Origin of the sequence: Bacillus sp. V33-4 (assembly GCF_002860225.1) — a bacterium.
Classification (GTDB): domain Bacteria; phylum Bacillota; class Bacilli; order Bacillales; family Cytobacillaceae; genus Bacillus_BJ; species Bacillus_BJ canaveralius.
The window spans coordinates 1-48,682 of the sequence record NZ_PGVC01000026.1 but is presented as its reverse complement, the minus strand read 5'-3'; the positions used below and the strand labels follow the sequence as shown (position 1 = coordinate 48,682).

Sequence of the window (48,682 nt, the reverse complement as noted above, 5' to 3'; positions counted from 1 at the left end):
TGACACTTACTCGGGTTGGACTTTCACCAACTAGCAATTAACGGCTTGCTGGGCACGCAAAAAACAAAAATCAGGCCTGGTGGCCCGATTTCAATCTTGCTTACTCCGAATCTTTTATCTTCTATTATATATATCTTAACAGCTCGTTTCCTTTTTGCCCCTGTTCGCCCTAGAGTTGATAGGCACGCTCGTGTAATATACTTTCTATATGAGGATGGTATCCCAAGTAATTGCTTAAAATATATTGTTTATAATCATTTTGACTATGATTTTTAATCGTATTTTCAATTGTTTTCATCAAAATTCCTGTGAACAACAAATAGGGAATGACAAAAACTTTACTGAAGGGACTTTCAGCTGCGATTTTCAGTCCTTCTTCCAGACCAGGATCGGCAGCTGTTAAGTAGCACGTATCGACTCGTCTTACGCCACTGCGTTGTTTCAGCAGCTTGGCAATGTCGCCTAGATCCCGCTTAACATCAGGATCTGAACTTCCTCTTCCTATTAACAGGACCATGGAGTCATCGGTAAGGGGCTCGTTTGTTTCTTCAATGCGTTCGATCAAGGTTTCAACCATTTTTGGATGGACGCCAATCGGGCGCCCGTAGTTCAACTGAACTTCAGGAAACTGGGAAGCTATTGTATTTAGCTCATTGGGAATATCTTCTTTAGCATGAACGGCCGTCAGCAGTAATACTGGGACTGCTGCGATTTTCGTTGCCCCTTGTTCAATGCAGCGTTTGTACGCTTCCGCAATATTCGGCTGCGCAAGTTCAAGGAAGCAATACTCGTTTATCGGTGCCGGGCTTTCTGTCATCGTTTTTTCAATGAAAGCGACTGCTTGTTGTTGTGCTGCCGGAACCCGGCTTCCATGGCAAATATATAAAATAGCTTCCATTAATATGCCTCGCTTGCAAACAGGCTTTCTTTTATTTGTTTATTTTCAAACCAATTGATTTTGTCGCGCATATTAACAACATCTCCGACAATGATCATGCAAGGATTTTCTACTTTCCCCTTAAGAGCGGCCTGCACTACGTCACCAAGTGTAGTGACGACAGTTTTTTGTGCATGTAATGTCCCCCAGTTAATAAGCGCGACCGGTGTATCTTCCCGTTTTCCATAGTGGAGAAGTTTCTCTCTTATATAAGGAAGGTTTTTGACACCCATATAGATTGCAAGCGTATCGATCCCTTTCGCGAGAAGCTCCCACTTGATGTTGTCATCTTCGCCTTTCTTCCGATGTCCGGTAACAATCGCAAAGGATGAACTGTGGTCCCGGTGCGTTACGGGGATGCCGGCATACGCCGGTGCTGCGATTCCTGCTGTGATACCGGGAACAATTTCAAACTCGACGCCGTTTGCAGCAAGCACTTCCGCTTCCTCTCCTCCCCTGCCAAACACGAACGGATCGCCGCCTTTTAAACGGGTTACGACTTTTCCCTTCTTGGCATGCTTAACGAGAAAATGGTTAATCGTTTCCTGTCGCAGCGAATGATAGTTCGGAAGTTTCCCGCAATAAATCAGCTCTGCTGTCGGCTTTGCATACTGCAGCAGCTCAGCATTTACCAGTCGGTCATACAGAATCACATCCGCTTCTTTAATGCTATTCAATCCTTTTACCGTGATTAACTCCGGGTCTCCAGGACCGGCCCCTACCAGATAGACTTTCCCCGATTGCATGTACCTCACCCCTCATCATTAAAGAATTGTTTCAAATCGCGATAATACAAAACCGTTGCCGTTGCGGATTTTTTTCTTTTCATATAGAGAAACATCGTTGACTTCCCTTTCCTTTAAAAAATGCTTCTCCAGTTCAACATCGACAAGGCGAAAGGCCGCTTCATCATTTTCAGCTGCAATGATGACATGGGTCACCTCTTGATCGATCGTTACTTCAAATCGGTATAGATTCATGTTTACGTCACCTTTCTTTATTAAACAGCGACACTGCCAATTATGACGTTTAAGCGCTCCTGCAATGGCTCCGTCCCGACTCGCTCAACATAATCGAAAAACGATTCACCTGCTATTTTTGTATCTTTAAAATAGATTAAAATCTCTTTAAGAACAAAATCGAGCTGATTTGCTTCCACTTTTCCCTTTAGTTTAGCGTTTAATTTACCGCCGTTATCAAGCGTGCCACCGACATAAATTTCAAAGGCTTCAACCATCACCTTATCTTTGTTCTTCATTTTAATACCCTGAAGCCCGATCTCGGCAATTTGCCGCTGTCCGCAAGAATTTGGGCAGCCGACCATGTGGATCCTTACCGGGACATCAAGTTCTACTTGCTTATCCAACTGTTCGGCAATTCTTTTCATTCGCTCCTTCGTTTCAACAAGCGCAAGATTGCAATATTCTATACCGGTACAGGAAACGGCATAGCCGATAAACTTGCTCGGAGCGATCGGGAACTTTTTAAAAATTTCCTCGCTTTGAAGTGCTTCGACATGTTGATCGGGTATATTCGGAATAATGACATTTTGAGAGTTGCAGTTTCTAATTTCGCCATTTCCGTATTTTTTTGAAATTCGCGCTAATTCTAAAACTTCATCTGGAGTCAAGCGGCCCACAGGTACGTTTATACCGACATAGTTAAGCCCCGCCTGCTTTTGTTGATGAATTCCATAAAAGTAACCGGCATTCCATCCTTTTGTCGCATCTTCCCCTTTTTCAGGAAGCGGCCCGGTCAGTTCAATGAGCTTTTCCTTCAATTTTTCAGTGCCCCAATCGGCAACGAGAAATTTAAGACGGGCGCGGTGACGTTTTTCACGGTAACCGTAATCACGGAAAATCGTTGTAATTGCTACCGCAACATCAAGTGTCCTGTCTCGGGTAACAAACACATCAAGGGTCTCAGCCAGAAAAGGAACAGCTGATAAACCTCCGCCCACCTTAACGTGAAAACCAGCAACTCTTTCCCCATTTAATTCTTTATAAGCCGGTATAAAAGACAAACAATTAATTTCCGCATTCGAAGCATTGTGCACATTTGAGCTGATCGACAGCTTGTATTTCCTTGGCAGATTTGAAAAATCCTCATTGAATTGGAAGTATTCATAGACTTCCTTCACGATGCTGCTCGTATCAAACAATTCATTTGGATCGATTCCGGTCAGCGGATTACCGACAATATTTCTCGTAATATCCCCGCATGCACCTGCACTGGACAGCCCTACTTTGTCCAGCCTTGCGAATATATCGGGCATTTGTTCAATCGTCAGCCAGTGAAACTGGATCGCCTGCCTTGTCGTGACATCATAGACTCCCCGCCCGTAATCCTTCGCAATATTAGCAAGTGCAACAGTCTGGTCATAGGTTAACATCCCTGATGGAACACAAACACGCATCATGAAATAACCGTCTTCCTTAGGGCGCTGTAAGTATAATCCGGCCCATTTGAACATATCCCATTCTTCTGTTGGGATCGATGCGAAACCATGCTCGGCATAATAAGGGATATCATCATAAATCTTTAAGCCGTCTTTTTCGAGCTTCCTCGTTTCAGTCTTGTTGATTGCAGGATTGCCCGCCCAGAACTTTTCATAAGCCATTTCAATTCCCCCAGTTTATATAAATTTTTTTAATCTAAGATAATCAATGATCTGTTCAACACTTTCTTCGACTGTATAAAGGTCTGTCTCAATTGTAATCTCAGGTTCCACCGGTTCCTGATAGGGAGAAGTTATCCCGGTAAAATCCCGGATAAGACCATCTCTCGCTTTTTGGTAAAGGCCTTTTGGATCGCGCCTTTCACATTCTTCAAGCGGGCATTTAATATATACTTCAATGAACTCATCCTGTTCGAGAAGGCTTCTGACAAGCTGCCTGTCCTCTAGAAAAGGGGAAATAAAAGCCGTTAAAATCACGTGGCCGCTATCAATAAACAGCCTGGAAACTTCTCCTATCCTTCTAATATTTTCTTTTCGATCAAGGTCGCTAAAACCAAGATCCTTATTCAATCCATGACGGATGTTGTCACCATCTAACACATAGTTATTGATTCGCTGGTCAAAGAGCCTTTTCGCTACCTCATTGGCAACAGTCGATTTTCCTGATCCCGATAAGCCAGTAAACCAGATGACAAAACTGTGATGACCGTTTTGCTTTCTTCTTAACTCTTTTGAAAGCGATAAATCATGCCAGGTGATATGTGAACTTTTACTCAAAAATAATCCTCCCCGATCCGTTATGCTCTCACTGCATTTTCCTGTAATCCTGCAATTAACACTTCGACCACTTCTTTGCGGCTGAAGGTACTTGGAGGGGTTTCGCCATTTCGCAGCAATTCTCTTACCTTTGTTCCCGAAAGAATGACATGGTCCACGCTTGAGTGCGGGCATGTTTTCGCTGACGCCATATTTTCGCATTTAGAGCAGTAAAAGCTGTGTTCAAAAAATAATAGGGTAATCCCCAATTCTTCCGGATAAAATTCGCTGAAAATCTTCTGTGCATCATAAGTGCCATAATAATCGCCAACCCCGGCGTGATCACGGCCGACTATAAAATGGGTACAGCCATAATTTTTCCGGACGATTGCGTGGAACACCGCTTCACGCGGCCCTGCGTACCGCATCGCTGCTGGAAATACAGCCAGAAACACACGATCGAGCGGATAATAGTTTTCAAGTAAAATTTGATAGCTTTTCATTCTGACATCAGCGGGAATATCATCCGATTTTGTTTCACCAACGAGCGGATTTAAAAATAATCCATCAACCGTTTCGAGCGCCGTCTTTTGGATATATTCATGGGCCCTGTGGACGGGATTCCTCGTTTGAAATCCAACGACGGTTTTCCAGCCCTTATCCGCAAATATTTCTCTCGTTTGCTGCGGATCTAAGTAGAATGACTGAAAATCGTTCCGCTCGATCCGTTTTATAAGGGTAATCTGCCCGCCGATATAGACATCACCTCTTTGGAAAAGTTTGTTTACCCCTGGATGTTTAAGCTCTCGTGTCCGGTAGACAGATTGCGCTTCTTCATGCTTATCCGAATAATAGATATCGGAGATCGTCATGATTCCGTATGTCTCGTCCTTGCTGACCAGCCGCACTTCATCGCCGAGTGAAAGCTTGATTGCTTCTTGTTCCGTAACCGGCAGCGTAATGGGAATACTCCACACTGTACCATCCGAGAGGCGCATTCTATGTAAAACAGATTCGTAATCTTCCTTTCTCATAAACCCATCTAACGGACTGTATGCGCCTGTCCCAATCAATTCAAGATCACTTAATGCGATTCCATCCAGCTCAATCTGTTTGGCAATTTTTTTATAATCAAATGAAGGATTCCAGCGATTGATTAATGTTCCCCCATGCGGAAAGCTTAATGTCATATTAATTTCCTCCTGTCCTTTTCAAAATCAAGTATCCTTATAGGAAAAATAGGTTTTTCAGCTAGATGCCTCCGCCTTTTTCATAAATAATCCTACCGTCTTCTCTTATTGTTTTCGCCAAGCTAAGCGTTCCAAGCGTTGCAGCACAAACACTGAATAAAACAATCACAGAATATAGGTCACTCTCGACAAATATCTTCACAAAGCTGTATGAAACCACCAGCGAGACGATTGGCGAAACGATCCATACTTTAAGAATTTTGTTGATGATTTTCTTTTTCAAAATACCCCATCCATTTTGCGATGCGCCGATTCCAATAATAGCTGTGCTGGTTACCTGTGTCAGCGGAACGGGCAGGCCGTAAATGGAAGCAAGGATAACCAGGAATGCCCCGGTTCCTGAAATCGCGCCGCCTTCCAGCAAGGAGAAGTTAGTAATCTTTTTCCCATTTGTTTGCAAGACACCCCCGCCCATAAATATCGCACCGAGGGCGATAAATAAGCCGCCAATGAGAATACCTGTATGAATCGGTACGATTCCAGCGCCTACCAACGGCCCAACCGCATTGGCAACATTGTTCATGCCCGCTGAAAAAGCTTCAAAGAATCCAACAATGATCACAAATACAGCGAGCGTTTTTTGCATCTTTTCATTTTTCAAGCCCGGATAGTGCTTCTCCAGCTTTTTTATAAACTTTCCTAACAGAAGTGCAATCGCAAACCCTGCAGCAGGAACGATAATCCAAAAGCTGACGATGACCAAAATATTATTGATGTACAAAGCCTGATAGGCAATTCCCACACCGACAACAGATCCAACGGTAATTTCACTGGTCGAGAGCGGTATCCCCATCAGGTTGGCGATAAATAAAGATATGGCTGCTGAGGATAGGATGATCAACACCACTTTTACGGTCAGCAGCGACTGCGGAATAATGTCTGTTCCAATCGTTTTGACCACTTCACTCCCGCCCACGGCAGCCCCGGCAAAAATAGCAATTCCGCACAATACCAATGCCTTTCTCCTGCTTGGAATAGCGCCCGAACCGTATGCGATGCTAATCGAAGCCGCTGCCCCGCTCGCTCCAATATTCATCGCAAAAAACAGGGCGACGATACAAGTTATATAAGTTAGGATCATATTGATTACCTCTTATTGATGAAGTCCGCATTCAATTTTATTCTGGCCGGTCCATCGGCCTGACCTCAAGTCCCCGCTATTGAAAACAGGTGCAGTGCACGTCTTGCAGCCGATACTTGGGTAACCATGATCATGGAGAATGTTATACGGCAAATTGTTTTTGTGGGCGTAACGCCAAATATCCTTCCACGTCCAATGGATGAGCGGGCAAATCTTCACCGATTGAAAGCGGTGGTCTTTATTGATAAATTGTGTATGTTTCCTTGTTTCGGATTGTTCTCTCCTTAATCCCGACAGCCATGCCGCTGTTCCTGAGAGCACGCTGTTAAGCGGAGTAACTTTTCGAAGTTCACAGCATTTGTTCGGGTCGCTCTTCCATAGTTCATCCCCGTATGTGTGCGCCTGTTCTTCCAGAGACAAATCGGGTTTGTTCAGTTCAATGACTAATTGCGGATATTTCTCCTTCACTTGGTCAATTAACTTGTAAGTCTCCGCGAAATGAAGTTCAGTATCGAGAAAAACGATTCTCGCTGTTTCATTTACTTTGGAGATCAAATCGATTAAGACAATTCCTTCAATCCCAAAACTGCAGGCATAAACAAGGTTTCCCTCTCCATAATGCGAATACGCCCACTTAAGAACGTCTAAGGCCCCTTTTGTCTCGTTAGCATACGAAAAGTCCAGTGCCGAAAATGTATCAAAATTTTGATACGTGATTAATTGCGCCAAATCAATCCCTCCAAATTCCAAAAAAAGAGACAGTTCTAACCGGTAAGGTTAAAACTGCCTCTAGTTTATCTAGTCAGCAAGCTCACTTAATTCTAAGTTTTTCATTTTTTTCAATTTGCACGACTACACCGTCCTGAACAACCAGTGTGATTGAACCGTACTTCATCCCCGCCAGGATTTCCTGCAAATGCGAATAAATTTCATCGAACTGATTTACTTTCTTTCCCAAGCAAGCCCCTCCTTCTAAATAAAAAAACCTTTCCACTTCGGAAAGACTCATCAGGTAAGAATATGTTTACCTTATCTTCCAAAATGGTTTCACATTTTGTTGGATTTAGCACCTTGCTTGTTCAGCAGGTTGCCGGACTTCATCGGGCCAATTCCCTCCGCCGCTCTGGATAAGTTTATTTTTTCTAAATTTTAACACAAAGGAATTCCATGTCAATACTTTAAAGTACTGAAATGAAAAATAGGAATTTAGTCCAGTAGAACCGATCAAAGCTACGAAAAAGATTAATTCCTATAATTCCGATGAGTTCTATTTAAATTAACAGGATACCAGTTAGTTGTCAATCGTAATTTTTAAGTTTCTCTTTCCCTGGTACGTACATATGATGCAATACAGACAATTTAAAATTTTTTCAAAATCTGATGATTTGACATTTTTAGCGGCTCGTAAACCGTCATGAAAGACTATCTCAATTCTCTACGTCCACCCTATTTTAAAAAAGAGTGATTTTCTTAATTTTTAAAAAATGGTTGACACAAGTATGTGGATGTTGTAAATTTTAGTCAATTGAATACAAACGATTTCTTATCGAGAGAGGTTGAGGGAATGGCCCGAAGACACCTCAGCAACCATCAATGCCCTAATAGCATTGAAAAGGTGCTAAATCCTGCAAGTTTTTTATGAACTTGAAAGATGAGAAGAACGGCTGCGTCCAGCATACAAAGTCTTCTTCTTGAAGGCTTTTTTTATTTCTTAAAGGAGTGGTGGCAATGTACAAAATAGATACGAAGCTGGCCCAAATCGGCAACAGGAGCGATATTACAGGATCGGTAAGTCCGCCTGTTTACTTCTCTACGGCCTACATGCATGAAGGGATCGGCGAATCATCCGGCTATGACTATATCCGAACAGGCAACCCAACCCGCCAGCTCCTCGAAAAAGCGATCGCAGACCTTGAACATGGTGACCAGGGTTTTGCCTGCAGTTCGGGCATGGCAGCGATTGCCACATTGCTATCATTGTTTCAATCAGGCGATGAGTGGATTGTCAGCAAAGATTTATACGGTGGCACATATCGATTGCTTGAACACGGTTTCAGGAAGTGGGGATTAACGTGTCAATACCTCAACACAAGCTGTGTTGAGGAGTTGGATAAAAAAATAACTCTACAAACGAAAGCCATTTTTATTGAAACCCCAACCAATCCCCTAATGGAGCAAACCGATATTGGCGCTATTTCAGAGCTGGCCAAAAAGCATGGATTATTGCTGATTGTCGATAACACATTTTATACACCCATTCTCCAGCAGCCCCTCCTTCTCGGCGCTGACATTGTCATACATAGCGCCACCAAGTACCTCGGCGGTCATAATGATGTGCTGGCCGGGTTGATTGTTGCCAAAGGTAACGATTTATGTGAAGCTCTTGAATTCCACCATAATGCAGCGGGCGCAGTGCTCAGCCCTTTTGATTCATGGCTGTTAATCCGCGGCATGAAAACTTTAGCGCTCCGGATTGAAAAACACGAGGAGAATGCAAAGAAGCTTGTTCAGTACCTTTCAAGCCATGAAAGTGTAACAGATGTCCTTTACCCCGGCAGAGGCGGGATGATTTCTTTCAGAATCAAGGATGAGACATGGGTGAACCCTTTTTTAAAAGGATTATCCTTGATCACATTTGCTGAAAGCCTTGGCGGTGTCGAAAGCTTTATTACTTATCCCGCAACGCAAACACATGCGGATATCCCGGAGGAAATCAGAATCGAAACCGGGGTCTGCAACCGTTTATTAAGATTTTCCGTTGGCATAGAAGCTGTGGATGATTTAATTGATGACCTTGAGCAAGCATTCAGATCCGTCGTTGAGGAGGCTACCTTATGAAAGTGAGCAGTGAAATACATTTTGAAACGAGGCTTCTGCATAATAGCCAGAAAACGGATCAGGCAACTGGTGCTGTAAGTGTTCCGATTCACCATGCCTCCACTTTTCATCAATTCGATATTGAAAACTTCGGAAAATACGATTATAGCCGGAGTTCCAACCCGACACGCGAAGCTCTTGAGGAGGCAATCGCCGATCTCGAAGAAGGCACAAGGGGCTTTGCCTTTTCATCCGGAATGGCAGCAATCTCGACAGCCTTCCTTCTTTTGTCTTCTGGTGACCATGTCGTGATTTCCGAGGATGTTTACGGAGGAACATACCGCATGGTTACAGAAGTTCTTTCGAGAATGGGAATTGAATATACGTTTGCCGATATGACAGATCTTCACGCCGTCCGGGAGGCCGTTCAGACTAATACAAAGGTTTTTTATGTTGAGACACCTTCAAATCCCCTCTTAAAAGTTACCGATATACGAGCGGTCAGTGAACTGGCAAAAGAGCACAACGCATTAATTTTTGTCGACAATACGTTCCTGACCCCGGCTCTGCAGAAACCTTTGTTATTGGGAGCCGACGTCGTCCTGCACAGTGCAACAAAATTTTTATCCGGCCATAGTGATGTTGTCGCCGGACTCGCTGTCGTCAAAGATGAGGAATTGGCCGGGCGACTTTATTTCCTGCAAAATACGATTGGTGCCGTTCTTGGTGTCCAGGACGCCTGGCTGGTATTGAGAGGGTTAAAAACGCTTCATGTCAGGCTGGAACAATCTTTAAAAAGTGCAGCCCAAATTGCCTGTTTTTTAAGAACTCACCCTGCCATTCATAAGGTGTATTTCCCGGGCTTTGAGGACCATCCACAGTATGATCTCCAGCACAGGCAGGCAAACGGAGCAGGGGCGATTCTCTCGTTTGAATTAGCCGGAAAAGAGGCACTTTACCAATTTGTCTCGAATGTTGAAATCCCTGTTTTTGCTGTCAGTCTCGGCGCAGTCGAGTCAATTTTATCCTATCCGGCAAAAATGTCGCATGCATCGATGCCGATTGAAGAAAGGAAAAAACGAGGAATCAGCGATAGTCTGCTGCGCTTATCAGTCGGTCTCGAAAATCCTGCAGACATCATTAAAGACTTTTCAGCTGCGTTGGAAACAACGATGCAACATTTCGCTCACCAAGGAGTGAAACTATGAGCTTTCTTAAAAAAATGGAAAATCAAATATTGATAGCAGATGGTGCGATGGGTACACTTTTATACTCTTATGGCACGGACTGCTGTTTTGAGGAACTGAACCTTTCCGAGCCGGAACAGATCCTAAATATTCACAAAGCGTATATCAATGCAGGCGCGGACCTTATCCAAACGAATACTTATGCAGCCAACTACTTGAAGCTGCAGCGATATGGACTGGAGGATTCAGTTAAGGAAATTAATAGTGCTGCTGTGAAAGTTGCCAGGAATGCAGCACAGGACAAAGCATACGTACTCGGAACAATCGGCGGGAACCGCGGGATAAAGCCCCATTCGATTTCGATTGAAGAAATAAAAAGGAGTTTTCGTGAACAATTATACTGTCTTCTTTTGGCAGGGGTAGACGGCCTGCTCCTTGAAACGTATTATGACCTAAAAGAGCTTGAGACCGTTTTGTCGATTGCCAGGAGAGAAACTGCTCTCCCAATCATTGCCCAGGTATCCCTTCAAGAAACAGGAATACTGCAGGACCGGACACCAATCAATGAAGCTTTTGAAAGATTAGAGCTAGCAGGTGCTGATATTATCGGGCTTAACTGCCGGCTTGGCCCACATCATATGTTGTTGACGCTCGAACAGGTGGCGCTGCCAAAGCATGCCTATCTTTCTGCCTATCCAAACGCCAGTCTTCCTGCCTATGTCGATGGCAAATTTCATTACGAAGGAGATGCAGAATATTTCAGAAAATCGGCACAACCTTTCCGGGAACAGGGAGTCAGGCTGCTCGGCGGCTGCTGTGGTACAACGCCGGAGCATGTCCGCGCCTTTGCTGAAGAACTAAAAGATAAAGCCCCTGTAACAAACAAAATCGTTAAATTAAAAGAAAAGAAAATTATCGTAGAAACAGCTATAGTAAAAAGAGCGGAGCCTCCCCTCGATCACGTCGTCAAACAAAGACGTTCGGTGATCGTCGAGCTGGATCCACCGAGAAAGCTTAATACGGGGAAATTTTTCGAGGGAGCTAAGGCCCTTCAGGATGCCGGGATCGACGCCATAACACTGGCCGATAATTCACTTGCTACTCCAAGAATCGCGAATGAAGCATTAGGGCATCTCGTGAAACAGAAACTGGGCCTGAGGCCGCTCATTCACATTACATGCCGGGACCGCAATATCATCGGGCTGCAGTCCCACCTTATGGGACTTTATACACTCGGTTTACACGATGTGTTAGCCGTAACCGGAGACCCGGCCAGAGTCGGTGATTTTCCCGGTGCATCTTCGGTATACGATATGTCATCGTTTGAATTGATTCAAATGATTAAGCAATTAAATGAAGGGCTATCCATTTCTGGAAAGGAACTGGGACAAAAAACTGCTTTTTCCGTTGGCGGTGCTTTTAATCCCCATGTTCGCTCATTGGATAAAGCCGTTAAACGCCTTGAAAAGAAAATCGCGTGCGGAGCCGATTATTTTATTTCGCAGCCCGTTTTTTCTGAAGAAAAACTGATTGAAATCCATGACGCAACTGAACATATTGAAGCACCGATTTATATTGGAATCATGCCCCTAATCAGCAGTAAAAATGCTGAATACCTGCATAACGAAGTCCCCGGTATCAAAATATCAGAATGTATCAGGGAAAGAATGGCTCGTTTTAAAGACCTTCCTGCTGACGCTTCCAGGGAGGGGCTCGAGATTTCAAAATCTTTAATTGATGCTGCTCTTGAGTTATTTAATGGCATTTATTTAATCACGCCATTTCTACGGTATGAATTGACAGTAGAATTAACGAATTATGCTCGGCGCCATCACAACGCTTTAACTGGGAGGAACGACCATGTCCAAACCAATATTCTCTGATCAAATCAAAGAGCGAATCCTTATTATGGATGGGGCCATGGGAACGATGCTGCAAAGAGCTGGCCTTACAGCGGAAGATTTTGGCGGTGAGCAGTATGACGGCTGCAATGAATATTTAAATTTAACTGTCCCCGATGTTATTGAGCAAATCCATTATGAATACTTGGAGGCAGGAGCAGATATTATTGAAACAAATACGTTTGGCGCAACAAGCCTGGTCCTCAATGAGTATCAACTTGGCCATAAAGCCTATGAACTTAACAAAGTTGCTGCGCAAATTGCCAAAAAGGCCGCAGACAGAGCTTCTGCGACAGGCCGGCCGCGTTATGTTGCCGGATCAATGGGGCCGACAACAAAAACGTTAAGCGTCACCGGCGGGACGACGTTTGCTGCATTAATTGAAACATACGAAGAACAAGCAATTGGTTTAATTGATGGTGGTGTTGATCTTCTGCTCCTTGAAACAAGCCAGGATCTTCTCAATGTCAAGGCAGGATACATCGGTATTGAAAGAGCATTTGCGAAAACCGGCACGACGCTTCCGTTAATGATATCCGGTACGATTGAGCCAATGGGAACGACCCTCGCCGGCCAAACAATTGAGGCATTTTATATTTCAGTCGAGCATATGAAACCAGCCGCTGTTGGGTTGAATTGTGCGACAGGTCCGGAATTTATGCAGGATCATATCAGGTCGCTTGCCAACCTGTCTTCAACCGCAGTCAGCTGTTACCCGAATGCCGGTTTGCCTGACGAAGAAGGACAATATCATGAAACACCTGAAACGCTCGCAAAGAAGCTCGCCGGTTTTGCCGAGCAGGGCTGGCTGAATATAGTCGGTGGCTGCTGTGGTACGACACCCGACCATATAAGAGCGATTGCTGCTGCGATGAAGGATTTTAAACCAAGAACTATAAACCAGGACCACAGCCATAAGGTTTCCGGAATTGAACCATTAATCTATGATGACCCGTCACTTCGTCCGATCATGGTCGGTGAACGTTCCAATGTGATTGGCTCCCGAAAGTTCAAAAGGTTAATCAGCGAAGGCAAATATGAAGAAGCATCTGAAATTGCCAGAGCCCAGGTCAAGGGCGGTGCTCATGTCATTGATATATGCCTCGCCGACCCGGACCGGGATGAGCTGTTCGATATGGAACAATTTATTATCGAAGCTGTTAAAAAGGTAAAGGTCCCGTTAGTAATTGATTCAACCGATGAAAAAGTAATCGAAAAGGCGTTAACCTACTCGCAAGGGAAAGCGATCATTAATTCAATTAATCTTGAAGACGGTGAGGAACGTTTTGAAGCGATCTGTCCGCTCATTCATAAATATGGTGCTTCAGTAGTGGTTGGCACGATTGACGAAAAAGGAATGGGCGTAACAGCTGAACGCAAGCTTGAAATCGCGAAGCGCTCTTATGACTTGCTTGTTCACAAATACCAGATTCGCGCGGAGGATATAATTTTTGATCCACTCGTCTTCCCAGTCGGTACGGGAGATGAACAATATATTGGTTCAGCTAAGGCTACCGTTGAAGGGATCCGTTTAATAAAAGAGCAGCTTCCGGACACACAGACCATTTTGGGAATCAGCAATATATCTTTTGGCCTGCCTCCCGTCGGCAGGGAAATTCTGAATTCTGTGTTTCTGTACCATTGTACACAGTCCGGGCTTGATTACGCGCTTGTGAACACGGAAAAACTCGAGAGATTCCCGTCGATTCCAAAGCAGGAAGTCGCATTGGCAGAATCACTTTTATTCAAAACTGATGACAAATCTTTAGCAAAATTTACTGAATTTTATCGTGGTAAAAAGAAGGAGTCGAAAAGCAAATTACCAGCAATGAGCTTAGCTGAACGACTGTCCTATTACATTGTTGAGGGAACGAAAGAAGGACTGCTGCCTGATCTGGAAAAGGCCCTCAGTAATTATCCGGCACCGCTTGATATTATTAATGGCCCGTTAATGGAGGGAATGAAGGAAGTCGGCCGCCTTTTCAACGATAATCAATTAATCGTTGCAGAAGTCCTCCAAAGCGCTGAAGTGATGAAAGCATCTGTAGCTTTTCTAGAGCCGTTTATGGAAAAGGGCGCCGTTTCCTCTTCGAAAGGTAAAATAATATTAGCGACCGTTAAAGGTGATGTTCATGATATTGGCAAAAACCTGGTTGAGATTATTTTGAGCAATAACGGTTTTCACGTTGTTGATCTTGGCATAAAAGTGTCACCAACGGATCTTGTCGCGGCGATTCGAACCGAACAACCCGATATAGTCGGGCTGTCTGGTCTGCTTGTTAAGTCTGCCCAGCAAATGGTGTTAACTGCCCATGATATGAAGCAAGCCGGGATTTCTGTGCCAATTTTAGTAGGCGGCGCTGCCTTATCGCGTAAATTTACAGATACAAAAATTTCCAGAGAATATGACGGAATCGTCCTGTACGCTAAGGATGCGATGACCGGACTAACTCTTGCCAATCAGCTGCAAACTCCTGATAGTTATGATAAGTTGTTGGCCGACAAACAGGAAAAGATAACGGCCTTGGTGGAGGATCGGCGAACTCAAGCCTCCGTTTCCACTGCCATCAAGTCGATTCCTGAAGTAACCGTTAAGCCAGAGCCGGTTTTTATCCCCAAGGATACAAAGAGGCATATATTGAAAAACTATTCCCTGTCCTATGTTCTTCCTTATATAAATCAACAAATGCTGATTGGCCACCATTTAGGGGTTAAAGGAAAGGTCTCCAGACTGCTTGAGGAACAAGATGAAAAAGCGTTAAAAGTTAAAGCAGTGGTGGATAGTTTGATACAGGAGTCGCTGGAAAAAGATTGGATTCAGCCTGCGGCTGTTTATCAATTTTTTCCGGCAAAGTCAGATGGTAACCGCGTTGTTGTTTACAGCCCTGAGCAGCATAGCGAGGTGCTCGACGTATTTGACTTCCCTAGACAGGAAGCTGATCCTTACCTTTGTTTAGCAGACTATTTAAAATCGTCCGAAAGCCCGGAAATCGACTATGTTGGTTTTTTTGCGGTAACAGCTGGCAGAGGAATTCGCGAAGCAGCCGAAAGGTTAAAGAAGGAAGGCCGTTTCCTGGAAAGCCATGCACTGCAAGCACTCGCTTTGGAAACTGCCGAAGGTCTGGCAGAGTTGATTCACCGGCAGATGCGCGATCGCTGGGGTTTTCCTGATCCGACAGAAATGACAATGAAAGATCGATTTTCAGCAAAGTATCAGGGGCAACGTTTTTCTTTTGGATATCCGGCCTGCCCAAATCTTGAGGATCAAGCAAAGTTGTTTAAGCTTATACGTCCAGAAGAGATCGGTATTCATTTAACAGACGGATTTATGATGGAGCCGGAAGCTTCTGTAACAGCCATCGTGTTTGCACACCCGGAGGCACGCTACTTTAATGTTTTAAAATAGGCCTATCAGCAGTATTTATATTCCGATACACCAAAAAAGCAGATGGGTCGTCACCCATCTGCTTTTTATAAACAAAAATTACTCTGTGATTGTAGCAACAACGCCAGCGCCTACTGTACGTCCACCTTCACGAATAGAGAACTTAGTTCCTTCTTCGATTGCGATAGGAGCGATAAGCTCAACTGTCATTTCGATGTTGTCGCCAGGCATAACCATTTCTACGCCTTCAGGAAGGTTACAAATACCAGTTACGTCAGTTGTACGGAAGTAAAACTGAGGACGGTAGTTTGTGAAGAATGGAGTATGACGTCCACCTTCTTCTTTTGATAAAACGTAAACTTCAGCTTTGAATTTTACGTGTGGAGTGATTGAACCTGGCTTTGCTAATACTTGGCCACGTTGGATTTCTTCACGTGCAACACCACGAAGAAGGGCACCAATGTTGTCACCAGCTTCAGCGAAGTCAAGAAGCTTACGGAACATTTCAACTCCAGTTACCGTAGTTGATTTTGGCTCTTCAGTTAAACCGATGATGTCGATAACGTCACCAACTTTAACTTGTCCGCGCTCAACACGACCTGTCGCAACAGTTCCACGTCCTGTGATTGAGAAAACGTCCTCAACAGGCATCATGAAAGGCTTGTCAGTGTCACGAGTTGGAGTTGGGATGTATTCGTCAACAGCAGCCATAAGTTCAACGATTTTTTCTTCCCAAGCAGCATCTCCTTCAAGAGCTTTAAGGGCAGAACCTTTGATTACAGGAATATCGTCACCAGGGAAATCATATTCAGAAAGAAGGTCACGAACTTCCATTTCTACTAATTCAAGTAGCTCTTCGTCGTCAACCATGTCACACTTGTTCATGAAAACAACAAGGAAAGGTACACCTACTTGACGAGAAAGAAGGATGTGCTCACGAGTTTGTGGCATTGGGCCATCAGCAGCAGAAACAACAAGAATTCCGCCGTCCATTTGAGCAGCACCAGTGATCATGTTCTTAACATAGTCAGCATGTCCCGGGCAGTCAACGTGTGCATAGTGACGGCTAGCTGTTTCATACTCAACGTGTGCAGTTGAGATTGTGATTCCACGCTCACGCTCTTCAGGAGCTGCGTCGATTTGATCGTATGCACGAGCTTCTGCACCACCAGCTTTAGCAAGAACAGTAGTGATTGCAGCAGTTAAAGTTGTTTTACCATGGTCAACGTGACCAATTGTACCGATGTTAACGTGTGGCTTTGAGCGATCGAATTTAGCTTTTGCCATTAGGAAAATCCTCCTTTGGATATTAAAATTAAGTATATTTATGGGCTGTGAATAAGTTTAGGCTTTAGTCACAGCTCCATGCTTACATAGTAGTTATACTTTATTAAAGGGTGAAAATCAATTATTCACCTTTATTTTTTTTGATGATTTCTTCAGAAATTGATTTTGGTACTTCTTCGTAATGGTCAAAGTGCATTGAGAATGTTCCACGTCCTTGCGTATTTGAACGCAATGATGTTGCATAGCCGAACATTTCAGAAAGTGGAACCATTGCGCGAACAACTTGAGCGTTTCCGCGTGCTTCCATACCTTCTACACGTCCACGACGGGAAGTAACATCTCCCATGATATCTCCCATGTATTCCTCTGGAATGACAACTTCAACCTTCATGACAGGTTCAAGGATAACAGGGTTACATTTGGAAGCTGCGTTTCTAAGAGCCATTGATGCAGCGATCTTAAACGCCATTTCACTGGAGTCAACATCATGGTAAGAACCATCAAACAATCTTGCTTTAATATCTACTAATGGATATCCGGCAAGAACACCTCTGCCAAGAGCATCTTCAAGACCTGCTTGTACAGCCGGGATGTATTCACGAGGAACTACACCACCAACGATTCCATTTTCGAATTCAAAGCCTTTACCTTCTTCGTTTGGAGCAAATTCAATCCAAACGTGTCCGTATTGCCCGCGTCCACCAGATTGGCGCGCGAATTTCCCTTCAACTTGTGCTGAACTGCGGAAAGTTTCGCGGTAAGCAACCTGAGGTGCACCAACATTAGCTTCTACTTTGAATTCACGGCGCATACGGTCAACAAGAATATCAAGGTGAAGTTCACCCATACCGGCGATGATTACTTGGCCAGTTTCTTGATCTGTATGTGCTCTGAATGTTGGATCTTCTTCTTGCAGCTTTTGAAGAGCTGTAGTCATCTTGTCCTGGTCCGCTTTTGATTTAGGTTCAATTGAAAGCGAGATAACAGGCTCTGGGAATTCCATAGATTCAAGAATGACAAGATTCTTTTCATCACACAGAGTATCACCAGTAGTTGTATCTTTAAGACCAACTGCGGCAGCGATATCCCCTGCATATACTTGTGAAATCTCTTCACGGCTGTTCGCATGCATTTGCAGGATACGTCCTACACGCTCACGCTTGCCTTTAGTAGAGTTCTGTACATAAGAACCTGAGCTCAATGTACCAGAGTATACACGGAAGAATGTAAGCTTTCCAACATAAGGGTCTGTCATTACTTTAAATGCAAGAGCTGAAAATGGCTCTTCATCGCTTGAATGGCGTTCAATCACTTCTTCCGAATCAGGAAGTGTACCTTTAATTGCTGGTACATCGAGCGGAGATGGAAGATAGTCGATTACTGCATCAAGCATCGGTTGAACACCTTTGTTTTTGAAAGCTGATCCACAGATTACCGGGTAGAATTCAACGTTTACTGTACCTTTACGAATTGCCGCTTTCAGCTCTTCGTTAGAGATTTCCTCTCCACCAAGGTATTTCTCCATTAAGTCTTCGTCAAACTCAGCTACCGCTTCAATTAACTTTTCGCGGTACTCTTCAGCTTGATCCATGTATTCTGCAGGGATATCACGCTCTTCGACTTCTGTGCCCAGATCGTTGCCGTAGAATGTAGCTTTCATTTCAACTAAGTCAATGATGCCTTCGAATGCATCTTCAGCACCGATTGGCAATTGAATAGCAGCTGCATTTGCCTGCAAACGGTCATGCAAAGTTTTCAAAGAGTATAAGAAGTCCGCACCGATTTTGTCCATTTTATTAACGAACACAACACGCGGAACTCCGTATGTTGTAGCCTGGCGCCAAACAGTTTCTGTTTGCGGTTCTACACCGGATTGGGCATCAAGAACAGCTACCGCACCATCAAGTACACGGAGGGAACGTTCAACTTCAACTGTAAAGTCTACGTGTCCCGGTGTATCGATAATGTTTACACGATGGCCTTTCCATTGAGCAGTTGTTGCAGCAGAAGTAATTGTAATCCCGCGCTCCTGCTCTTGCTCCATCCAGTCCATTTGAGACGCGCCTTCATGAGTTTCACCGATCTTATGGATACGGCCAGTATAATAAAGCACGCGCTCAGTTGTAGTTGTTTTACCGGCATCGATGTGTGCCATGATGCCGATATTACGTGTATTGTCCAAGGAGAACTCTCTTGCCATTTGGTCTTTCTCCTTCCTAGTATCAATGTTTTAATTAGAGTGCAAATAATTCTACCAGCGATAGTGAGCAAATGCTTTGTTTGCTTCAGCCATCTTGTGTGTGTCTTCACGCTTCTTCACTGATGCTCCAGTGTTGTTGGCAGCATCAAGAATTTCATTAGCTAAACGCTCTTCCATCGTCTTTTCTCCACGAAGGCGTGAGTAGTTTACTAACCAGCGAAGACCAAGAGTTGTCCGGCGTTCTGGACGCACCTCAATTGGTACTTGGTAGTTAGAACCACCTACACGGCGAGCTTTAACCTCAAGTACTGGCATGATGTTTTTCAGTGCTTGTTCAAACACTTCCATCGGCTCTTTGCCAGAACGTTCGCTAATAATATCAAATGCAGAATAAAGAATTGCTTGTGATTTACCTCTCTTGCCGTCTACCATCATTTTATTGATCAGGCGAGATACCAGCTTTGAGTTGTAAATCGGATCCGGTAATACGTCTCTCTTTGCAACAGGTCCTTTACGAGGCATGGATGTTCCTCCTTTCAAAAAAAGCTTAGATTTAATAGATTATTTTTTAGCAGCTTTAGGCTTTTTCGTTCCATATTTAGAACGGCCTTGCATACGGTTAGTTACTCCAGCAGTGTCAAGTGCGCCACGAACGATGTGATAACGTACACCAGGTAAGTCTTTTACACGTCCGCCACGGATCAATACAACACTGTGCTCTTGCAGGTTATGCCCGATGCCAGGGATGTAAGCAGTAACCTCGATACCGTTTGTTAAACGAACACGCGCATATTTACGCAATGCTGAGTTCGGCTTTTTCGGTGTCATAGTACCAACACGAGTACAAACCCCGCGTTTTTGTGGTGAAGATACATTTGTTTGTGCTTTCCTGAAGCTGTTGTACCCTTTATTAAGCGCAGGAGATTTTGACTTTTCCTCTTTAGTTTTACGAGGTTTGCGCACTAATTGATTAATTGTAGGCATTGATTTTTTCCTCCCTTCATTTCTACATTTAAAGCCCACACATCCAGGTGGTTCATTTTAAAACAAAAAACAAAGTTCTTGCATGTATCATACTGCAAAAACAGTTTTTAAACGATTATTGCGACCGCTGAGGCACCCACTTCAATACCGCATGCCTTACCAAGTTTTTTCATGGAACACACATGGGAAATCGGTATGTCCATTTCCGTGGCTGTTTGCTTGATCTTTGCTATTACCCTTGGGTCAGCATCGTCAGCAACAACTAGTTCAATGGCTTTACCGGATTGAAGCGCCTTAACCGTCTGTTTTGTTCCTACGATAATTTTCTTAGCCTGAATTACTTTTTCATAAGACATTTATCATATCCTCCAAAGCACCAGGTAAATAGGAGCACCTTTGCTATATTAACATTTTGCTATAAGGATGTCAACATTGTAAAAGGTTTTTTTAAAAAGTTATATATCATAATTCTTTTTTTAGAAATAAAAGCGGTACTTACGGTGTGTTCGACCGTGCAAGTACCGCTTAATTATTAAGCTTTTTTACTCAACCGTTATAGCATCTTCAAGCGTATCTTCTTTAAGAAGCGGCTCCGCTTTTCGATACCGCTGCATGCCGGTTCCGGCTGGTACAAGCTTGCCGATAATAACGTTCTCTTTCAGGCCTAGAAGTTCATCGCGCTTGCCTTTGATCGCAGCATCGGTAAGAACCCTTGTTGTTTCCTGGAAGGAAGCCGCTGAAAGGAATGAATCTGTTTCAAGCGATGCTTTTGTGATTCCAAGCAATACCGGTCTTCCTGTCGCCGGAAGTTTTCCAGAGAGAAGTGCTTTTTCGTTTGCATCGGTAAACTGATGGATCTCGAGAAGCGTTCCTGGAAGAACATCGGTTTCTCCAGCATCGATCACGCGCACTTTCCGAAGCATCTGGCGGACCATTACTTCGATGTGCTTATCGCCGATTTCAACGCCCTGCATCCGGTATACCTTTTGGACTTCGCGAAGCAAGTATTCCTGAACAGCTCTAACATCTCTAACTTTGAGCAATTCTTTCGGATCAATAGAACCTTCCGTAAGTTCCTCTCCGCGCTCGACTCGATCGTTCACAGCCACTTTTAAGCGGGCAGTGTACGGAGCATTATACGTACGGGATTCCACTTCGCCTTGAACGACGATCTCATGCTGGCGGTCTTTTCCTTCGTTAATTCCGACAACCGTTCCCGCAAGTTCGGAGATAACTGCTTGCCCTTTAGGGTTCCGTGCTTCAAACAGCTCCTGGATACGAGGCAGACCCTGCGTAATATCGTCACCAGCAACTCCGCCTGTATGGAAAGTACGCATCGTTAACTGGGTACCCGGTTCACCGATTGACTGAGCAGCAATGATACCAACTGCTTCGCCAACTTCAACCTCTTGACCGGTTGCCAGGTTGCGGCCGTAACATTTTTTACATACACCATGGCGGGTATTACATGTGAAAGCAGACCGGATATTTACTTCTTCAATATTAGCTGCAACGATCTCTGTAGCAATATCTTCGGAAATTAAGCCGTTTGCTTCAACAATCACATTGTTTGTTTCAGGATGCCTGATCGCATTTCTTACATGACGGCCAATTAATCGTTCCTCAAGAGATTCGATTACTTCCGTGCCGTCTTTAAGCGCTCTGATCAACAAGCCTCGGTCCGTTCCGCAATCATCCTCACGAACAATCACATCCTGGGCGACATCAACAAGGCGACGAGTCAAGTAACCTGAGTCAGCTGTTTTAAGGGCTGTATCAGCAAGACCTTTACGGGCACCGTGTGTGGAAATAAAGTACTCCAGTACTGTTAAGCCTTCACGGAAGCTGGACTTGATCGGTAATTCGATAATCCGGCCGGCCGGGTTGGCCATCAGACCGCGCATCCCGGCTAACTGGGTAAAGTTAGACGCGTTACCACGGGCACCTGAATCACTCATCATAAAGATCGGATTCGTTTTATCAAGAGATTTCATCAGCTTCGCTTGAATGTTATCTTTCGCAGCACTCCAGATTGAAATAACCCGGTCATAGCGCTCATCTTCAGTAATGAGACCGCGTCTGAACTGCTTTAAGACATTATCAACCTTGCCTTGCGCTTCTTGAATAATCTCCTGCTTTTCTTTTAATACAACGATATCCGCGACACCAACTGTAATTCCAGCTCTGGTAGAGTGCCTGAATCCAAGGTCTTTCATGCGGTCAAGCATTTTCGACGTTTCTGTGATTTTGAAACGTTTAAACACTTCAGCGATAATGTTTCCAAGGATTTTCTTTTTAAACGGATCGACAAGCGGCATTCCGCTAATGACTGATTTAACGTCAGAACCCGGCTCTACAAAGTATCTTTCTGGAGTTTTCTCCTCAAGATTTTGTTTAGTAGGCTCATTAATATACGGGAATGTCGAAGGCAAAATCTCATTAAAGATAAGCTTTCCTACAGTTGTAATCATCAGCTTTTTGTTTTGTTCTTCTGTAAATGTCTGGTTGTTTAACGATCCGGCATGAACCGCAACTCTTGTATGCAAATGGACATAGCCGTTTTGGTAAGCAATCAGTGCTTCGTTTGTATCTTTAAAAATCATGCCTTCCCCGACAGAACCTTCACGCTCGACCGTTAGGTAGTAGTTACCTAATACCATATCCTGTGATGGAGTAACAACCGGCTTACCGTCTTTAGGGTTCAGGATGTTTTGAGCAGCGAGCATGAGAAGTCTTGCTTCTGCTTGCGCTTCTGCAGACAATGGAACGTGAACTGCCATTTGGTCACCGTCAAAGTCGGCATTGTATGCTGTACATACAAGCGGATGAAGACGGATTGCACGGCCTTCCACCAATGTCGGCTCAAACGCCTGGATACCAAGTCTATGAAGAGTTGGGGCCCGGTTAAGCAATACAGGGTGCTCTTTAATGACGTCTTCAAGCACATCCCAGATTTCTGGTGACACTCTTTCAATTTTGCGCTTAGCCGATTTGATGTTATGGGCTAAACCTTTTTCTACAAGCTCTTTCATCACAAACGGTTTAAACAGTTCAAGAGCCATTTCCTTCGGCAATCCACATTGATACATCTTTAAATTCGGGCCTACGACGATTACAGAACGGCCAGAATAGTCAACACGTTTTCCCAAAAGGTTTTGGCGGAACCGTCCCTGTTTACCTTTAAGCATGTGAGAGAGAGATTTTAACGGACGGTTACCAGGTCCTGTTACCGGACGGCCGCGGCGGCCGTTATCGATGAGTGCATCAACCGCCTCCTGGAGCATCCGCTTTTCATTTTGAACAATGATGCTTGGAGCGCCTAAATCCAACAAGCGCTTTAAACGGTTGTTACGATTGATTACACGGCGGTAAAGGTCGTTTAAATCCGAAGTTGCAAAACGGCCTCCATCTAATTGCACCATTGGACGAAGCTCAGGCGGAATTACAGGAAGAACGTCTAAAATCATCCATGACGGTTCATTTCCTGAACCACGGAAAGCTTCCAGTACTTCAAGGCGTTTAATCGCACGAGTACGGCGCTGGCCCTGGGCTGTTCTCAGTTCTTCTTTAAGCGTATCGACATCTTTATCCAAATCAATGTCGGAAAGAAGCTTTTTAATCGCTTCAGCACCCATCGAAGCCTGGAATTTATTTCCGTATTTATCACGATATGCCCGGTATTCCTTTTCAGAAAGGAGCTGTTTCTTTTCAAGAGCAGTATCGCCAGTTTCCGTCACCACGTAAGAGGCAAAGTAGATGACTTCTTCAAGTGCCCGGGGGGACATGTCAAGAACAAGTCCCATCCGGCTTGGAATCCCTTTAAAATACCAAATATGAGATACAGGTGCAGCAAGCTCAATATGGCCCATGCGCTCACGGCGAACCTTCGCTCGGGTTACTTCAACGCCACATCGGTCACAAACTACCCCTTTGTAACGGACACGCTTATATTTGCCGCAATGACATTCCCAATCCTTTTGCGGACCGAAAATACGCTCACAAAACAAGCCGTCTTTTTCTGGTTTTAATGTACGATAGTTAATCGTTTCTGGCTTCTTAACCTCACCGAAAGACCATGAACGGATTTTGTCCGGTGACGCAAGACCAATCTTCATATACTCAAAATTATTTACATCTAGCAAGGGGCCTACCTCCCTTTCGATCTCTAGGTTTTACCCTTATTGCTGAATCGGGATTATTCTTTGATTCCAACTTTTTCCGATACAGAGTCCTCTGGTTCCGGTGCGATCGTTAATGATTCAGCCTGCCCGAGCTCCTCATCATCTTCCGTGTCACGCATTTCTATTTCTTCTTCATCACCTGAAAGGATTTTAACATCCATACCCAAACTTTGAAGTTCTTTCATTAATACTTTGAATGATTCTGGAACACCTGGTTCCGGAACATTTTCACCTTTGACAATTGCTTCGTACGTTTTCACACGGCCAACGACATCATCTGATTTAACGGTTAAAATTTCTTGCAATGTGTACGCAGCACCGTATGCTTCTAACGCCCAAACTTCCATCTCACCAAAACGCTGTCCGCCGAATTGAGCTTTACCTCCAAGCGGCTGCTGGGTAACAAGTGAGTAAGGTCCAGTTGAACGGGCATGCAGCTTATCGTCAACCATGTGGGCAAGCTTGATCATATACATAACACCGACAGAAACGCGGTTATCAAATGGTTCACCTGTACGTCCATCATATAAAATGGTTTTCGCATCACGGGCCATTCCGGCTTCTTCGATCGTTGACCAAACGTCCTCCTCACGCGCTCCGTCAAATACTGGAGAAGCAACGTGAATGCCAAGGCTTCTTGCCGCCATGCCAAGATGAAGCTCAAGTACCTGTCCGATGTTCATCCTTGATGGTACCCCGAGCGGATTTAACATAATATCGACAGGTGTACCGTCTGGAAGGAACGGCATGTTTTCTTCTGGAAGAATTCTTGAGATAACCCCTTTGTTTCCATGGCGTCCCGCCATTTTGTCACCCTCGGAAATTTTCCGTTTTTGGACAATATAAGCACGGACGAGCTGGTTAACACCAGGTGGTAATTCATCGCCATCTTCACGGTTAAACACTTTAACATCGAGAACAATTCCGCCGCCGCCGTGTGGCACACGAAGGGATGTATCTCTTACTTCACGGGCTTTTTCGCCAAAAATAGCATGAAGGAGGCGTTCTTCGGCAGTCAGTTCAGTTACACCTTTAGGAGTAACCTTTCCAACAAGCAAGTCGCCGTCTTTCACTTCAGCACCAATCCGAATAATTCCACGCTCATCCAGGTTGCGAAGGGCATCTTCCCCGACGTTCGGGATATCACGGGTAATTTCTTCCGGCCCAAGCTTCGTGTCACGAGACTCTGATTCATATTCTTCAATATGGATAGATGTGTATACATCGTCTTTTACAAGACGTTCACTCATAATGATTGCATCTTCATAGTTATAGCCATCCCATGTCATGAAAGCGACGAGAACATTACGGCCAAGCGCAAGCTCACCTTTTTCCATCGAAGGGCCGTCTGCAAGGATTTCTCCTTTTACGACACGGTCGCCGACACTGACAATCGGACGCTGGTTATAACATGTACCCTGGTTTGAACGGATGAATTTTAACATCCGATATTTATCAAGGTCACCTTTGACTTCCTGGCCATCAACTTCCTTGATTCGGCGCACCCAAACCTCGCGGGCTTCAACATGTTCAACAATTCCTTCATGCTTGCAGATAACCGCAGCACCAGAATCTTTTGCCGATACGTATTCCATACCAGTACCTACTCGTGGCGCTTCCGGCTGCATAAGCGGAACTGCCTGACGCTGCATGTTTGCACCCATTAATGCACGGTTAGAGTCGTCGTTTTCCAGGAACGGTATACAAGCTGTTGCAGCAGATACCACCTGCTTTGGAGACACATCCATATAATCGACGCGGTCTCTTGGAACGACTGTATTTTCTCCACGGAAACGGGCAATGACTTCCTCATCAAGGAAAGCACCGTCTTCACCAAGAGGGACATTCGCCTGGGCAACTACATAATTATCTTCTTCATCAGCGGTCATGTAATCGATCTGCCCGGTTACTTTTCCTGTTTCCGGGTTAACACGGCGATATGGAGTTTCAATAAAGCCGAATCGATTTACTTTTGCAAACGATGATAAAGAGTTAATCAATCCAATATTCGGGCCCTCCGGCGTCTCAATTGGACACATGCGGCCATAGTGCGAATAGTGGACATCGCGGACTTCAAAGCCTGCACGCTCACGCGTTAAACCACCAGGTCCCAATGCAGACAAACGCCTTTTATGCGTTAATTCTGCAAGCGGGTTTGTTTGGTCCATAAACTGAGACAGCTGTGAGCTTCCAAAGAATTCTTTGATCGAAGCAATAACAGGACGAATATTAATCAGCTGCTGAGGCGTGATCGTATTTGTGTCCTGGATCGACATTCTTTCGCGCACGACGCGTTCCATACGGGACAATCCGATTCGGAATTGATTTTGCAGCAATTCTCCGACAGAGCGCAAACGCCTGTTACCGAGATGGTCAATATCGTCTGTATCGCCTACTCCATGCAGAAGATTAAAGAAATAGCTTATTGAAGCAAAAATATCTGAAGGTGTAATATTCTTCACCGTCTCTTCAACATAAGCATTACCTAAAACATTGATTTCTTTTTCCCCTTCATCATTCGGTGCATAAATCTTAATCGTTTGCATCACAATGTCATGATCCACTACACCGTCAGTAGCAGCGAAAGTTTTAAAACCAATATTCTTTTCTAAATGAGGAAGGACCCGATCCAGTGTACGCCGGTCTAAAGTCGTCCCTTTTTCAGCAATAATTTCACCAGTTTCAGGGTCTACAAGCGTTTCCGCAAGACGCTGCCCAAATAACCGGTTTTTAATATGAAGTTTCTTATTAATCTTATAGCGCCCTACATTTGCCAAATCGTAGCGTTTTGGGTCAAAGAATCGGGACACAAGCAAACTTTTTGCGTTTTCGACTGTTGGCGGCTCGCCCGGGCGCAGACGCTCATATATTTCTAATAGAGCTTTGTCTGTGCTTTCCGTGTTATCCTTTTCAAGGGTGTTGCGAATATACTCGTTATCACCAATTAAATCGATGATCTCTTGATCGGAGCCAAACCCGAGAGCACGCAAAAGAACCGTAACGGGCAGCTTCCTCGTACGATCTATTCTTACATATACGACGTCCTTGGCATCTGTTTCATACTCAAGCCAAGCGCCGCGATTCGGAATTACTGTTGCAGTAAAACCTTTTTTTCCATTTTTATCGAGCTTTCCGCTATAGTAAACACTCGGAGAGCGGACTAACTGGGAAACAATGACACGCTCTGCGCCATTAATCACAAATGTGCCTGTTTCAGTCATAAGCGGGAAGTCACCCATAAAGACGTCCTGGTCTTTTACTTCGCCTGTTTCTTTGTTTACAAGACGAACTTTAACACGCAAAGGTGCTGAATATGTTACATCTCGTTCTTTTGAATCTTCAACTGAATACTTTGGTTCGCCAAGACTGTAGTCAATAAATTCAAGCGATAGGTTACCAGTAAAGTCCTCAATCGGTGAAATATCCTGGAACATTTCACGCAAACCTTCATCAAGAAACCATTGATATGAAGAGGTTTGGATCTCAATTAAGTTTGGTAATTCTAAAACTTCACTGATTCGTGCATAACTTCTCCGTTGGCGGTGTCGTCCATACTGAACTAGTTGACCTGTCAACTGATTCACCCCTCAAATCAAGCGTTATAATTGGATCTATACCGTCTTACCGGGTACAAGTCCCTTCCGTAAGACAAAAAGAAAAAGGGTTTTTAACTCAAAAACCACATTTTCATATTACGAACTATTATTTTGTTATTTTCTCCTTAAACAACCAAATTTATACAATGATTGTTTAATTTAGCTAATATCCTGAATATAATATATTGGCATTTTATAATATTAACATAGTCAAAAATTTACGTCAATGTTTTTTTGCTTTTATTATACAGTAACCCTTTTTCTTTTCGACTGTCTCAACCTCAGCGTACAATTCCTTCAATTTATCAATCGCTGACGGTGCCCCCTGCTTCTTTTGAATTACTACCCACAGTTCCCCTCCGGAAACGAGCAGGCTAAAGCTTTGCTCAAAGATGTCGTGAACGACTGTTTTTCCTGCACGGATGGGCGGATTGGTTAAAATAGCTGCAAAGCCGAGATCTGCAACATTTAAGAGCCGGTCACTCTCATAAATAGAAACATTGTTTACACTGTTGGCCGCTGCATTTTCTTTTGCCAGCGCAAGCGCGCGTTCATTGACGTCTACCATATGGACCGTTCTATCAGGGAAACTTTTCGCGATTGATAACCCAATTGGACCATAGCCGCAGCCCACATCCAATACAAGACCTTCCGGCTTTGGCATCACAAATGTTTCAATCAACAGTCGCGATCCAAAATCCACATCTTTTTTTGAAAACACTCCATTATCTGTCTTAAAGCGGAATGAGTAGCCTTTAAGGTTATAGTCCCAGTAATTCGGGTCACTTTCTACCTTTTGTGTTTTAGAATAGTAATGCTCTGACAAGAAGATCACCTCCAGCGGAGAAATGTCTTGAAGGGAAATGAGGCCTTATTGATTCGAACCGAATTATAAAGGATAGAAATATAAAAAGCAAAAATCCAGCTCATTTTTAGTTCGGCTATTTTCGTTAACATTTAAGAGGAAAAAAAGCCCGCTTTAAACAGCGAGCTTTTTTATAGTTTCATTACTTAACTTCAACGCCAGCTCCAACTTCTTCAAGCTTAGCTTTAACTTCTTCAGCTTCTTCTTTAGAAACGCCTTCTTTAACAGCTCTTGGAGTGTTGTCAACAAGTTCTTTCGCTTCTTTAAGACCAAGGCCTGTGATTTCACGAACAACTTTGATAACTTTGATTTTTTGGTCGCCTGCAGAAGCAAGGATAACATCAAATTCAGTTTTCTCAGCTGCTGCGTCGCCGCCGACAGCTCCACCCGCAACAGCTACAGGTGCTGCAGCAGTTACACCAAATTCTTCTTCGATTGCTTTTACTAAGTCGTTTAGTTCTAAAACAGTCATGCTTTTAACTGCTTCAATGATTTGTTCTTTTGTCATGATTTGTTGCCTCCTTATTTTTGGTTAATCTATTTTCCAGTTCCGGCCCATGTTTAGCCGCCTCTGCTTTTGTTACACTAAAACGGGAATGCTAACTTACGCGCCTTGCTCTTCCTTCTGGTCTGCAACAGCTTTTGTTGCAAGAGCAAAATTGCGGATAGGTGCTTGAAGAACGCTGAGTAGCATAGAAAGCAAGCCTTCGCGAGATGGTAGATCCGCAAGAGCTTTTACATCTTCAACTGTTGCGATTGTTCCTTCAATTACACCTGCTTTGATTTCAAGAGCTTCATGTTTTTTGGCAAACTCATTTAAAATTTTTGCTGGCGCAACAACATCTTCGTTACTGAACGCGATCGCGTTAGGACCTGTAAGAGCTTCGTTCAAGCCTGCAAGCTCTGCAAATTCAGCGGCACGGCGCGTCATGCTGTTTTTGTAAACTTTAAAGTCGACGCCCGCTTCACGAAGTTGCTTGCGAAGTTCAGTTACTTCAGCAACAGATAAACCACGGTAGTCAACGACAATTGTTGATTTACTTGTTTTAAGTTTATCAGTAATTTCTTCAACGATTTGTTTCTTTTGTTCAATAACTCTATTCATCCTTACACCTCCTGTATTATCATTTGCATTCATACCGGGCAAATAAAAAAACTCCATGTCCCTTAAGCAGACATGGAGGAAGTATACAATAGCCGTTTCAAAAACGTCTTTTAAAATCTATCGTATGACCTCGGCAGGAAATTAAGCCCATCCAGGCACCTGCTGTCTGCGGTACAAATGTATTCATATATTCATAACAAAAAACATTATAATACAATGTGTTTTTGTTTGTCAACCTGATTATTTAGCTGCAGCAGATGAAGGATCTACCTTTATGCCAGGGCCCATTGTTGAAGCAACAGCAACGTTCTTCATGTATGTTCCTTTTGCAGCGGCAGGTTTAACCTTTACCATTGTATCGAAAATCGTGTTGAAGTTTTCAACAAGCTTTTCATTTTCGAAAGATGTTTTACCGATCGGAACATGAACATTCCCGTCACGATCAACACGGTATTCAACTTTACCAGCTTTAATTTCATTTACAGCTCTTTCAACATCAAAAGTAACTGTGCCTGTTTTAGGGTTTGGCATTAAGCCTTTAGGGCCCAATACGCGGCCAAGCTTACCAACTTCACCCATCATGTCAGGTGTAGCAACGATTACATCAAACTCAAACCAACCTTGAGTGATTTTGTTGATGTACTCAGCATCCCCTACATAGTCAGCTCCTGCTGCTTCAGCTTCTTTCGCCTTTTCACCTTTGGCGAAAACAAGCACGCGCTGGGTTTTACCAGTTCCATTAGGAAGCACTACTGCTCCACGGATTTGCTGGTCTGCTTTCTTAGGGTCAACTCCTAAACGAAATGCTACTTCTACAGTTGCATCAAACTTCACAGTGCTTGTTTTCTTTACAAGCTCGATCGCTTCGCCGACCGGGTAAGCTTTCGCACGATCTACAAGCTTAACAGCTTCTAAATAGCTCTTACCTTTTTTAGCCATTTTCTTTTTTCCTCCTCGAATGTGGTTTTAGCGGAATAACCTCCCACGAATAAAGGTTGCGAGTGAAACCAAATTCAGCGTCGCAACCCCGTCAATCCTATGCATTTTCAGCATGATTAATCTTCGATAACGATACCCATGCTGCGTGCAGTGCCTTCAACCATGCGCATAGCTGCTTCCACGCTAGCTGCATTTAAATCAGGCATTTTCGATTCAGCAATCTCGCGTACTTTATCACGCTTAACTGTAGCTACTTTATTACGGTTTGGTTCACCAGAACCAGACTCGATGCCAGCTGCTTTCTTAAGAAGAACGGCAGCAGGAGGAGTTTTCGTAATAAATGTAAAAGAACGGTCTTCAAAAACCGTGATTTCGACAGGGATGATTAAACCAGCTTGTTCAGCTGTACGAGCGTTAAACTCTTTACAGAATCCCATAATATTAACACCTGCTTGACCCAATGCTGGACCAACCGGTGGTGCTGGATTTGCTTTTGCTGCCGGGATTTGCAATTTAACTACCTTAATTACTTTTTTAGCCACGAGACACACCTCCTTAAAGTCCGTGATGTGGTAATAGGGATTTTCCCTCCCACTCAAACTTAGTCTTTATATCAATAAAGAACTCGACAAATGTCCAGTCTCTTTGTCCGAGACATACTGACCTATGAAATTCTAACACTTTTCGAAGTTAATTTCAAGGTTTTTAAGATTATAATTTATCAATTTGTGAAAAGTCCAACTCGACCGGCGTATCACGGCCAAACATATTAACAAGAACCTTCAGCTTCGCTTTATCTTTATCAATCTCTTCGATCGAGCCCGTAAAGTTTGCAAACGGCCCTTCTTTCACTTTCACCGTTTCTCCAAGTTCAAAATCAATATCGATTCGTTTTTCATCGACACCCATGCGTTTAAGAATGACCATAACTTCTTCCGGCAATAGCGGTGTCGGCTTGGAGCCAGACCCGGCCGAGCCAACAAAGCCTGTAACACCCGGCGTATTGCGGACCACATACCATGAATCATCTGTCATGACGATTTCTACTAACACATAACCCGGGAAAACCTTGCGTTTTACGACTTTCTTTTTACCGTTTTTGAAATCCGTTTCTTCTTCTTCCGGAACAACCACCCGGAAGATCTTATCTTGCATCGCCATCGACTCAACCCGTTTTTCAAGGTTGGCTTTTACTTTATTCTCATAACCTGAGTACGTATGCACAACATACCAATTTTTTTCCATTAAAGAGGACTTGTATGTCCTTCCCTCCCCATCATTTATATAGTCAATTCTCATCGGCTCGCTCTAAGTTTGTAAAAATTTTTCCCAAATGAAAAAACCCGTTATCCGGGTTTTGCAATAATATCCTGCGTTATTTTCCATTATACCATGAGAATGCAGGGGTTATTCAAGAATTAATCGAATCAACTCTGAAATTCCTAAATCTAATACCGCAAAGAAAAGAGCAAACACTGTAACAGTTGCGATAACTATGATCGTATAGCGGATAAGCTCTCCCCGCTTAGGCCAGCTGACTTTCCTCATCTCACGGCCCGTATCACGGAAAAAATTAATTAAGCGCTGCATTTCGTAACCTCCAACTTTCAAGGAATACCTGATAAAATCTATAAAAAAATAAGTGCTATTTTGTTTCGCGATGAATCGTTTGCATTCCGCATGTTTTACAGAATTTCTTCAGCTCTAAGCGTTCAGCCTGGTTTTGCTTGTTACTCATTGTTGAGTAATTACGGGATCCGCAAACACTGCAGGCAAGAATAGCTTTTTTTCTCATTTATGGCACCTACTCATTGCATCTTTTGCGTCCTTAAAACTGTAACATGGCATAAAATCAGTGTCAATACAAGCTTCAGGCCGGTCAACGATTACAATGAAAATTCTCTGACTTCAAGATACCGCTCGAGCTTTCTTTTTACACGCTGCAAAGCATTATCAATCGATTTCACATGGCGGTTCAATTCTTCAGAGATCTCCTGATACGATTGGCCATCCAGGTATAAAGCAAGTACTTTCCGTTCCAGATCACTCAAAAGCTCTGTCATTTTCACTTCAATATGATCAAACTCTTCTTGATTAATAATCAGTTCTTCCGGGTCCATTACTTTAGCCCCGGAAATTACATCCATTAATGTACGGTCGGATTCTTCATCGTAAATGGGCTTGTCCAATGAAACATAAGAATTAAGCGGGATATGCTTCTGCCTTGTTGCCGTTTTTATGGCTGTAATAATTTGTCTTGTGATGCAAAGTTCAGCAAAAGCTTTAAAAGAGGTGAGCTTGTCCTCCCGAAAGTCGCGAATTGCTTTATACAGGCCAATCATGCCTTCCTGGACAATATCTTCTTTATCAGCACCGATTAAAAAGTAAGATCTGGCTTTTGCGCGTACAAAATTGCGATATTTGTGGATCAAAAAATCAAGAGCTTCGCTTTCACCTTTATGGACCAATTCTACTATTACTTCATCATCAAGCTGGGTATACTTTTCGTTGATTCTCATCCTGAAGTCAGTATTCACACAGATCCCCTCCGACTGAAAACGCATAGATAGAAATATTATACAGTACGTATTTTTTAAGCGTCAACCAACCTTATTGTCCCCGGCGCCATTTTTCGAAAATTTCTGCCACTTCCTGGCTAAGGGGGATTTTTGCACCCGGTCTTTTTTCCTGAATTTTTTTTACCTTTTTTTCAATTCCTTTTTCAATCATATTCATTTCTGTTAGCAGCTCCCGCGCCGACTTTCTTAAGGCTCCTTGTCCAAAAATAGCCCATTGTTCAGTGAAATCCGAGGTCGCTACATGGATTTGCGTTTTTCTGTTACTTAAAGAAATCGCCAATTTTTCAATCCGTTCATCAGCCGTTTCATTTTCCTTCGTAAAAATAACTTCAACCTTATAGTTTTGGTATTTTTTTTCGGTTCCCTGAACATAATGAGCATCAAAAACGACAATGACACGATATCCAGTATACGCTTGGTATTCAGCCATCTTTTCAACAAGATCATCTCTTGCTGCGGCTAAATCTTTCATCTTTAAACTTTTGAGCTCGGGCCAATCACCGATCATGTTATAACCGTCAACGATGAGGATGTCCATATCTTAGCCCTCTAGAGGATGCCGCCTGCGGTATACCTCATACATTAGAAGGGCAGCTGCCACGGATGCATTTAATGAGGTTACATGTCCTGCCATTGGCAAATGGATGAGAAAGTCACATTTCTCCCGAATGAGCCGTCCAATTCCTTTTCCCTCACTGCCAATCACAAGTCCAAGCGGCATTGTCGCATCAAAAGCGCGATAATCTTCCCTGCCTTTTGCATCGGTGCCGGCGATCCAGACACCCCGCTCCTTTAGTTCATCAATTGTTTGCGCCATATTGGTGACGCGGACGACTGGAACATACTCGATAGCTCCCGTTGATGATTTCGCAACCGTTGCAGTTAAACCGACCGCCCTCCTTTTTGGAATAATGATACCATGAGCGCCGACTGCATCAGCCGTTCGCATAATCGACCCTAAATTATGCGGGTCTTCAATTTCATCAAGCAGCAAAAAGAAAGGAGGTTCATTTTTATTCTCAGCTGCGGCAAATAAATCATCCAATTCAGCGTATTGATAGGCCGCAACAGCAGCGACGACACCCTGGTGGTTTCCTTCCGCCATCTGGTCGAGCTTTTTCCTGGGGACAAGTTGCACCAATACTTTCGATTCTTTAGCCATTCCGATAATTTGCTGCATTGAACCTTTTTGCGATCCTTCAGCAATGAAAATTTTGTTAATATCCCGCTGTGATTTAAGCGCTTCGATAACCGGATTTTTGCCGATAATATATTCTTCTGTCATGATGTTGTTCCTCCTTTCTCGTTTTCAATCAGAGCGAAGCAGGCAGAGATGATTTCCTCAAGCCTTTCTTCTTCTCCGGATAAATATAAATAGCCGACCAGCGCCTCAAATGCCGTACTGTACCGATAAGTTTGCACATCTGTGTTTTTCGGAACCGTACCTGACTTCGCGTTTCGTCCCCTTTTAACCACCGCAATCTCTTCCTGGCTTAAAAAACTATTCTCAAGAAAATGATGAATGACCCGGGCCTGGGCTTTGGCTGAGACATACATGGTTGCTTCCTTATGCAAAAAATGCGGCCTCACTTTCCCGCCCTGAAGCAGGTGGCGCCTGACATATAACTCAAAAACCCCGTCGCCCAGATAGGCAAGAGCAAGACTGTTTAGCTGTTTTTCATCGATTTTATTTTCGTAACGAAGCATATAGAGTTCAGCCTCTTTTCCAGCGCGTGCCTTGCGGAGTATCTTCGAGAATGATGTTCATGTCCTTCAGCTGATCCCTGATTTGATCTGAGAGCTGGAAGTCCCGATCCTTACGGGCTTGATTCCTCTTTTCGATCAACGCTTCAACCTCATCATCGAGAAGCTCTTGTGTCTGAAGAGATAACCCGAGAATATCAAAAAGGAGCCCAAATTCAGACATAAAAGCATCGATAACCTCTTTAGATGTATTTTTTTCAAGCATATAATAATTTGCCAGCTTAGAAAGCTCAAATAAAACCGATATCCCATTTGCCGTATTGAAATCGTCATCCATAGCGGCAACGAATTCATGATGAAGCCCGTTAATCCTGCCAAGCCACTCCGCGTTTTGGTCGGTTAATTCCGAGCTTGCTTCCTTTCGGTGCACGAGGTTCTGGTAAGAGGTTTTAATTCGCTCGAGGCCTGATTTTGTGTTTTCGAGCAATTCGTGACTGTAGTTAACCGGATGGCGGTAATGGACAGACAGCATGAAAAACCTGAGAACCTGCGGATCATGAACCTTAATAATATCGTTTACGAGTACAAAATTCCCAAGCGACTTCGACATTTTCTCATTATCAATATTAATATACCCGTTGTGCATCCAGTAGCGGGCAAAGGTTTTTCCGGTCAGCGCTTCAGACTGGGCTATTTCATTTTCATGATGCGGAAACGCCAAATCCTGTCCGCCTGCATGAATATCAATAGTATCGCCCAAATATTTTTTTACCATCGCAGAGCACTCAATATGCCAGCCTGGGCGCCCCTTTCCCCATGGACTTTCCCATGCAATTTCGCCTTCTTTCGCTTTTTTCCAAAGGGCAAAGTCCAACGAATCCTGCTTTTTCTCACCGGGCTCGATCCTGGCCCCAACCCGAAGCTCATCGATCGATTGATGGGAGAGCTTTCCGTATTCTGCAAACTTTCTCGTCCGATAATAAACATCGCCGTTTGATTCGTAAGCATAGCCTTTTTCAATTAGCGCGCCGATAAACTCAAGAATAATCTCCATGCTTTCGGTTACGCGAGGATGGATATCAGCCCTTTTGCAGCCAAGCGCAGAAACATCTTCAAAATATGCATTAATAAAGCGGTCAGCAATCGCAGGAACTTCTTCACCAAGCTCCTTTGCGACGCGAATTAATTTGTCATCCACATCCGTAAAATTAGAAACAAATTGAACTTTATAGTCGCGGAACTCAAGGTAACGCCGAACTGTATCAAATACGATCGCTGGACGGGCATTGCCAATATGGATGTAATTATAAACAGTTGGCCCGCACACGTACATCTTTACTTTTCCTTCTTCGAGCGGGACAAACTCTTCTTTTTTCCTCGTCATCGTATTAAAAATTTGAATTGGCATTCATGTTACTCCTTTCGTTCCTCAACTCAGTTAATTCACGTTTTAATTTATTTATTTCTGCTTCCAGTTCCTTGAGCCGATCTGCAATCGGATCAGGTAAATCGGTGTGGTTAAAATCCTTCACCCTAATTCCATCTTTAACGACTATTCTCCCTTTAATTCCAACAACCGTAGAATTCGGGGGCACATCCTGAAGGACGACAGCACCCGCTCCGACTTTGGAATTTTCACCAATCGTGATCGATCCGAGGACTTTGGCCCCCGTTGCAATCAAGGCATTGTCTTTTACCGTCGGATGCCGCTTTCCTTTTTCTTTGCCGGTTCCCCCCAGGGTAACTCCTTGAAACACCGTGACGTTATCGCCAATTTCACAGGTTTCACCAATGACAACCCCCATGCCGTGGTCAATAAAGAAGCGCTTCCCAATCTTCGCACCGGGATGAATTTCAATACCGGTAAAAAAGCGGCTGATCTGTGAAATGACCCTCGCTATAAAGAAGAGCTTCCGCTTATAAAAACTGTGCGCAAAACGATGAGACCAGATGGCGTGCAGCCCGGAATAAGTAAGAATAACTTCTAAATAAGTTCTTGCCGCCGGGTCCTGTTCGAAAACAACCTCTATATCTTCTTTCATTATTTTAAACATGGTTCTTCCCTCCACGTATACTCTCCTGTTTTATTTCCATAAAAAAAGCGCCTCTGTACATAGACAGAGACGCTTATCCGCGCGGTTCCACTCTGTTTAAGCCATAAAGAAAAGCGAGGGTACACTCTTCCCAATCGTCCAAAGGTCAGATGCTTTCGGCAGTTCACATTATCGCACGAAAGGTCTTACGCTTTGGGAGCCTGGGTGCTGTTGCTCACTATATTAGGCTTCAACTTTTATCCTGTTAACGGAAGGAGTCCGCCCGAGTCTACAGGTTTAGTTTCGACAAGGGACTCAGAGGTGCATTTCAAAAAATAAGCGGCTTGAACCACTTTCAGCCGACGATGGTCCTCTCTGGCAAGCATCATTTTTCTACTTTTCCTCTTCAACATTTTCATATTATAGAATTACTCTTACTATATTACATTTGGCCGGATATGTTAACTAATAATATTTCGTAAACGCTTCAGAATTTTTTCTTTTCCTAACAATTCAATGGCTTTCGGCAGGTCTGGTCCGTGTGTTTGTCCTGTCGCAGCAGCCCGAATCGGCATGAAAAGATCTTTGCCTTTTTGTCCTGTTGTTTTTTGTACATTTTTCATGGCCGCTTTGATATGATCCGCTGTAAACTCAACCAGGTCATCAATCTCCGCTGAAAAAGCTTTAATCACTTCAGGAACCTGGTCACCTTGCAATACAGCCTTCGCTTCTTCGTCATAGTCTGCTTCATCGGTAAAAAACATATCCGTCAGCTCAACAATTTCAGCACCGAAGCTCATTTTTTCCTGGTAAAGCCCAATCAAATTCCGCACCCAGATCCGCTCCTCTTCAGACAAATTGTCGCTGACTCGTCCGGCATTGATTAAATGCGGCAGAGCCAGGTCAACCAGTCTGTCCAGCTCAAGCTTTTTCACATATTGATTGTTCATCCACGTCAGTTTTTGTTTATCAAATAAAGCCGGCGATTTCGACAGGCGGTTTGGATCGAATATGTCAATAAGCTCTTCCTTGGAGAAAATTTCTTCTTCCCCCTGAGGAGACCAGCCCAATAACGCAATAAAATTAAACAGGGCTTCAGGTAGATAACCTAATTCCTCATATTGCTCAATAAACTGAATGATTGATTCATCACGCTTGCTCAGTTTTTTGCGGCTTTCATTAACGATCAGCGTCATATGACCATATTCCGGTGCTTCCCAGCCGAGCGCCTCAAAAATCATTAACTGCTTCGGCGTATTAGAAATATGATCATCGCCCCGTAAAACATGCGATATTTTCATCAAATGGTCATCAACAGCAACCGCATAATTATAAGTTGGCATTCCATCCTTCTTCACAATAACAAAATCGCCAATCCCATCTGATTCAAAGGAAACATTCCCTTTCACCATATCATCAAAAGAGTATACTTTGCCATCAGGAACAAGGAAACGGATGCTTGGTTTTCGGCCTTCCGCTTCGAGCTGTTCGCGGTCAGCTGCACTCAGATGGCGGCATTTCCCCGAATACTGGGGAGTTTCCCCTTTCGCAACCTGAGCTTCACGTTCGGCTTCCAATTCTTCTTCCGTACAATAGCATTTATAAGCCAAGCCTTTTCCCAACAGCTCTTCATTGTATTTTTCATAGATCGCATTTCGTTCGGATTGCCGATAAGGGCCATAATCTCCACCATTATCAACGCTCTCATCCCAATCGATGCCAAGCCACTTTAAATATTTTAACTGGCTTTCTTCTCCGCCTTCAATATTGCGCTTTTTATCGGTATCTTCAATACGGACAATAAATTTGCCGCCTTGATTCCGGGCGAATAAATAATTAAATAACGCTGTACGGGCATTTCCAATATGTAAATGTCCAGTCGGACTCGGAGCATAGCGGACACGGACTTCCTTCGACATAGTACTTCCTCCTTGTTAACGAGCTTTGCTTGCTTCATTGTATCATTGTGCTTTATTGTAATAAAGCTGCGTTATGCATTTTTTTCTTTTAAAAGAACTACCGCCTGGGCCGCGATGCCTTCGCCGCGTCCGGGGAATCCAAGTTTCTCTGTCGTGGTTGCCTTTACATTGATATACTGCGTGGATGTACCGAGAAGACCGGCAATACGGTCCCGCATCTTATCAATATAAGGAGCCATCTTCGGCTTCTCGGCAATAACGGTACAATCGGCATTGACGAGCTCATAGCCCCGTTCCGACACGATTTTCCAGACATGCTCCAGCAGTTGCGCGGAATCAGCATCTTTAAAAGTGGGATCGGTATCTGGAAAGTGTTTGCCGATATCGCCTTCCCCGATCGCACCTAAGCATGCGTCAGCAATCGTATGTAAAAGAACATCTGCATCCGAGTGCCCTAACAGGCCTTTTTCAAATGGAATTTCAATGCCGCCAATAATAAGCGGACGGCCCTCTATTAATTGATGAACATCAAAGCCCTGTCCAATCCGAAACATTCTCATTCCCCTTTGTTTTTAATCGCGGAGTTCCTTTTTTTCATAATAGCTTCGGCGAAAAAAAGGTCCTCCGGTGTTGTAAGCTTAATATTGTCATAACTGCCTTCGACGACAGTTACGGGAACGCCGATCCGCTCGATGAGGCTTGCATCATCGGTGCCGATAAACCCGCTTTCCGCCGCGTCCTTATGCGCCTTAAGCAAAAGCGAAACGCGAAAAGCCTGTGGGGTTTGAATTGCCCACAAGCTTGAACGCTCAATCGTTGTAACCACTTTACGCGCTTGAACCTTTTTAATCGTATCCTTTACCGGAACAGCAACAATCGCCGCCCCGTCTCGTTCCGCCACCTCGGCCAGTTGATGAATAATCGGTATATCAATAAAAGGCCTAGCGGCATCATGAACGAGAACGATACCATCGTTTTTCAGCGTTTTGATGGCGTTATACACACTATGCTGCCGCTCTGTTCCGCCCGCAACAAGTGAATGTACTTTTTGAATGCCGTAGTCCTTTAACAATCTCTTTATTTCCGGTTCTTCTTGAGGATTAACAGCTAAAACGATTTCACTGCACGCGTGATCTGCCTCGAACACTCTTAACGTATGAATGAAAACCGGAATTTCGTGAAGATGAACGAGAAGCTTGTTCTTGCCGGCTCCCATTCTTTTCCCCTGACCGGCTGCAGGAATAATAACCTGGTAAGCCATAGACTAACCCCTATCTCACTATAAAGCTTTTTCCAATAGCTTCGGTTTTGCAAAGATCATGCGTCCGGCTGATGTTTGCAGGACACTCGTAACTACAACATCAATTCGTTTGCCGATAAAATCGCGGCCGTCTTCCACCACAATCATCGTGCCATCATCAAGATAGGCAACACCCTGATTATATTCTTTGCCATCTTTAATAACCTGTACATTGAGCTCTTCGCCCGGAAGAACGACCGGTTTAACGGCATTAGCTAGATCATTAATATTTAAAACAGAAACATTCTGAAGTTCGCACACTTTATTTAAATTGAAGTCATTTGTAACAACGACGCCGCTTGTTATTTTTGCTAATTTAACAAGCTTGCTGTCAACCTCCTGGATCTCTTCAAAATCGCCTTCGTAAATCTCGACTTTCATGGCCAGTTCTTTCTGGATGCGATTCAGGATATCAAGTCCGCGGCGGCCGCGATTTCGTTTCAAAGCATCCGATGAATCAGCGATATGCTGCAGCTCCTCAAGAACAAATTGCGGAATGACAATAGTGCCTTCCAGAAAGCCAGTCTGGCATATATCCGCTACTCTTCCATCAATGATTACACTCGTATCAAGAATCTTTAAAGAATTATTGGCATGCGGATCCTGTTCTTCATCAACAGGCTTCTTTTTTCGGTTCGCAAACAGGTTTAAAAGCTCGTCTCTCTTTTTAAAACCGACCTGGAAACCGAGGTAGCCAAATAAAAGCGTTAGTACAGTGGGCGCTACCGTATTCAACACAGGCACTTGAATCGCATTGAGCGCAAACCCAATCAGGAATGCAAGAACAAGGCCGAATGCCAGCCCCACACTTCCAAAAATGATATCTGTAATCGGCGCCTTCACCAAGGAGTCTTCGAACCATCTGACAAAGTTGACAACATAATCAATGGCCCAGAAACTAATAAAATAAAATATAAGTGCACCTAGAATGGCAGCCACATACCCATTATTTAAAAATAGAATGTTGTCTGCACTCACCAATGTTAATAAATCAGGTATTAAAAATATGCCAAGCGTTCCGCCGATAATAAGGAAGCACGCTTGAATGATACGTTTTAACATTCCTTCACCTCCTTCTAACCATTATAAACAAATTCTATAAATTGAAACGTAGTATTGCAGATTAATTTCATTTTTTTATGGTCAATCTTGTTATCTTAAAATAACTTTCTCAAGTGAATAAAAAAGATAATCCTTATGGCTAAAGGACAATATTCCATCTTTAAGGGTAGCATCGCAAAAATGAAGTGTCAAATAATAAAGGTTTTTATTTTATCATAGGACTTTTGTCATTTCAATCTAATTTTTTAAATCCCAGTGAATTTTACTGTACGGGCGAAGATCTCCTTATCCCCCAAGCACGGCCTGAAGGGCCTGGCTGACGGAAGAAACTCCTACAAGCTGAATGCCCGACGGCTCTGTCCAGCCTCCCAAATTATTTTCAGGCAGAATGACTCTCTCAAACCCAAGCTTCGCTGCTTCCTGGACTCTCTGCTCGATTCTTGAGACACGCCTTACTTCGCCGGTCAATCCAACTTCGCCAATAATACAATCTGAAGCTCGGGTCGGTTTGTCGCGAAAGCTTGAAGCGATGCTGACTGCAACTGCCAAATCAATGGCAGGTTCATCTAATTTGACACCGCCGGCCACTTTTAAATAGGCGTCCTGGTTTTGTAAAAGCATCCCAACTCTCTTTTCCAACACCGCCATCAACAGCGATACCCGGTTATGGTCAATTCCGGTCGCCATCCTTCTTGGATTTCCAAAGCTGGTCGGTGAAATTAACGCTTGTATTTCAACCAATACAGGGCGAGTCCCCTCCATAGAAGCGACGACAGTTGACCCTGATGCCCCCTGCGACCGTTCCTCGAGAAAAATCTCCGAAGGATTTTCCACTTCTTCAAGCCCAAATTCCTTCATTTCAAAAATACCCATTTCATTTGTCGAGCCAAATCTATTTTTCACGGCACGCAAGATTCGATATGTATGGTGCCGTTCACCTTCAAAATATAGAACGGTGTCGACCATATGCTCGAGAAGACGGGGGCCAGCGATTGAACCTTCCTTCGTAACGTGTCCTACGATAAAAATCGCAATCCCTTTTGTTTTAGCAATTCTCATTAATTCTGCTGTACATTCCCGAACCTGTGAAACGCTTCCCGGAGCCGAAGTTATCTCGGGATGATAGATCGTTTGAATCGAATCAACGATCACAAAGCCCGGCGACATCCCTTCAATCGTTCGGCTGATTTCCTCCAAATTTGTTTCTGCATAAACGTTCAGGTTTTCAGAGGTTACTCCAAGGCGATCCGCTCTCAATTTCGTTTGCCTCATGGACTCTTCACCTGATATATAGAGAACCGAATGCTCTTTTTTTGCAAGCTGCGCCGACACTTGCAGCAGCAATGTCGATTTGCCTATCCCCGGATCCCCGCCGATCAGTACTAATGACCCTCTAACCACTCCTCCGCCAAGCACCCTGTTCAGTTCTTGCATGTCTGTCGTAATTCTCGGTTCGCTTGTTGTTTCAATCGCAGTAATCGGGGTTGCTTTAGCCACGGCAGCCGATGCTCCCTGTGAATGGGCAAATGCTCCACGCCTTCCTGTACTGGCCGGTTCAATTTCTTCAACCATCTTATTCCATGCTCCACATGCCGGGCATTTTCCCATCCATTTCGCGGATTCATACCCGCATTCTTGACATATAAACTTTGTTTTTTTCTTTGCCATCAATTTCTTCCTCTCCAATGGGGCGTAACGATGTCTTTCACTTTATTATAAGGTATCTTGTCCTCTTTTTCGAAAATCTCGAAGCATCTCAGGAAACAAAAAAAGAGGTACACGTAAATGGTGCTTATTTACGCGTACCTCACGATGTTTAGTTTAAAAACAAATGCTTTTCCCTACAGTTTAACTTTCCCGCTTTCTTCAGCCGCTTTGACGACAAACTCGCCGTCCTCCACATCAATAATGACATGATGGCCGGTTAAGACCTTGCCTTTTAGCAGTTCTTCAGACAAACGGTCTTCAATATGCTTCTGAATAGCACGTCGCAACGGACGTGCTCCGTATTCAGGGTCGTATCCTTCTTCAGAAATTTTCTCTTTTGCTGCATCTGTCAGCTCTAAATTAATGTCCTGCTCCTTCAAGCGGTTTGTTAATTGATCGGACATTAATGAGACAATTTCTTTCAAGTGTGGCTTCTCAAGAGCATGGAAGACGATAATTTCATCGATACGATTGAGGAATTCAGGTCGGAAGGCTTTCTTTAACTCTTCCATTACCTTGCCTTTCATATCTTTATAATCGTGCTCTCCATCCTGAATATTAAAGCCGACATATTTGTTTCGTCTCAGCGCTTCAGCTCCGACGTTAGAAGTCATGATCAGTACGGTATTGCGGAAATCGACCGTGCGCCCTTTCGAATCTGTCAGGCGTCCGTCCTCCAATACTTGAAGCAGGATATTAAATACATCAGGGTGAGCCTTCTCAATCTCATCGAGCAGAATGACTGAATATGGTTTTCTGCGGACCTTTTCGGTCAACTGACCGCCTTCATCATATCCAACGTATCCCGGCGGTGAACCGACAAGGCGTGATGTCGAATGCTTCTCCATGTATTCCGACATGTCGATCCGAATCATCGCATCCTCATCCCCGAACATTGATTCCGCTAGAGCACGGGCAAGCTCGGTTTTACCGACACCAGTCGGTCCAAGGAAGATGAATGAGCCAATTGGGCGCTTTGGATCTTTCAGGCCGGCACGGGCACGGCGAACTGCTTTGGAAACTGCCTTTACAGCTTCCTCCTGCCCAATTACTCGTGAATGAAGAATTTCTTCAAGGTTCAACAGCTTATCTGTTTCTGTTTGGGCCAGCTTGGCAACAGGGATACCTGTCCAGCTCGCAACAACGTGCGCAATATCTTCGACAGTAACCTCACTGTTTTCTTTACCTTGCTTTTCCTTCCAGTTCTTTTTCGTTTCTTCGAGCTTTTCACGCAGGCGTTGCTCGGTATCTCTTAATGAAGCTGCTTTTTCAAACTCCTGGCTTTGAACAGCTGCATCTTTTTCTTTTCTTACTTCCTCCAATTTCAGTTCAAGCTCTTTCAAATTCGGAGGAGTTGTATAGGAACGAAGTCTTACTTTTGAACCGGCTTCATCAATTAAATCGATCGCTTTATCCGGTAAAAAACGGTCTGAGATATAGCGGTCGGACAGCTTAACTGCCGCATCAATCGATTCATCCGTGATCGAAACACGGTGATGGGCTTCGTAACGATCTCGAAGTCCTTTTAAAATTTGAACGGATTCTTCAACAGTTGGCTCATCGACCGTAATTGGCTGGAAGCGCCGTTCCAACGCGGCGTCTTTTTCAATATATTTTCGATATTCATCAAGAGTTGTCGCGCCAATACATTGCAATTCACCGCGGGCAAGTGACGGCTTCAAGATATTGGAAGCATCAATTGCGCCTTCAGCTCCCCCTGCTCCAATCAATGTGTGAAGTTCATCAATAAACAAAATGATATTGCCAGCCTGGCGTATTTCATCCATTACTTTTTTAAGGCGGTCTTCGAATTCACCGCGATATTTCGTTCCGGCGACGACCGTTCCCATATCAAGGGTCATGACACGCTTATCGCGGAGAATTTCCGGCACCTCATTATTGACAATTTGCTGGGCTAGCCCCTCTGCAATTGCCGTCTTACCGACACCAGGTTCACCAATCAGTACCGGGTTGTTTTTTGTACGGCGGCTTAATACCTCAATAACTCTTTGAATTTCTTTGCTTCTTCCGATCACCGGATCAAGGCTTCCTTCACGCGCAATCGAAGTCAAGTCCCTCGCAAGACTATCCAATGTAGGAGTGTTGGCATTTGCAGACGCACCGCCCTGGTGGCTTCCCGATTCATTGCTTCCTAATAATTGAAGCACTTGCTGACGTGCTTTATTCAAGCTGACGCCGAGATTGTTTAAGACTCTTGCTGCCACGCCCTCTCCCTCACGGATAAGCCCTAGAAGAATATGTTCAGTACCAACATATGAATGACCGAGCTTTCGTGCCTCATCCATTGAAAGTTCAATTACTTTCTTCGCTCTAGGTGTATAATTAGGCGTCTGTGTCACTTCTTTACCAGTGCCAATTAAATTTTCAACTTCTTTTTGGATTTTTTCTGAACCAAGACCTAAAGCATACAAAGCTTTAGCGGCAATCCCTTCACCTTCACGTACAAGGCCTAAAAGAATATGTTCTGTACCAATATTGTTATGTCCTAGGCGGATCGCTTCTTCTTGAGCCAACGCCAGCACCTTCTGAGCTCTCTCGGTAAAACGTCCAAACATCATATGCTCTTCCTCCTGTCTATTCTTCCATTTTCAATCTTTCCCGTATTAAAGTAGCACGGCGGATATCACGCTCATTCGGTCGCAAAGGGCCGCCGGCATATTGCTGTAAAAATCCTGGCTGCGTTAAAATCATTAATTCATTTAAAATGGTCTTCGAAACATTTTTTATAAAGCCCATATCGATCCCGAGACGTACATCTGACAAACAGCGAGCTGCTTCCTTTGTTTCAATGATTCGGCTGTTGGCGAGAGTACCCAAAGAACGGAAAACCCTGTCTTCTAATTGTATGTTTGCCGTTTTGGCTAATGCTTCCCGCGCCGATCTTTCCTGTGAAATCAACTGGCTGACGACACTTTTTAAATCTTCAACAATATCTTGTTCCGATTTTCCAAGTGTCATTTGATTTGAGATTTGAAAAATATTTCCCAACGCTTCGCTGCCTTCTCCATAAATACCTCTTACTACCAATCCGAGCTGGTTAATCGCCGGGATGATCCGATTTATTTGCTGAGTTAAAACAAGGGCGGGCAAATGCATCATCACCGATGCGCGTAGCCCTGTCCCTACATTAGTGGGACAGCTCGTCAAATACCCGAGCTTCTCATCAAACGCGTAGTTAACTTGCTCTTCCATCCAGTCATCGACCTTGTTCGCCATATCAAGTGCTTCTGCCAGCTGAAAAGCAGGAAACAGGCACTGTATCCGAATATGGTCTTCTTCATTAATCATGATGCTGACTTCTTCATTTTCCGAGAGCAAACATGCCCCTGAGCTTGAATCTTCGGCAAGCTGCGGACTGATCAAATGCTTTTCAATCAGAACCCTTTTTTGTAAAGGCTGCAGCTCTTCCATCTTTAACAGCTCTAATTTTCCAAGGCTGCCCGGTCCGCCAGTGAGAACACGTTCTTCAATCGTTTTTAATATCCTGGATGCTTCTTCGCTTGAATAAAGTGTTGAAAAGGTAAATTCATTAAGGTTTCGAGCAAGGCGGACCCTGGAGCTTAATACAATATCGGAATCGGGCCCTTCAGCGCTCATCCACGAACTTACAGCCTGGCTCATAAATCGGTTAAGAGACACACTTACTCCCCTCCCTTATTGGCTTCGTTCATGCTTTTTTCCACTGAACGAATTTCATCCCTGACTTGCGCAGCTTTTTCGAATTCTTCCTTCGAAATTAGCTCGATAAGACTCTGTTTCAAAGAATCCAGCCGTCGGCGCATTTGGATGCTGCCGCCAATTCTTTTTGGGATTTTGCCGTTATGGCTCCAATTGCCACTGTGAAGTCGCCTTAAAATTGGTTTAAGCTGCTCTTTAAATGTATCGTAGCAATTTGCGCAGCCAAACCTGCCCACCTTTGCAAACTGTGGAAAGGTCATCTTGCAGTTTTCACACTGAACAATGTCATCCTGATCATACTGCGGTTTTGTTGATTGCGGGAATGCCGGCTCAACATTCAGAAGACCGGCTAATAGGTTGTTGATCGAAAACCCCGATCCACTGTTGAACATAAACATATCGCCTTTTTCCTGAGCACATTTTTCACAAAGATGGACCTCTGTCTTTTCGCCATTCACTATTTTTGTAACATGCATTGTTGCCGGCCTCTGATTACAATCTTCGCAAATCATGATTTCACCCCTCAGCTCAACTTATTATTTATATTTTAATGAGGTCAACATCGCCTGCAGCATTCTTGCCCTAAGCTCATCACGATGGGGAAGGTCTATATATAGTACAGAGCGGTCAATTACACTGAGCATAATTTTAGCTTCTCTTCGTGTAATAACCCCTTCATTTGCTAGACGATAAATTACATCCTCGGCACTACTTTGAGATACACGGTTCTGAACTAACAGCAAAAGATCATTTATTAGATGGGCAAAGTCATTGGTCTGTACCTTCATAATTCGAATATAACCGCCCCCGCCGCGCTTACTCTCAACGATATAACCTCTTTCAACCGTAAACCGGGTATTAATAACGTAATTAATCTGAGACGGTACACATTGGAACTTATCGGCTACTTCACTTCTCTTAATCTCAACAATTTCCTTCTCACTCAGTTCCAAAACGGACTTTAAATAGTGCTCAATAATGTCTGAGATATTCCTCATTATAGCCCCCCAATCTGACTTTGACTATATTTGACTTTCATTATACATGATACCCTCAATTGAATGCAAACGATCTGAGAACTCCCTTATATTTTCTCCAAAATCCCCTTTCTCAAACCTGCAGCGCAACTATGTAATAGCCTTTTGCCAATTATAAAAGCTCCAGTCCGGATCAACTATTTTCATACATAACTGCGTGATTTTAGTTACCGGGGTTTTGGGAGAGTGGAGACATCAGATCTGCTGACTGATTCGGAATTGGCCGAGGGACTTTTAGCTGATTTTCGGATCTAAAAGTCTACTTGACTTAGAGTATGTAGCAAAATTATTTTCAAAATGAGCTTGGTTGTGAAAGAGATGAAGTATTTGAGGTGGATAAACGTAGAAAATCACGAATTTTTATTGAAAATGTTGATAATTTGTTGGATGGTAAAAAAGAATTAAGCGGAAAATCCGGTGATTCACGCGAAAGTACGGAGGAATTAAGCGGAATCCTGCTTAATTAAGCGGAAAATCCAGGAATTAAGCGATAATCGTGATTAATTAAGCGAAGACGGTGTGGCGGATGTTTTTTCTCCGTGTCTAACGAACAAAAAAAGAACAACCATCATCGGCTGTTCTTTTGTATGCGCTTGGCGGCGTCCTACTCTCACAGGGGGAAACCCCCAACTACCATCGGCGCTGAGAAGCTTAACTTCCGTGTTCGGGATGGGAACGGGTGTGACCTTCTCGCTATCGCCACCAAACTATTT

Annotated in this window: 44 protein-coding genes, 1 rRNA gene, 2 riboswitches and 2 other annotated features; of the genes, 5 read left to right on the top strand and 40 right to left on the bottom strand. The window is 43.8% G+C overall.

The window, feature by feature from the left end:
- Nucleotides 1-169: 169 nt before the first annotated feature.
- The 9 genes from CVD23_RS10505 to CVD23_RS10465 all read right to left on the bottom strand — a co-directional run bounded on the left by CVD23_RS10505 (nucleotide 170) and on the right by CVD23_RS10465 (nucleotide 7,410).
- Nucleotides 170-898, bottom strand: coding sequence for a sirohydrochlorin chelatase (locus CVD23_RS10505; protein WP_101665965.1), 729 nt, complete (start codon nucleotides 896-898; stop codon nucleotides 170-172).
- The gene (cobA, locus tag CVD23_RS10500) at nucleotides 898-1,683 is read right to left on the bottom strand and encodes a uroporphyrinogen-III C-methyltransferase (protein ID WP_101665964.1); all 786 of its coding nucleotides are present in this window, start codon (nucleotides 1,681-1,683) and stop codon (nucleotides 898-900) included. Before cobA ends, CVD23_RS10505 begins: the two co-directional genes overlap by 1 nt.
- Nucleotides 1,684-1,701: 18 nt before the next feature.
- Nucleotides 1,702-1,917, bottom strand: a complete 216-nt coding sequence (locus tag CVD23_RS10495) for a DUF3906 family protein (protein WP_101576214.1) — start codon at nucleotides 1,915-1,917, stop codon at nucleotides 1,702-1,704.
- A 20-nt stretch (nucleotides 1,918-1,937) separates the two neighbouring features.
- Nucleotides 1,938-3,557: a nitrite/sulfite reductase gene (locus CVD23_RS10490; RefSeq protein ID WP_101665963.1), complete on the bottom strand. Its 1,620-nt coding sequence runs from the start codon at nucleotides 3,555-3,557 to the stop codon at nucleotides 1,938-1,940.
- Nucleotides 3,558-3,572: 15 nt separating this feature from the next.
- Nucleotides 3,573-4,172 (bottom strand): adenylyl-sulfate kinase, encoded by a 600-nt coding sequence (gene cysC / locus CVD23_RS10485; RefSeq protein ID WP_101665962.1) that lies wholly within the window; start codon nucleotides 4,170-4,172, stop codon nucleotides 3,573-3,575.
- A gap of 20 nt (nucleotides 4,173-4,192) precedes the next feature.
- Nucleotides 4,193-5,341: a sulfate adenylyltransferase gene (gene sat, locus CVD23_RS10480; protein WP_101665961.1), complete on the bottom strand. Its 1,149-nt coding sequence runs from the start codon at nucleotides 5,339-5,341 to the stop codon at nucleotides 4,193-4,195.
- Nucleotides 5,342-5,402: 61 nt separating this feature from the next.
- Nucleotides 5,403-6,482, bottom strand: coding sequence for an inorganic phosphate transporter (locus tag CVD23_RS10475; protein ID WP_101576218.1), 1,080 nt, complete (start codon nucleotides 6,480-6,482; stop codon nucleotides 5,403-5,405).
- A 12-nt stretch (nucleotides 6,483-6,494) separates the two neighbouring features.
- A complete protein-coding gene (locus tag CVD23_RS10470; protein ID WP_101665960.1) occupies nucleotides 6,495-7,211 on the bottom strand; it encodes a phosphoadenylyl-sulfate reductase in 717 nt (238 codons plus the stop codon).
- An 82-nt stretch (nucleotides 7,212-7,293) separates the two neighbouring features.
- Complete coding sequence (locus CVD23_RS10465; protein ID WP_373270841.1) at nucleotides 7,294-7,410, bottom strand: YezD family protein; 117 nt, start codon at nucleotides 7,408-7,410, stop codon at nucleotides 7,294-7,296.
- A gap of 98 nt (nucleotides 7,411-7,508) precedes the next feature.
- A riboswitch (SAM riboswitch) is annotated at nucleotides 7,509-7,616 on the bottom strand.
- Between the two features lie 406 nt (nucleotides 7,617-8,022).
- Nucleotides 8,023-8,140: riboswitch (SAM riboswitch) on the top strand.
- Between the two features lie 70 nt (nucleotides 8,141-8,210).
- Between CVD23_RS10465 and CVD23_RS10460 the strand changes: the two genes are divergently transcribed.
- Genes CVD23_RS10460 through metH form a run of 4 tightly spaced genes read left to right on the top strand, consistent with a single transcriptional unit; the run spans nucleotide 8,211 to nucleotide 15,793 of the window.
- Nucleotides 8,211-9,320 carry a methionine biosynthesis PLP-dependent protein gene (locus tag CVD23_RS10460; protein ID WP_101665959.1) on the top strand — a complete coding sequence of 370 codons (1,110 nt, stop codon included), beginning with the start codon at nucleotides 8,211-8,213 and terminating at the stop codon, nucleotides 9,318-9,320.
- Nucleotides 9,317-10,507, top strand: coding sequence for a cystathionine beta-lyase (gene metC, locus CVD23_RS10455; RefSeq protein WP_101665958.1), 1,191 nt, complete (start codon nucleotides 9,317-9,319; stop codon nucleotides 10,505-10,507). Before CVD23_RS10460 ends, metC begins: the two co-directional genes overlap by 4 nt.
- Entirely contained in the window at nucleotides 10,504-12,369 is a 1,866-nt protein-coding gene (locus CVD23_RS10450) for a bifunctional homocysteine S-methyltransferase/methylenetetrahydrofolate reductase (protein ID WP_101665957.1), read from the top strand. The genes metC and CVD23_RS10450 overlap by 4 nt, the downstream gene beginning before the upstream one ends.
- A complete protein-coding gene (metH, locus tag CVD23_RS10445; protein WP_101665956.1) occupies nucleotides 12,347-15,793 on the top strand; it encodes a methionine synthase in 3,447 nt (1,148 codons plus the stop codon). Before CVD23_RS10450 ends, metH begins: the two co-directional genes overlap by 23 nt.
- A gap of 78 nt (nucleotides 15,794-15,871) precedes the next feature.
- Here metH and tuf read toward each other — a convergent pair whose 3' ends face one another.
- The 30 genes from tuf to CVD23_RS10295 all read right to left on the bottom strand — a co-directional run bounded on the left by tuf (nucleotide 15,872) and on the right by CVD23_RS10295 (nucleotide 47,930).
- Nucleotides 15,872-17,059, bottom strand: a complete 1,188-nt coding sequence (tuf, locus tag CVD23_RS10440; protein WP_101576225.1) for an elongation factor Tu — start codon at nucleotides 17,057-17,059, stop codon at nucleotides 15,872-15,874.
- 121 nt (nucleotides 17,060-17,180) lie between these two features.
- Nucleotides 17,181-19,259, bottom strand: a complete 2,079-nt coding sequence (fusA, locus tag CVD23_RS10435; protein ID WP_101576226.1) for an elongation factor G — start codon at nucleotides 19,257-19,259, stop codon at nucleotides 17,181-17,183.
- A gap of 51 nt (nucleotides 19,260-19,310) precedes the next feature.
- A complete protein-coding gene (gene rpsG / locus CVD23_RS10430; RefSeq protein WP_101576227.1) occupies nucleotides 19,311-19,781 on the bottom strand; it encodes a 30S ribosomal protein S7 in 471 nt (156 codons plus the stop codon).
- A 39-nt stretch (nucleotides 19,782-19,820) separates the two neighbouring features.
- Complete coding sequence (gene rpsL, locus CVD23_RS10425) at nucleotides 19,821-20,243, bottom strand: 30S ribosomal protein S12 (RefSeq protein WP_101576228.1); 423 nt, start codon at nucleotides 20,241-20,243, stop codon at nucleotides 19,821-19,823.
- Between the two features lie 107 nt (nucleotides 20,244-20,350).
- Nucleotides 20,351-20,599: a 50S ribosomal protein L7ae-like protein gene (locus CVD23_RS10420; protein WP_101576229.1), complete on the bottom strand. Its 249-nt coding sequence runs from the start codon at nucleotides 20,597-20,599 to the stop codon at nucleotides 20,351-20,353.
- 186 nt (nucleotides 20,600-20,785) lie between these two features.
- Complete coding sequence (gene rpoC, locus CVD23_RS10415; protein ID WP_101576230.1) at nucleotides 20,786-24,385, bottom strand: DNA-directed RNA polymerase subunit beta'; 3,600 nt, start codon at nucleotides 24,383-24,385, stop codon at nucleotides 20,786-20,788.
- Nucleotides 24,386-24,438: 53 nt separating this feature from the next.
- The gene (gene rpoB / locus CVD23_RS10410) at nucleotides 24,439-27,999 is read right to left on the bottom strand and encodes a DNA-directed RNA polymerase subunit beta (protein ID WP_101665955.1); all 3,561 of its coding nucleotides are present in this window, start codon (nucleotides 27,997-27,999) and stop codon (nucleotides 24,439-24,441) included.
- Between the two features lie 244 nt (nucleotides 28,000-28,243).
- On the bottom strand, nucleotides 28,244-28,846 hold the full coding sequence (locus CVD23_RS10405) for a class I SAM-dependent methyltransferase (RefSeq protein ID WP_101665954.1): 603 nt from the start codon (nucleotides 28,844-28,846) through the stop codon (nucleotides 28,244-28,246).
- A gap of 181 nt (nucleotides 28,847-29,027) precedes the next feature.
- A complete protein-coding gene (rplL, locus tag CVD23_RS10400) occupies nucleotides 29,028-29,393 on the bottom strand; it encodes a 50S ribosomal protein L7/L12 (protein WP_101576233.1) in 366 nt (121 codons plus the stop codon).
- 96 nt (nucleotides 29,394-29,489) lie between these two features.
- Nucleotides 29,490-29,990: a 50S ribosomal protein L10 gene (rplJ, locus tag CVD23_RS10395; RefSeq protein ID WP_101576234.1), complete on the bottom strand. Its 501-nt coding sequence runs from the start codon at nucleotides 29,988-29,990 to the stop codon at nucleotides 29,490-29,492.
- Between the two features lie 35 nt (nucleotides 29,991-30,025).
- Nucleotides 30,026-30,180, bottom strand: a sequence feature (ribosomal protein L10 leader region).
- 50 nt (nucleotides 30,181-30,230) lie between these two features.
- Nucleotides 30,231-30,929 (bottom strand): 50S ribosomal protein L1, encoded by a 699-nt coding sequence (rplA, locus tag CVD23_RS10390; protein ID WP_101576235.1) that lies wholly within the window; start codon nucleotides 30,927-30,929, stop codon nucleotides 30,231-30,233.
- 116 nt (nucleotides 30,930-31,045) lie between these two features.
- Nucleotides 31,046-31,471 (bottom strand): 50S ribosomal protein L11, encoded by a 426-nt coding sequence (rplK, locus tag CVD23_RS10385; protein WP_019157072.1) that lies wholly within the window; start codon nucleotides 31,469-31,471, stop codon nucleotides 31,046-31,048.
- 169 nt (nucleotides 31,472-31,640) lie between these two features.
- On the bottom strand, nucleotides 31,641-32,174 hold the full coding sequence (gene nusG, locus CVD23_RS10380; RefSeq protein WP_101576236.1) for a transcription termination/antitermination protein NusG: 534 nt from the start codon (nucleotides 32,172-32,174) through the stop codon (nucleotides 31,641-31,643).
- A gap of 162 nt (nucleotides 32,175-32,336) precedes the next feature.
- Nucleotides 32,337-32,519 carry a preprotein translocase subunit SecE gene (gene secE, locus CVD23_RS10375; protein WP_101576237.1) on the bottom strand — a complete coding sequence of 61 codons (183 nt, stop codon included), beginning with the start codon at nucleotides 32,517-32,519 and terminating at the stop codon, nucleotides 32,337-32,339.
- Nucleotides 32,520-32,574: 55 nt separating this feature from the next.
- On the bottom strand, nucleotides 32,575-32,724 hold the full coding sequence (gene rpmG / locus CVD23_RS10370; RefSeq protein WP_101576238.1) for a 50S ribosomal protein L33: 150 nt from the start codon (nucleotides 32,722-32,724) through the stop codon (nucleotides 32,575-32,577).
- Between the two features lie 91 nt (nucleotides 32,725-32,815).
- Nucleotides 32,816-33,448 (bottom strand): RNA polymerase sporulation sigma factor SigH, encoded by a 633-nt coding sequence (sigH, locus tag CVD23_RS10365; protein WP_180955626.1) that lies wholly within the window; start codon nucleotides 33,446-33,448, stop codon nucleotides 32,816-32,818.
- A 91-nt stretch (nucleotides 33,449-33,539) separates the two neighbouring features.
- Nucleotides 33,540-34,046, bottom strand: a complete 507-nt coding sequence (locus CVD23_RS10360; RefSeq protein WP_101576240.1) for an NYN domain-containing protein — start codon at nucleotides 34,044-34,046, stop codon at nucleotides 33,540-33,542.
- A gap of 3 nt (nucleotides 34,047-34,049) precedes the next feature.
- Nucleotides 34,050-34,793, bottom strand: a complete 744-nt coding sequence (rlmB, locus tag CVD23_RS10355) for a 23S rRNA (guanosine(2251)-2'-O)-methyltransferase RlmB (protein ID WP_101665953.1) — start codon at nucleotides 34,791-34,793, stop codon at nucleotides 34,050-34,052.
- Nucleotides 34,790-35,215 (bottom strand): Mini-ribonuclease 3, encoded by a 426-nt coding sequence (locus CVD23_RS10350; RefSeq protein ID WP_101576242.1) that lies wholly within the window; start codon nucleotides 35,213-35,215, stop codon nucleotides 34,790-34,792. The genes rlmB and CVD23_RS10350 overlap by 4 nt, the downstream gene beginning before the upstream one ends.
- 7 nt (nucleotides 35,216-35,222) lie before the next feature.
- Nucleotides 35,223-36,620 (bottom strand): cysteine--tRNA ligase, encoded by a 1,398-nt coding sequence (cysS, locus tag CVD23_RS10345; protein WP_101576243.1) that lies wholly within the window; start codon nucleotides 36,618-36,620, stop codon nucleotides 35,223-35,225.
- Nucleotides 36,601-37,281 (bottom strand): serine O-acetyltransferase, encoded by a 681-nt coding sequence (gene cysE / locus CVD23_RS10340; protein WP_257985638.1) that lies wholly within the window; start codon nucleotides 37,279-37,281, stop codon nucleotides 36,601-36,603. Before cysE ends, cysS begins: the two co-directional genes overlap by 20 nt.
- Nucleotides 37,282-37,328: 47 nt before the next feature.
- Nucleotides 37,329-37,664 (bottom strand) — a binding site (T-box leader).
- A 42-nt stretch (nucleotides 37,665-37,706) separates the two neighbouring features.
- Nucleotides 37,707-39,164, bottom strand: a complete 1,458-nt coding sequence (gltX, locus tag CVD23_RS10335) for a glutamate--tRNA ligase (RefSeq protein ID WP_101665952.1) — start codon at nucleotides 39,162-39,164, stop codon at nucleotides 37,707-37,709.
- A gap of 71 nt (nucleotides 39,165-39,235) precedes the next feature.
- Complete coding sequence (gene ispF, locus CVD23_RS10330) at nucleotides 39,236-39,718, bottom strand: 2-C-methyl-D-erythritol 2,4-cyclodiphosphate synthase (RefSeq protein WP_101665951.1); 483 nt, start codon at nucleotides 39,716-39,718, stop codon at nucleotides 39,236-39,238.
- Between the two features lie 2 nt (nucleotides 39,719-39,720).
- Complete coding sequence (gene ispD / locus CVD23_RS10325; protein ID WP_101576247.1) at nucleotides 39,721-40,425, bottom strand: 2-C-methyl-D-erythritol 4-phosphate cytidylyltransferase; 705 nt, start codon at nucleotides 40,423-40,425, stop codon at nucleotides 39,721-39,723.
- 18 nt (nucleotides 40,426-40,443) lie between these two features.
- Nucleotides 40,444-41,526 (bottom strand): PIN/TRAM domain-containing protein, encoded by a 1,083-nt coding sequence (locus CVD23_RS10320; protein ID WP_101576248.1) that lies wholly within the window; start codon nucleotides 41,524-41,526, stop codon nucleotides 40,444-40,446.
- A gap of 285 nt (nucleotides 41,527-41,811) precedes the next feature.
- Entirely contained in the window at nucleotides 41,812-43,194 is a 1,383-nt protein-coding gene (radA, locus tag CVD23_RS10315) for a DNA repair protein RadA (RefSeq protein WP_101665950.1), read from the bottom strand.
- A gap of 173 nt (nucleotides 43,195-43,367) precedes the next feature.
- The gene (gene clpC / locus CVD23_RS10310) at nucleotides 43,368-45,812 is read right to left on the bottom strand and encodes an ATP-dependent protease ATP-binding subunit ClpC (RefSeq protein WP_101576250.1); all 2,445 of its coding nucleotides are present in this window, start codon (nucleotides 45,810-45,812) and stop codon (nucleotides 43,368-43,370) included.
- Nucleotides 45,813-45,828: 16 nt separating this feature from the next.
- Complete coding sequence (locus tag CVD23_RS10305; protein ID WP_374702631.1) at nucleotides 45,829-46,875, bottom strand: protein arginine kinase; 1,047 nt, start codon at nucleotides 46,873-46,875, stop codon at nucleotides 45,829-45,831.
- A 20-nt stretch (nucleotides 46,876-46,895) separates the two neighbouring features.
- Nucleotides 46,896-47,444: a UvrB/UvrC motif-containing protein gene (locus CVD23_RS10300; RefSeq protein WP_101576252.1), complete on the bottom strand. Its 549-nt coding sequence runs from the start codon at nucleotides 47,442-47,444 to the stop codon at nucleotides 46,896-46,898.
- Between the two features lie 24 nt (nucleotides 47,445-47,468).
- Nucleotides 47,469-47,930: a CtsR family transcriptional regulator gene (locus tag CVD23_RS10295; protein WP_101576253.1), complete on the bottom strand. Its 462-nt coding sequence runs from the start codon at nucleotides 47,928-47,930 to the stop codon at nucleotides 47,469-47,471.
- Between the two features lie 371 nt (nucleotides 47,931-48,301).
- Between CVD23_RS10295 and CVD23_RS22470 the strand changes: the two genes are divergently transcribed.
- Nucleotides 48,302-48,436 carry a hypothetical protein gene (locus CVD23_RS22470; RefSeq protein ID WP_257985637.1) on the top strand — a complete coding sequence of 45 codons (135 nt, stop codon included), beginning with the start codon at nucleotides 48,302-48,304 and terminating at the stop codon, nucleotides 48,434-48,436.
- A 124-nt stretch (nucleotides 48,437-48,560) separates the two neighbouring features.
- Here CVD23_RS22470 and rrf read toward each other — a convergent pair.
- Nucleotides 48,561-48,676: ribosomal RNA gene (gene rrf / locus CVD23_RS10290) — 5S ribosomal RNA — on the bottom strand.
- Nucleotides 48,677-48,682 lie beyond the last annotated feature (6 nt).

Bases quoted from the DNA above. Each gene is read 5' to 3' on its own strand.
- rlmB (WP_101665953.1), bottom strand. From the start codon at position 34,793: ATGACAGAAGAATATATTATCGGCAAAAATCCGGTTATCGAAGCGCTT.
- metC (WP_101665958.1), top strand. From the start codon at position 9,317: ATGAAAGTGAGCAGTGAAATACATTTTGAAACGAGGCTTCTGCATAAT.
- CVD23_RS10460 (WP_101665959.1), top strand. From the start codon at position 8,211: ATGTACAAAATAGATACGAAGCTGGCCCAAATCGGCAACAGGAGCGAT.
- CVD23_RS10300 (WP_101576252.1), bottom strand. From the start codon at position 47,444: ATGATTTGCGAAGATTGTAATCAGAGGCCGGCAACAATGCATGTTACA.
- ispD (WP_101576247.1), bottom strand. From the start codon at position 40,425: ATGGCTTACCAGGTTATTATTCCTGCAGCCGGTCAGGGGAAAAGAATG.
- CVD23_RS10360 (WP_101576240.1), bottom strand. From the start codon at position 34,046: ATGGACATCCTCATCGTTGACGGTTATAACATGATCGGTGATTGGCCC.
- fusA (WP_101576226.1), bottom strand. From the start codon at position 19,259: ATGGCAAGAGAGTTCTCCTTGGACAATACACGTAATATCGGCATCATG.
- nusG (WP_101576236.1), bottom strand. From the start codon at position 32,174: ATGGAAAAAAATTGGTATGTTGTGCATACGTACTCAGGTTATGAGAAT.
- metH (WP_101665956.1), top strand. From the start codon at position 12,347: ATGTCCAAACCAATATTCTCTGATCAAATCAAAGAGCGAATCCTTATT.
- rpsL (WP_101576228.1), bottom strand. From the start codon at position 20,243: ATGCCTACAATTAATCAATTAGTGCGCAAACCTCGTAAAACTAAAGAG.
- cobA (WP_101665964.1), bottom strand. From the start codon at position 1,683: ATGCAATCGGGGAAAGTCTATCTGGTAGGGGCCGGTCCTGGAGACCCG.
- sigH (WP_180955626.1), bottom strand. From the start codon at position 33,448: ATGAGAATCAACGAAAAGTATACCCAGCTTGATGATGAAGTAATAGTA.
- radA (WP_101665950.1), bottom strand. From the start codon at position 43,194: ATGGCAAAGAAAAAAACAAAGTTTATATGTCAAGAATGCGGGTATGAA.
- secE (WP_101576237.1), bottom strand. From the start codon at position 32,519: ATGCAGCGCTTAATTAATTTTTTCCGTGATACGGGCCGTGAGATGAGG.
- CVD23_RS10495 (WP_101576214.1), bottom strand. From the start codon at position 1,917: ATGAATCTATACCGATTTGAAGTAACGATCGATCAAGAGGTGACCCAT.
- tuf (WP_101576225.1), bottom strand. From the start codon at position 17,059: ATGGCAAAAGCTAAATTCGATCGCTCAAAGCCACACGTTAACATCGGT.
- rpsG (WP_101576227.1), bottom strand. From the start codon at position 19,781: ATGCCTCGTAAAGGACCTGTTGCAAAGAGAGACGTATTACCGGATCCG.
- clpC (WP_101576250.1), bottom strand. From the start codon at position 45,812: ATGATGTTTGGACGTTTTACCGAGAGAGCTCAGAAGGTGCTGGCGTTG.
- ispF (WP_101665951.1), bottom strand. From the start codon at position 39,718: ATGTTTCGGATTGGACAGGGCTTTGATGTTCATCAATTAATAGAGGGC.
- CVD23_RS10295 (WP_101576253.1), bottom strand. From the start codon at position 47,930: ATGAGGAATATCTCAGACATTATTGAGCACTATTTAAAGTCCGTTTTG.
- CVD23_RS10350 (WP_101576242.1), bottom strand. From the start codon at position 35,215: ATGCTTCGTTACGAAAATAAAATCGATGAAAAACAGCTAAACAGTCTT.
- gltX (WP_101665952.1), bottom strand. From the start codon at position 39,164: ATGTCGAAGGAAGTCCGTGTCCGCTATGCTCCGAGTCCGACTGGACAT.
- CVD23_RS10305 (WP_374702631.1), bottom strand. From the start codon at position 46,875: ATGAGCCAGGCTGTAAGTTCGTGGATGAGCGCTGAAGGGCCCGATTCC.
- CVD23_RS10490 (WP_101665963.1), bottom strand. From the start codon at position 3,557: ATGGCTTATGAAAAGTTCTGGGCGGGCAATCCTGCAATCAACAAGACT.
- rplJ (WP_101576234.1), bottom strand. From the start codon at position 29,990: ATGAATAGAGTTATTGAACAAAAGAAACAAATCGTTGAAGAAATTACT.
- rplL (WP_101576233.1), bottom strand. From the start codon at position 29,393: ATGACAAAAGAACAAATCATTGAAGCAGTTAAAAGCATGACTGTTTTA.
- sat (WP_101665961.1), bottom strand. From the start codon at position 5,341: ATGACATTAAGCTTTCCGCATGGGGGAACATTAATCAATCGCTGGAAT.
- CVD23_RS10475 (WP_101576218.1), bottom strand. From the start codon at position 6,482: ATGATCCTAACTTATATAACTTGTATCGTCGCCCTGTTTTTTGCGATG.
- CVD23_RS10505 (WP_101665965.1), bottom strand. From the start codon at position 898: ATGGAAGCTATTTTATATATTTGCCATGGAAGCCGGGTTCCGGCAGCA.
- CVD23_RS10320 (WP_101576248.1), bottom strand. From the start codon at position 41,526: ATGTTAAAACGTATCATTCAAGCGTGCTTCCTTATTATCGGCGGAACG.
- rpmG (WP_101576238.1), bottom strand. From the start codon at position 32,724: ATGAGAAAAAAAGCTATTCTTGCCTGCAGTGTTTGCGGATCCCGTAAT.
- rplA (WP_101576235.1), bottom strand. From the start codon at position 30,929: ATGGCTAAAAAAGGTAAGAGCTATTTAGAAGCTGTTAAGCTTGTAGAT.
- CVD23_RS10420 (WP_101576229.1), bottom strand. From the start codon at position 20,599: ATGTCTTATGAAAAAGTAATTCAGGCTAAGAAAATTATCGTAGGAACA.
- CVD23_RS10450 (WP_101665957.1), top strand. From the start codon at position 10,504: ATGAGCTTTCTTAAAAAAATGGAAAATCAAATATTGATAGCAGATGGT.
- cysS (WP_101576243.1), bottom strand. From the start codon at position 36,620: ATGCCAATTCAAATTTTTAATACGATGACGAGGAAAAAAGAAGAGTTT.